52 protein-coding genes (2 of these 52 running past the window's edge) are annotated in these 56604 nt (G+C 75.3%); 28 read left to right on the top strand and 24 right to left on the bottom strand.

What is annotated here, in order from left to right:
* The 4 genes in view from CELF_RS01530 to CELF_RS01515 are tightly spaced (each overlapping or abutting the next) and all read right to left on the bottom strand, a layout consistent with a single transcriptional unit that may run on beyond the window.
* Window positions 1-976: the 5' portion of a hypothetical protein gene (locus CELF_RS01530; RefSeq protein WP_013769484.1), read on the bottom strand. 242 nt of this gene lie to the left of the window's left edge; the window shows 976 of its 1218 coding nt (coding positions 1-976); it begins with the start codon at window positions 974-976; its stop codon lies beyond the left edge, outside the window.
* Window positions 973-2268 carry a PLP-dependent transferase gene (locus CELF_RS01525; protein ID WP_013769483.1) on the bottom strand — a complete coding sequence of 432 codons (1296 nt, stop codon included), beginning with the start codon at window positions 2266-2268 and terminating at the stop codon, window positions 973-975. The genes CELF_RS01530 and CELF_RS01525 overlap by 4 nt, the downstream gene beginning before the upstream one ends.
* A complete protein-coding gene (locus CELF_RS01520; protein ID WP_013769482.1) occupies window positions 2258-3127 on the bottom strand; it encodes a putative PEP-binding protein in 870 nt (289 codons plus the stop codon). Before CELF_RS01520 ends, CELF_RS01525 begins: the two co-directional genes overlap by 11 nt.
* Complete coding sequence (locus CELF_RS01515; protein ID WP_013769481.1) at window positions 3120-3890, bottom strand: class I SAM-dependent methyltransferase; 771 nt, start codon at window positions 3888-3890, stop codon at window positions 3120-3122. Before CELF_RS01515 ends, CELF_RS01520 begins: the two co-directional genes overlap by 8 nt.
* 129 nt (window positions 3891-4019) lie before the next feature.
* Here CELF_RS01515 and CELF_RS01510 point away from each other — a divergent pair, with 129 nt between their 5' ends.
* The 7 genes from CELF_RS01510 to CELF_RS01480 are packed head-to-tail and all read left to right on the top strand — an operon-like array spanning window position 4020 to window position 10239.
* Window positions 4020-4958, top strand: a complete 939-nt coding sequence (locus tag CELF_RS01510) for an ABC transporter ATP-binding protein (protein ID WP_013769480.1) — start codon at window positions 4020-4022, stop codon at window positions 4956-4958.
* Window positions 4948-5718, top strand: a complete 771-nt coding sequence (locus CELF_RS19310) for an ABC transporter permease (RefSeq protein ID WP_013769479.1) — start codon at window positions 4948-4950, stop codon at window positions 5716-5718. Before CELF_RS01510 ends, CELF_RS19310 begins: the two co-directional genes overlap by 11 nt.
* Window positions 5715-6497, top strand: a complete 783-nt coding sequence (locus tag CELF_RS19305; RefSeq protein WP_013769478.1) for an ABC transporter permease — start codon at window positions 5715-5717, stop codon at window positions 6495-6497. Before CELF_RS19310 ends, CELF_RS19305 begins: the two co-directional genes overlap by 4 nt.
* Window positions 6494-7402: a putative PEP-binding protein gene (locus CELF_RS01495; protein ID WP_041553304.1), complete on the top strand. Its 909-nt coding sequence runs from the start codon at window positions 6494-6496 to the stop codon at window positions 7400-7402. The genes CELF_RS19305 and CELF_RS01495 overlap by 4 nt, the downstream gene beginning before the upstream one ends.
* 52 nt (window positions 7403-7454) lie before the next feature.
* Window positions 7455-8246 (top strand): hypothetical protein, encoded by a 792-nt coding sequence (locus CELF_RS01490; protein WP_041553303.1) that lies wholly within the window; start codon window positions 7455-7457, stop codon window positions 8244-8246.
* Window positions 8243-9346: an aminotransferase class V-fold PLP-dependent enzyme gene (locus tag CELF_RS19300; protein WP_013769475.1), complete on the top strand. Its 1104-nt coding sequence runs from the start codon at window positions 8243-8245 to the stop codon at window positions 9344-9346. The genes CELF_RS01490 and CELF_RS19300 overlap by 4 nt, the downstream gene beginning before the upstream one ends.
* Window positions 9343-10239 carry a hypothetical protein gene (locus CELF_RS01480; protein ID WP_013769474.1) on the top strand — a complete coding sequence of 299 codons (897 nt, stop codon included), beginning with the start codon at window positions 9343-9345 and terminating at the stop codon, window positions 10237-10239. The genes CELF_RS19300 and CELF_RS01480 overlap by 4 nt, the downstream gene beginning before the upstream one ends.
* Before the next feature lie 33 nt (window positions 10240-10272).
* On the opposite strand, the gene CELF_RS01475 is transcribed toward CELF_RS01480, so the two are convergent.
* Entirely contained in the window at window positions 10273-10815 is a 543-nt protein-coding gene (locus CELF_RS01475) for a universal stress protein (protein ID WP_013769473.1), read from the bottom strand.
* Between the two features lie 110 nt (window positions 10816-10925).
* On the opposite strand from CELF_RS01475, the gene CELF_RS01470 reads away from it, so the two are divergent.
* Window positions 10926-11273: a hypothetical protein gene (locus CELF_RS01470; RefSeq protein ID WP_013769472.1), complete on the top strand. Its 348-nt coding sequence runs from the start codon at window positions 10926-10928 to the stop codon at window positions 11271-11273.
* A 7-nt stretch (window positions 11274-11280) separates the two neighbouring features.
* On the opposite strand, the gene CELF_RS01465 is transcribed toward CELF_RS01470, so the two are convergent.
* Complete coding sequence (locus CELF_RS01465) at window positions 11281-11658, bottom strand: nuclear transport factor 2 family protein (RefSeq protein ID WP_041553302.1); 378 nt, start codon at window positions 11656-11658, stop codon at window positions 11281-11283.
* A gap of 262 nt (window positions 11659-11920) precedes the next feature.
* On the opposite strand from CELF_RS01465, the gene CELF_RS01460 reads away from it, so the two are divergent.
* From CELF_RS01460 to CELF_RS01425, 8 genes are all read left to right on the top strand, one after another.
* Window positions 11921-13717, top strand: a complete 1797-nt coding sequence (locus tag CELF_RS01460; protein ID WP_013769470.1) for an alpha/beta hydrolase — start codon at window positions 11921-11923, stop codon at window positions 13715-13717.
* 169 nt (window positions 13718-13886) lie between these two features.
* Window positions 13887-15272: a pyridoxal phosphate-dependent decarboxylase family protein gene (locus CELF_RS01455; protein ID WP_013769469.1), complete on the top strand. Its 1386-nt coding sequence runs from the start codon at window positions 13887-13889 to the stop codon at window positions 15270-15272.
* Entirely contained in the window at window positions 15269-17233 is a 1965-nt protein-coding gene (locus CELF_RS01450) for a glycoside hydrolase family 15 protein (protein ID WP_013769468.1), read from the top strand. Before CELF_RS01455 ends, CELF_RS01450 begins: the two co-directional genes overlap by 4 nt.
* A 55-nt stretch (window positions 17234-17288) precedes the next feature.
* Window positions 17289-19898 (top strand): circularly permuted type 2 ATP-grasp protein, encoded by a 2610-nt coding sequence (locus CELF_RS01445; protein WP_013769467.1) that lies wholly within the window; start codon window positions 17289-17291, stop codon window positions 19896-19898.
* The gene (locus tag CELF_RS01440; RefSeq protein ID WP_013769466.1) at window positions 19895-20809 is read left to right on the top strand and encodes a transglutaminase family protein; all 915 of its coding nucleotides are present in this window, start codon (window positions 19895-19897) and stop codon (window positions 20807-20809) included. Before CELF_RS01445 ends, CELF_RS01440 begins: the two co-directional genes overlap by 4 nt.
* A 67-nt stretch (window positions 20810-20876) precedes the next feature.
* A complete protein-coding gene (locus CELF_RS01435) occupies window positions 20877-21323 on the top strand; it encodes a helix-turn-helix transcriptional regulator (RefSeq protein WP_041553688.1) in 447 nt (148 codons plus the stop codon).
* Window positions 21324-21328: 5 nt separating this feature from the next.
* Complete coding sequence (locus CELF_RS01430) at window positions 21329-21736, top strand: VOC family protein (protein WP_013769464.1); 408 nt, start codon at window positions 21329-21331, stop codon at window positions 21734-21736.
* Between the two features lie 133 nt (window positions 21737-21869).
* Window positions 21870-24263, top strand: a complete 2394-nt coding sequence (locus CELF_RS01425; RefSeq protein ID WP_013769463.1) for an ATP-binding cassette domain-containing protein — start codon at window positions 21870-21872, stop codon at window positions 24261-24263.
* Between the two features lie 58 nt (window positions 24264-24321).
* Here the strand turns inward: CELF_RS01425 and CELF_RS01420 are convergent, their stop codons facing one another.
* From CELF_RS01420 to exaC, 4 genes are all read right to left on the bottom strand, one after another.
* Window positions 24322-25416: a hypothetical protein gene (locus tag CELF_RS01420; RefSeq protein WP_013769462.1), complete on the bottom strand. Its 1095-nt coding sequence runs from the start codon at window positions 25414-25416 to the stop codon at window positions 24322-24324.
* A 228-nt stretch (window positions 25417-25644) separates the two neighbouring features.
* On the bottom strand, window positions 25645-26217 hold the full coding sequence (locus CELF_RS01415; RefSeq protein ID WP_013769461.1) for a DinB family protein: 573 nt from the start codon (window positions 26215-26217) through the stop codon (window positions 25645-25647).
* A 100-nt stretch (window positions 26218-26317) separates the two neighbouring features.
* Entirely contained in the window at window positions 26318-26707 is a 390-nt protein-coding gene (locus CELF_RS01410; protein ID WP_013769460.1) for a DUF779 domain-containing protein, read from the bottom strand.
* Window positions 26708-26811: 104 nt separating this feature from the next.
* On the bottom strand, window positions 26812-28335 hold the full coding sequence (exaC, locus tag CELF_RS01405; RefSeq protein WP_013769459.1) for an acetaldehyde dehydrogenase ExaC: 1524 nt from the start codon (window positions 28333-28335) through the stop codon (window positions 26812-26814).
* A 190-nt stretch (window positions 28336-28525) separates the two neighbouring features.
* On the opposite strand from exaC, the gene CELF_RS01400 reads away from it, so the two are divergent.
* Genes CELF_RS01400 through CELF_RS01390 form a run of 3 tightly spaced genes read left to right on the top strand, consistent with a single transcriptional unit; the run spans window position 28526 to window position 30479 of the window.
* Window positions 28526-28945 (top strand): GntR family transcriptional regulator, encoded by a 420-nt coding sequence (locus CELF_RS01400; RefSeq protein WP_013769458.1) that lies wholly within the window; start codon window positions 28526-28528, stop codon window positions 28943-28945.
* Window positions 28945-29820, top strand: a complete 876-nt coding sequence (locus CELF_RS01395; protein ID WP_013769457.1) for an ABC transporter ATP-binding protein — start codon at window positions 28945-28947, stop codon at window positions 29818-29820. The genes CELF_RS01400 and CELF_RS01395 overlap by 1 nt, the downstream gene beginning before the upstream one ends.
* Window positions 29817-30479: an ABC-2 transporter permease gene (locus CELF_RS01390; protein WP_013769456.1), complete on the top strand. Its 663-nt coding sequence runs from the start codon at window positions 29817-29819 to the stop codon at window positions 30477-30479. The genes CELF_RS01395 and CELF_RS01390 overlap by 4 nt, the downstream gene beginning before the upstream one ends.
* Before the next feature lie 86 nt (window positions 30480-30565).
* Here CELF_RS01390 and CELF_RS01385 read toward each other — a convergent pair whose 3' ends face one another.
* Window positions 30566-31078: a MarR family winged helix-turn-helix transcriptional regulator gene (locus CELF_RS01385; protein ID WP_126297638.1), complete on the bottom strand. Its 513-nt coding sequence runs from the start codon at window positions 31076-31078 to the stop codon at window positions 30566-30568.
* On the opposite strand from CELF_RS01385, the gene CELF_RS01380 reads away from it, so the two are divergent.
* From CELF_RS01380 to CELF_RS20295, 3 genes are read left to right on the top strand one after another with little or no spacing between them, the layout of a single operon-like run.
* The gene (locus CELF_RS01380) at window positions 31077-31451 is read left to right on the top strand and encodes a VOC family protein (protein ID WP_013769454.1); all 375 of its coding nucleotides are present in this window, start codon (window positions 31077-31079) and stop codon (window positions 31449-31451) included. The two genes, CELF_RS01385 and CELF_RS01380, sit on opposite strands and share 2 nt — an antisense overlap.
* Before the next feature lie 36 nt (window positions 31452-31487).
* Window positions 31488-31880, top strand: a complete 393-nt coding sequence (locus tag CELF_RS01375; RefSeq protein WP_013769453.1) for a Rid family detoxifying hydrolase — start codon at window positions 31488-31490, stop codon at window positions 31878-31880.
* Window positions 31877-32017, top strand: coding sequence for a hypothetical protein (locus tag CELF_RS20295; RefSeq protein WP_157457157.1), 141 nt, complete (start codon window positions 31877-31879; stop codon window positions 32015-32017). The genes CELF_RS01375 and CELF_RS20295 overlap by 4 nt, the downstream gene beginning before the upstream one ends.
* A gap of 41 nt (window positions 32018-32058) precedes the next feature.
* On the opposite strand, the gene CELF_RS01370 is transcribed toward CELF_RS20295, so the two are convergent.
* Window positions 32059-33339 carry a helix-turn-helix domain-containing protein gene (locus CELF_RS01370; RefSeq protein ID WP_013769451.1) on the bottom strand — a complete coding sequence of 427 codons (1281 nt, stop codon included), beginning with the start codon at window positions 33337-33339 and terminating at the stop codon, window positions 32059-32061.
* Between the two features lie 310 nt (window positions 33340-33649).
* Here CELF_RS01370 and CELF_RS01365 point away from each other — a divergent pair, with 310 nt between their 5' ends.
* The 3 genes from CELF_RS01365 (at window position 33650) to CELF_RS01355 (ending at window position 37785) form a co-directional block, all read left to right on the top strand.
* Entirely contained in the window at window positions 33650-35713 is a 2064-nt protein-coding gene (locus tag CELF_RS01365) for a COG1470 family protein (protein ID WP_013769450.1), read from the top strand.
* Between the two features lie 66 nt (window positions 35714-35779).
* Window positions 35780-36385 carry a TetR/AcrR family transcriptional regulator gene (locus CELF_RS01360; protein WP_013769449.1) on the top strand — a complete coding sequence of 202 codons (606 nt, stop codon included), beginning with the start codon at window positions 35780-35782 and terminating at the stop codon, window positions 36383-36385.
* Window positions 36386-36627: 242 nt separating this feature from the next.
* A complete protein-coding gene (locus tag CELF_RS01355; protein ID WP_013769448.1) occupies window positions 36628-37785 on the top strand; it encodes a methyltransferase in 1158 nt (385 codons plus the stop codon).
* A 33-nt stretch (window positions 37786-37818) separates the two neighbouring features.
* Here CELF_RS01355 and CELF_RS01350 read toward each other — a convergent pair whose 3' ends face one another.
* On the bottom strand, window positions 37819-38871 hold the full coding sequence (locus tag CELF_RS01350; protein WP_013769447.1) for a 1-acyl-sn-glycerol-3-phosphate acyltransferase: 1053 nt from the start codon (window positions 38869-38871) through the stop codon (window positions 37819-37821).
* Window positions 38868-39689, bottom strand: coding sequence for a patatin-like phospholipase family protein (locus CELF_RS01345; protein ID WP_013769446.1), 822 nt, complete (start codon window positions 39687-39689; stop codon window positions 38868-38870). The genes CELF_RS01350 and CELF_RS01345 overlap by 4 nt, the downstream gene beginning before the upstream one ends.
* Before the next feature lie 225 nt (window positions 39690-39914).
* Here CELF_RS01345 and CELF_RS01340 point away from each other — a divergent pair, with 225 nt between their 5' ends.
* Complete coding sequence (locus tag CELF_RS01340; protein ID WP_013769445.1) at window positions 39915-40982, top strand: lytic polysaccharide monooxygenase; 1068 nt, start codon at window positions 39915-39917, stop codon at window positions 40980-40982.
* A gap of 183 nt (window positions 40983-41165) precedes the next feature.
* A complete protein-coding gene (locus tag CELF_RS01335) occupies window positions 41166-43085 on the top strand; it encodes an NHL domain-containing thioredoxin family protein (protein WP_013769444.1) in 1920 nt (639 codons plus the stop codon).
* A 51-nt stretch (window positions 43086-43136) separates the two neighbouring features.
* Here the strand turns inward: CELF_RS01335 and CELF_RS01330 are convergent, their stop codons facing one another.
* From CELF_RS01330 to CELF_RS20865, 4 genes are all read right to left on the bottom strand, one after another.
* Window positions 43137-44582, bottom strand: a complete 1446-nt coding sequence (locus CELF_RS01330) for a GGDEF domain-containing protein (protein WP_013769443.1) — start codon at window positions 44580-44582, stop codon at window positions 43137-43139.
* Window positions 44583-44835: 253 nt separating this feature from the next.
* On the bottom strand, window positions 44836-45051 hold the full coding sequence (locus CELF_RS01325) for a hypothetical protein (RefSeq protein ID WP_013769442.1): 216 nt from the start codon (window positions 45049-45051) through the stop codon (window positions 44836-44838).
* 47 nt (window positions 45052-45098) lie between these two features.
* Window positions 45099-46157 carry a chymotrypsin family serine protease gene (locus CELF_RS01320; protein ID WP_013769441.1) on the bottom strand — a complete coding sequence of 353 codons (1059 nt, stop codon included), beginning with the start codon at window positions 46155-46157 and terminating at the stop codon, window positions 45099-45101.
* A gap of 94 nt (window positions 46158-46251) precedes the next feature.
* A complete protein-coding gene (locus tag CELF_RS20865) occupies window positions 46252-47166 on the bottom strand; it encodes a helix-turn-helix transcriptional regulator (RefSeq protein ID WP_013769440.1) in 915 nt (304 codons plus the stop codon).
* Between the two features lie 81 nt (window positions 47167-47247).
* Between CELF_RS20865 and CELF_RS01310 the strand changes: the two genes are divergently transcribed.
* A complete protein-coding gene (locus CELF_RS01310; protein WP_013769439.1) occupies window positions 47248-47967 on the top strand; it encodes an alpha/beta fold hydrolase in 720 nt (239 codons plus the stop codon).
* Window positions 47968-48081: 114 nt separating this feature from the next.
* Here the strand turns inward: CELF_RS01310 and CELF_RS21030 are convergent, their stop codons facing one another.
* The 6 genes from CELF_RS21030 to CELF_RS01280 all read right to left on the bottom strand — a co-directional run.
* Window positions 48082-48420, bottom strand: a complete 339-nt coding sequence (locus tag CELF_RS21030; RefSeq protein WP_013769438.1) for a DUF6458 family protein — start codon at window positions 48418-48420, stop codon at window positions 48082-48084.
* A 104-nt stretch (window positions 48421-48524) separates the two neighbouring features.
* Window positions 48525-50687 (bottom strand): S9 family peptidase, encoded by a 2163-nt coding sequence (locus CELF_RS01300; RefSeq protein ID WP_013769437.1) that lies wholly within the window; start codon window positions 50685-50687, stop codon window positions 48525-48527.
* Between the two features lie 101 nt (window positions 50688-50788).
* Window positions 50789-51781, bottom strand: a complete 993-nt coding sequence (locus tag CELF_RS01295) for a type IV toxin-antitoxin system AbiEi family antitoxin domain-containing protein (protein ID WP_013769436.1) — start codon at window positions 51779-51781, stop codon at window positions 50789-50791.
* A 170-nt stretch (window positions 51782-51951) separates the two neighbouring features.
* The gene (locus tag CELF_RS01290; protein WP_013769435.1) at window positions 51952-54084 is read right to left on the bottom strand and encodes a PhoX family protein; all 2133 of its coding nucleotides are present in this window, start codon (window positions 54082-54084) and stop codon (window positions 51952-51954) included.
* A 141-nt stretch (window positions 54085-54225) separates the two neighbouring features.
* Window positions 54226-56457 (bottom strand): bifunctional copper resistance protein CopD/cytochrome c oxidase assembly protein, encoded by a 2232-nt coding sequence (locus CELF_RS01285; RefSeq protein WP_013769434.1) that lies wholly within the window; start codon window positions 56455-56457, stop codon window positions 54226-54228.
* Between the two features lie 23 nt (window positions 56458-56480).
* Window positions 56481-56604: the 3' end of a copper resistance CopC family protein gene (locus CELF_RS01280; protein ID WP_157457156.1), read on the bottom strand. The gene runs 695 nt beyond the window's last position; 124 of the gene's 819 nt are visible here — the last part of the coding sequence; the start codon falls outside the window, past its right edge; its stop codon occupies window positions 56481-56483.

Below are 56604 nucleotides of genomic sequence, written 5' to 3'. Positions count from 1 at the left end.
CGGCGTACGCGAGCGCACGCATCGGTCCGATGATGTTGAGCTCGCCGAACAGGCTGATCTGCGCGAGGGCGTCCCAGCCACCCAGGCGTGAGCGCACCTCGATGCCGATCATGCTGCAGGGGTAGGCGAAGGGGTCACCGGAGATCCGCTCCAGGAGCTGGTGACCGAGCAGCGAGTGCCGCACCTCGTCCCACGCGGTGCGGGCGAGGTCCCACAGCATGTCGACGGGTGCACCGTCGAGCAGGTCGTAGTAGACGAGCGCGAACGTCTCGATGGCGTCGATCTCGTCGCGGTTGGTGCGCACGAGCTCGAGGCGGTCCTGCTCGTACGGCGAGGCGTCGGCGTCGTGCGCGGCGTCGGCCCGGTAGTCGCGCGTGTCGCTGAACACGGCGAACCGTTCGTCGCGACGTGCCCGTACCGGACGTGTCCGGGCACCGTCGTGCGCGGAGTCCGGCACCGCGGCGGCCGGGGCGCCGGTGTCCAGGAGCGCCGTCGCGTCGAGGCCCCAGTCCCGCGCCTCCTCGAGCTCGGGCAGGTGCAGACGGACCAGCCGGTGCGTCGGCGCGTCGGCGACGCGTCCGCCCGCGTCGTGCAGCTCACGCAGCAGCTCGACGGCCCGGGGCAGCAGCACCTGGTAGACCGCGCGCAGCACGGCGTCGCCGTCCTGCGTGGCGAGCACGGCTGCGACGTCCACGAGGGCGCGGTGCTCGCGGCGGCGCACCGTCTTCGACGTCCCCAGCTCGTCGAGCCGGTGCTCGAGCGCCCGCAGGGCGTCCGTCACCACGAAGAGGTGGTACCCCATGGCGAGCTTGCCCTCGTAGTGCGCGACAGCCAGGAGCCCCCCGCTCAGCAGCTCGGCGGTCTCCCACAGGTGCTGGACCGCCACGGCGAGGCTCACGCGCGAGCGGGCCAGGTCCGTGGTCGTCTCGACGCCGTCTCGCAGGGCGCGCGGCAGCGGCAGCGGTCGGTAGGTCATGCGGCCCTCTCCAGGACGTCGTGTGTGGTGGCCGCGAGCAGCTCGCCGAGGCGGACGAGATCGGCTGCCGGCTCGAGGCCGACGGACACGCGGACGTAGCTGCGCCCCTCGGGACGGTTGAGCTGGTCCGCGCCGTACGCGCGACAGGTGGTGAGCGCCCAGCCGAACCCGGCACGCACCTGGAGCGCGCCCCCGTCGTCCGCCGCGAGCCGGACCCATCGGTCCGTGATCGCGGCGACGTGGGGCGTGGTGTGCGGGGCCGGCTCCAGGAAGAGCACGGGAGCGCGGACGACCTCGTCGCCGAGGCGGACCTGCGGCTGGCGGCACGAGACCCAGTCGCGGGGGTCCACCGCTCGGGCCAGCACCTGAGCGCCGCGCGCCTGCACGTCGAACCGCTCGCGTGCGGACGCGAGCTCGCCGGGCACGAGCAGCCGGACGGCGGCCTCCGGCAGCCCGATGCCGGTCTGCCGCACGCGCTCGCGCAGCACGGGTCCCAGCTGCGCGTCGGCCGCGACGACGCCCGCGCTCACCCGGGTCGTCAGGTACTTGCTGCCGCTCTGCACCGCGACCACCCGGTCGAAGAGCCCGGTGAGACGCGACAGCGGGATCGCCGGCCCGAACAGGGAGGTGTCGACGACGACCAGCACGTCGGGGCGCACGCGCCGCACGACCGCGGCGGTCGCGGCCAGGTCGAGCTCGCGGACCGGGAACGCGTTGTCGGCCGGTTCGAGCAGCAGCACGTCCGCGCGCGCGAGCGCACGTCCCACCGAGGCGGTCGACGTCGGGTCGAACGTCGCGACGCTCACCCGTCCGGCGCGACGCTGCGCGTCGAGGTAGGTCGCCGACTCGAAGTACGCACCGTCGCTCACCGCCACCGTCGCGCCCGCCGGGACCAGGGCCGACGTGAGCACCGCGTCGATCGCCGACATGCCGCTGACCGTCAGCAGGAGGGTGTCCGCACCGGTGGCTGACGCGAGCGCCCTCTCGACGCGCACCCGGTGCCCGTTGAGGTAGCTGTCCCACAGGATCCGGTCGCTCGTGCCGACCTCCTGCCGGGCGACGTCGTCCCACAGCTCTGCCATGGACGCGTACCCCGACGCGACGCCGTCGAGCCCCGCGTGCGCCGCCGCCCGGTCGTGGACGATGCTCTCGTACGCCGACAGCAGCTCGGTCGGCCCCGTGCGGTCCGCGACCGCGAGCAGGTAGTCGACCCGCGCGGCGCGGGCGGCGTCGCCCGGGCCTGCGACCGGCTCCAGCGAGCGCAGGTGCCGGCGCACGAACTCAGCGAGCACGGGCCGTGGCCAGTCGGGAGAGCTCGGCGGACGTCCGCGACGACAGCTGGCGCACCAGGTGCCGGTCGACCAGCGCGTCCGCGGGGACGCCGTACCCGTGGGCGAGGTCGGCGTACGTCACGGCGACGCGCGCGGCTCCGGCGTCGCGCAGCTCCGCGGCATGCCGCGGCGAGGCCGGGTTGGCGACCACGACGGGGACAGGGCTCGAGGCGAGCAGGTCGTGCACGCGGCGCATGAGGCCGGGGTGCGTGCGGTCGTGCGCGACGCTCCCCCGGTGCGCCCCGAGGAAGTTCATCGCGAGGTCCTGCAGCCCGACGACGAGCCGCTCGGCCCCGAGCGACACGATCTCGTGGGCGGACTCCAGCGCGGCCGGGGTCTCGATCATGCAGCCCGTCGGACGGATGACGCCGGCCTGTGCGGCGAGGTCGCGCAGGCGCCGGAACTCGTCGGCGTCACCGACGTACGACACGAGGACCCGGAGGTCGGGCAGCTCGTCGGAGAGCGCGTCGACGGTCACCAGCTCGGCCAGGTACTCGTCGGGGAACGCGAGCGCGCGCCGTGCCCCGCGCCGGCTCAGGATCGGGTTCTCGACGAGCTCCACCGGGCCGTGCCCGTCGAGCGTCGCGATCTCGCGCTCCTCGAAGTCGCTCGTCCGGTACCACAGGGGCCCGGGCACCTGGGCCGCCGCGCGCCGCAGGTGCGTCCGGACGGCCTGCGCACCGCGGGGCGTCTGCGGGGCCGCACCCGCCGCGCGGTACAGGTACTCCGAGCGGACGATCGTGGTCTCGGCCAGGTGCGCGGCGACCGCACGGGGGACGGACTCGCCGCTCGAGACGAGCCCCAGCCAGGCGTCAGTCACGGGTGAACACCATCAGCTGGTACGGGAACGGCAGCCCCGCGACGTCGTGGAGCTCGTCGAAGTGGCGCAGTCGCCCGAACGGCTCGAGGTACTCCACCCACTCGTCGCGCGTGCGGTGCTGGCGCACGCAGTCGCTGCCGAACTCGTTGAGCGTCTGGTTGAAGAACAGGTCCAGCGCGAGGTGCAGGTCGGACGACCACGTGTCGTCGACGCAGTTCTCCACGACGACGAACGTCCGGGCGCCCGTGGCGACGGCGGCCGCCACGAGGGGGGCCGGGTCGTTCTCGTGGTGCAGCACGGCGCCGAGCAGCACCGCGTCGGCGGACGGCGGCGTCCCACCGTCCCAGGGCACGAACCGGAACGACGGGTCGGCCACGACGTCGTCGTAGTGCTCGGGCCACTCGACCGCGAGCAGCTCGGCGTCGTCGAGACGCGCGGCGAGCTCGCGGGTGACGCGGCAGTCCCCCGCGAGCAGGTCGACGACGCGCCGGTGCCCGGCGAGGGCGGGCGCCACCCAGGCCGCGACCTGCCGGGAGCGAACCTCGGCGAAGCGCTGGTTCCATCCGTCGCGCACGCCGCTGGTGCGCAGGATCCGCCGCGCCTCGGGCGAGGTGAACCCGTCCTCGACGACCGCGCGCGTCACGGCGTCGACCAGCGCGGGGTCGGCGGGGATGCCGTCGCGCGTGATGACGGTGCGCAGCGCGGCGGCGAAGGGGTCGGTGAGCGGACGGACGTCGACAGAGGTCAGCACGGGGGACGGCATGCAGAGCACCCTCCGGTAAACGGACATTCAAGACGTCGAACCATAGTCATGGATGGCAGTCAGTCAAGTCTGCGCAGCGAATGACTCGGACGCGTTGCCGGTGCTAAGGTCCGCCGGGTGCCCGACGCCATGATCAGGACCGATGCTCTCGAGCGGACCTACCGGAGCCGTGACGGCAGCGCCGTCCTCGCGCTCCACCCGCTCGACCTCACGATCGGTGCCGGCACCGTCCACGGGCTCCTCGGCCGCAACGGTGCCGGCAAGACGACCCTGTGCCGGATCCTGTCGACCGTGCTGCTCCCGACCAGCGGCACGGCAACCGTCGCCGGGTTCGACGTCGTGCGCGAGACACGTCGGGTGCGGCAGCGCGTCTCGATCGTGTTCGGCGGCGACCGGGGCCTCTACGGCCGCCTCAGCGCACGGCAGAACGTCTCCTACTGGGGGTCGCTGCACGGCCTGCGGGGCGCACGACTCCGCGACCGCACCGCGTCGCTCCTGGTCCGGTTCGGCCTCGAGGGGCGCGAGGACGAGCCGGTCGAACGCTTCTCCCGCGGGATGAAGCAGCGCGTCCACCTCGCGCGCGGCCTCGTCGCCGACCCGCCCGTGCTGCTCCTCGACGAGCCGACCAACGGGATGGATCCCGTCGCCGCGCTCGAGTTCCGCGACTTCGTGCGCGACCTGCGCGCCGAGGGCAAGACCATCCTGCTCACGACGCACGACCTCGCCGAGGCCGAGGCCGTGTGCGACGAGCTCACGTTCATCGACGCAGGCCGCGTCCTGCACTCGTCACCCGTCGAGCGGTTCGCGGACGCCGTCGGCGACGCCTGCTTCGTCGAGAGCGGCCCGCTGCCCCCGGGGCTCGCTGCGCACCTCGAGGCCGACCCGCGCATCGTCCGGGTCACCGCGGGCCGTGCGGGTGCCACGATCGTGACGAGCGACCGCGCAGCAGCCGAGGACGTGATCACCCGGCTCGGGCGCGAGGGAGTGACCCCGGCGGGGATCCGGCCGCCGCAGATCCACGAGGTCTACCTCCAGCTCTCACAGAAGGCGGCGACCCGTGCTGGGTAGCGTCTGGGCGGGGGCGCGGCTCCAGGGCCTGCTCGTCCGCCGCAACCCCGAGACGCTGCTCCTGCTGTTCACCTCGCCGTTCGTCACCGTCGCGATCCTGTCGGTCTTCGCCGACAGCGGCCGCACCGGCCTCATGGCGATGGTCGTCCTCGCCCCCGTGCTCATGGCACTCGTCCAGATGGGCCTGTTCGTGGGTGGCGAGATCGTCACGACCGACCGCGAGACCGGCGTGCTCGAAGCGGCGACCGCGACCCCGGCACCGTTCGCCTGGGTCCTCGTCGGCCGCGTGCTGACCGTCACCGCGGTGAGCCTGGTCGCGTTCGTCGAGTGCCTGGCCACCGCCCGGCTCGTGTTCGGCGTCGTCGTCACCGTGCACGACCCGGTCCGGTTCGCGGCCGCGACGCTGGGCACGACGGCGGCCACCGCGGCCACGTCGCTCCTCGCCGCCGCGCTGTTCGTCGCCGTCCGGTCCGCCCGCACCTACCAGAACGCGCTGCCGTACCCCCTCTTCGTGCTGAGCGGCGTCGTCGTCCCCGTCGCGCTGCTGCCCGCGTGGGTCGAGCCGGTCTCCCGCGTCGTCTTCCTGCGCTGGAGCGCCGACGCGCTGCGGGCGAGCGTCACCGCCACGACGGCGGACGACTCCTGGGCGCCGATCGTCTACCTCGGCCTGCTGTCCGTCGTCACCGCGGGCGCGGGGTACCTCCTGGTCGAGCGGGTGCTGCTCTCCGGACGCCGGCACGGGAGGCTGACGTTCGCATGACCCTCCTGCACACCCTGCGGTGGTCGTTCCTGATCGGCCTCGCCGACGCGCGGGCGATCCACGACGTCCGCACCTGGGTCTTCGGCTGGCTCCTGCGCGTCCTGTGCCAGGTCGTGTTCTTCGCGAGCATCGGCCTGGTGGTCGGCGAGGGCAAGGTCGAGTACCTCGTCGTCGGCCACTCGGTCCTCGTCGGCGCGTCCACCGTGCTCTTCGTCGTCGCGTCGACGGTGTGGGAGCGCCGCCTCGGCACCCTGCCGCTGCTCGTGGCCTCACCCTCGTCGCCGTTCGTCGTGTTCGCCGGGCGCAGCGCCCAGTGGGTGCTGGAGGGTCTCGTGCTCGCGACGCTCAGCCTGCTCGTCGCGCCGGCCGTGTTCGGCCTCCCGGTCCGACCGACGACCGTCCTCGTCGCGGTCCCCGTGCTCCTCGTCAGCCTCCTGTCGGTGTTCTGGTTCGGCCTCCTGCTCGGCGCGGTCGTCCTCGCCCGCCCCCATCTGCGCTCCGTCGTCGCGAACCTCGCGATGCTCACGCTGATGCTCTTCGCCGGGGTCAACGTGCCGGTCGCCTTCTGGCCCGACGGTCTCTCGGTCGCCGCGAACGCGCTCCCCATGACGCACGGCCTCGCCGCCGTCCGCACGCTCGTCACCACCGGCGCGCTCGACCTCGGGCGGGTCGGGCTCGAGGCCGCCGTGGGCGCCGCGTGGCTCGGCGCCGCGATCCTCGTCTTCGCCCGGCTCGTCACGCGGGTGCGCCGCGACGGCACCCTGGCCCACGAAGGATGACCACCGTGCAGATGTCCGGCCTGCCGATCGCCCTCGCGCTCAGCGGCGAGGCACCGTCACGCGCGCTGCTCGAGCGGTTCGCCGGCGTCGGGCTCGTGCGAGGCGAGTACGTCTTCCGCGGGATCCTGCGCTACCCGACCGAGGAGACGGCGGGCGCCGAGCTCGAGCGCTACCTGTCCTCGGTGTGCGCCGCGACGGAGGCGAGCGTCGCGTACCGCACGCTCGAGGTCACGCAGGCCGAGGCGAACGTGCTGGAGGGCGTCGAGCACGAGGACGACGAGGACGGGGACGACCTGCTCGGCCTCCGCGGCGTCCGACGTCACATGGCCTTCCCCGCGAGCCTCGACGCCGAGCTCCGCGCCGTCCGCCGCGTACGGGAGCGCCACCCGAACCTCGAGGTCGTCGCGCCCTTCGTGACCTCGGCCGACGAGTACGTCTGGTTCCGCGAGCGCGTGCGGTCCGTCGTCGGGCCGGACGTGGTCGTGGGCACGATGGTCGAGACACCGGCCGCAGCCGTCGACGTCGCCGACCTCGTCGACGCCGGCTGCCGGCGCTTCGTCGTCGGCTCGAACGACCTCACGAGCCTGCTCGCCGCGCGGCGCCGCGGACCTGCGCTGCGCGAGGGGTCGGTCCCCGGCCTCGCCCGCCTGCTCGCGCACGTCACGGCGGCCGTGCACGCGGTCGACGGCACGGTCGACCTGGCCGGCTACCTCACGCCCACGCTCGTGGAGACCGCCGTGGCCGCGGGCGTCGACCGCGGCGTCGTGCACTACAGCGACCTGGCGCGGCTCGGCCTGGTCGACCCCGCCGCACTGCCCGACCTCGGGCACCTGGCCGCGGTCAAGGCGCGCACCCGCGACGCGATCGCCGCACGCCGCTCCCGGATCTCACGTCACCCCGTCTGACGCCGCCACACGCAGGCCACGGCGACGCGCCGCGGTCGGAGAGGAAGTGCACGTGTATCTGATCGGTCACGCGATCCTCACCCGGGACTCGGGCGCCTTCACCGAGGAGGAGATCTTCGACGGCCGCCTGGCGACGCTGATGCTGCCGGACTTCGTCAACTGCCACGACTGGGCCTACACGAAGGCGTGGAGGGCCGAGGGAGAGAAGATGCGCCTCATCCAGGCGCACATGCTCGCCGACTGGTACGTGCACTTCGGTGCCGAGTACCAGCAGGAGCGGGTGCGACGCGGCTGGGCGTACCGCTCGATGCGACCCGCCACCCGGCGCTACTGGCAGTTCTTCGCCGAGGCGCACGCGCTCGGGCTCCGCGACACCGCCGAGCCCAACGACTCGGTCCGCGGGTTCGCCCACACCATGCTCGAGTACCTGGTGGACCTGCACCTGGCGCGCAGCGGGACGTTCGACCGCTACTTCGACCAGTGCGCTCGCGAGCTCGACAAGATCGACGACGAGACGTGGCTCACGGCCGAGGTGCACGCCCTCGCGGTCGAGGGTTCCGATCCCGACCTCCATGGTGTGGCGGCACGCTACAAGTCGCGCGCGTCCCGCGCACGCTCCCCCGAGGAGATCGCGCTGCTCGGGCTGTGCTCCAAGTTCGCGCTGGCGCTGTCCTGGGAGAGCGTCGCCTACGTGCGGCAGTTCCAGGAGACCATCTACCGCGAGGTCGGGGCGGACGCCGTCGCCGCGCTCGTCGACGAGGTGACGCACGCGCTCGCCGACCCGTCGACGTTCCGCTGGGCCGACGCGCACTACACGCTCTCCGTGGAGCCGGCGGACCAGTGAGCGGGCACGCGTGCGGCCCGGCCGCGGAGCGACTCCTGTTCACGCCCGCACCGAACCCGGTGGCCGACCCCGTCTGGAGCGCGATGCGGGCGGCGGCGGACCTCCCCTCCGGCGGGCGCGAGCTGGACGCGCTCCTGCGGCGGCTGCACGACGCGCTCGCCGAGGTGACCGGCGCACCACGACACCTGGTGCTCACGCAGACGGGGACCGCGACCGCGGCGATCGAGTCGGCCGTGCGGGCCACGACCCGTCCCGGCGAGACGGTCGCGGTCGTCTCGAACGGGCAGTTCGGTGACCGGATCGTGCGGGTCGTGACCGCGCTGGGGCGTGAGCTGCGGGCAGTCCACGTGCCGTGGGGCGTCCCGACCGAGACGGCGCTCGACGCGGTGGGACGGGCGTCGCGGGGCGCAGCGCTCGTCGCGGCCGTGCACCACGAGACGTCCACGGGCGTGCGCAACGACGCCCGAGCCGTGAGCGCGGCCGTGCGCGACGCCGACCCGCGCGCGCTGGTGCTCCTCGACGCCGTGTCGTCGGCGGGCGAGCTCGAGGTCGAGCTCGACGCGTGGGGCGTCGACATCGCCGTGTGCGGCTCGAGCAAGGGGCTCGGCTCGCTGCCCGGTGCCTCCTTCTGCCTCGCCGGCAGCCGCGCGCTGGACCGCGTGGTCGCCGACGGCGGCTCCTACGCCACCTCGTGGGCCCGCCTGGTCGAGGCGGCGACCGCTGCCACGGCCGACGTGTTCCTCACCCCCAGCATCCCGGTCCTCGCGGGGGTCGAGGCACACCTGACCGCGGTCGTGCGCCGCGGCCACGCCCGCCACCTGGCGCAGCGGGCGCAGGCCCACGCGGTCCTGCACGAGGCGGCCGCGCTGCCGCCCCTGTTCCCGGGCGACGCCCCGCCGGGGCCCGTGGCGGTGTACGACGCGCTCGACGCCCGGCACCTGCAGGCCCGGCTCGCCGGCACCGGGCTCCACGTCGGACGGGGCCAGGGTCCGCACAAGGCGCGCGCCGTCCGCCTGAGCTGGTTCGGGCACGCCGCGCCGTGCGCCGACGAACTGCGCCGACGGCTGCGGGCGGTCGCGACCGCCGGGGCGCCGTCATGAGCATCGACCCGCGCGCCGAGCGCGGAGGAACGCGCTGGGCGCTCGCCTGCCTCACGCCCGACGCGCTCCGGATCGACGCTGCGACCCATCTGCTGGACGCCCTGGACGAGCTGGGCTTCGAGGTCGACGCCGCGAGCCTGTCGTTCGTGCGCGCGCCCGAGGTCGCCCGGCTGTACGCGCACAACCTCGGCAGCACGGCCCCGGGGCGGGTCGACGGCACCTGGCTCGGCAGGGAGATCTACGCGCTGGGTCCGTCGCTCAAGCTCCTGCTCTCGCACCGCGAGGAGGGCGCCGACCACCTGCTCGCGAGCGCCAAGGGCCCCTCTGCGTGGGGTGACCGTGACCAGGGGCACCTGAGGTCCCGGGTCGGTCTGGCCAACAAGTCGTTCTCCATGATCCACACACCGGACTCCGCGCTGCAGGCGTGGGACGACCTCGACTGCCTGTTCGGGCCGGGCGCGGCCGCAGCGCTGCGGTCGGGGGTGCGGGTGCCGGTGCCGTGGGAGCGGCTTCGTCGTCTCGCCGCGCCGCTCGCGTTCTCCCGCACGACGCCGGCCACGTCCGTCGTCGAGGAGGTCGTCGCGCGTGCCGAGGAGACGATCGCGACGGACGCCCGGTTGTGGGTCGGCGCGGCCGTACCGTCCGCACGTGACGCCGCCGAGGCGCTGCTGCGCAGGCCCCGTGCCCCGCACGCGGCGCTGCACGACCGCCTCTACGCGCTCGAGCGCACCGCCCTCGCGGAGGCGGTGCACGCTCTGCGTCGCGGCGAGCCGGACCCCGTCGAGTCCGACGCCCTCGTCGAGCTCCTGCTGCGCACCGGCGTGCTCCCGGACCCCTGGGCGGCGCAGCTGGTCCGCTCCGTCCTGGTGTTCCCTCCCGCGGCGCACGCCTGACGCCCGACCGGCACCGGCGCCGGTCCGGTCAGCTCACCTCCACGGGTCGGTCGTCCAGTCGACCACCCGGAGCGGCACGACGAGGACCGGACGGTGCTGGTGGTGCGTCAGGCGCGCGGCGAGCGACCCCGCGAGGACCTCGCGCACGTGCGACCCGACCCCGGGCCCCCGCGTCCCGACGACGAACCCGGCAGCGTCGACCGCTCGCGCGAGGTGCGTCAGGGCGCGGTCCGGGCGGCCCGCGAGGTACCGCAGGTGCCACGGCACGCCCTGGTCGGCCAGGACGCGGACGAGCGTCGCCTCGAGGTGCGCCTGCCGTTCGCGCCAGTCGTCGTCGCCGCCGTCGGGGTCGACGGGTGCGTGGTCGACGGTGCCGTCGGCGTGCTCGGTGCGCGTGTAGCGGGACTCGTCGACGTGGGCGAGGTACAGGGCGGACGACCCCGCGTCGCGGGCCCACGCGGCGGCGGTCAGCGCGACGAGCGCGGGCTGGTGCGGCACGACCCCGACGACGAGGGGGTGGCCGCGCAGCGGCACCATGCGGTGCGGGCCCGGTTGCGGGACGCCGTGCGCGGTCATCGCCGCCTGCCTTCCCGGGCGGCCGGCGATCGCGTCACGCGGCGGACCGGACCGCCTCTGCCGCGATCGTAGCGACGCGCCCGGCGGGCCGGCGGGTAGCGTCCCGGTCCATGCAGACCGACCCCACGCCCCGCTCCCCCGCGACCCCGCCGACCGGCGCGAGCACCGGGATCGGGCGCGAGCTCGCGCGCGGGCTGGTGAACGGGCTGCTCGAGGTCGCCGTGTGGGCCGTGGCCGTGGTCGTGGTGGTCGGAGGGCTGGGGCTGCTCGGGCACACGGTCGGTGGCGGCGTCGGGATGCTCGTCGGCGCGGGTGCGGGGGTCCTGGTGCTCGCCGTGGCGTGGGTCGTGCTGCTCGTGGTGGGTGCGTCTCTCGTGCCGGCCGCGTGGCGGGCCGCGGCGGCCGCCGAGCGTGACCGGCCCCCGCGGCCCGCCCCGGGGGAGCACCCCGGCACCTGAGCCGGCGTCAGACCTGCGACTGCTCCTGCGCGGGGTTCCAGCCGGGCATGCCCGGCCAGTGCGCCCACTCCTCGAAGTGGCGGACGCGGCCGTCCTCGGCGAACCGCAGGATCCACAGGTCGCGGTACTCGTGCGGCTCGTCACCGCCGTAGCGGACCTCGACCCGGACCACCGCGGTGTCGCCCTGCACCGCGACGGGTGACGCGTGCATCGTGAACGGCGTGTCGTCGGGCCAGAACGCGCGGACCTCCTCCACGCCGTGCAGCCCGTCGTCGTAGGCGGAACGCAGGTAGACGACGTCGGGCCTGAACAGCCGGTCGAGACCGGCGACGTCGTTGCCGCGCCACGCCCGCTCGTACCCGTCGACCCAGGTCATCACGTCCATCCGCCGAGTGTGCCGCGCCCGTGCTCCGCGCGCACCGTCTCGCCCGCCGCAGCGCCGGCCGCGGCGGGCGAGACGGGACGCCGCGACGGCCTCGGCGGTCGCGCGACGGCAGCCAGGACGGGATGCGGACGTTCGGTGAAGGTCGCGCCGGGCTCGCGCGGCGGACCTTGTCGCGTGTCGGACATACCGGGCAGGGTGAGGCGCGGCGGGCCGGTCGCACAGGTCGCAGGGGGCGTCCGACGGCTCGCCGCAAGGGGGATCCATGCCGTTGCGCAGACCTGTCCGCTCACTGGCCGCGGCGCTCGCCGCACTCACGCTCACCGCCGTCGTCGCACCGCACGCCGTCGGCGCGCCGTCGGGCGGGAGCGATGTCACGTCCCGGGCCGAGGCCGCCCGCGTCGACCGGGTGAAGGTGCCCGACCTCGGCTGGTTCGACTGCAGCCCGCTGTTCGGCGGCACGGCGCAGTGCGGGGTGGCGACGCTGCCGCTCGACTACGACCAGCCGCGCGGCGCCACGACGGACGTCGCCGTGCTCCGTGTTCCCGCGACCGACCCGGCGCGCCGGATCGGCACGCTGTTCCTCAACCCCGGCGGCCCCGGCGGGTCGGGCGTGGAGATCGCCGCGGCGGCGCCGCAGTTCCTCGACCCGGAGATCCTGGCGCGGTTCGACGTCGTGGGCGTCGACCCGCGGGGGACGAACTACAGCAGCAACGTGCAGTGCTTCAAGGACGTCGGCCAGCAGGCCGCGGCGCTGAGCGGGATGAACGTGCCGTTCCCGGTCGACTACGCGGAGACCTCGGCGTACGTCGCGTCGTCGGAGGCGTTCGGCAAGGCGTGCTCGACGACGGGCAAGCCGCTGTCGGGCTCGATGTCGACCGCGGAGGTGGCACGGGACATGGACGTCCTGCGGCGCACCTTCGGGGACCGGCAGCTCACGTACCTCGGCTTCTCGTACGGCTCGTACCTGGGCAGCGTGTACGCCAACCTCTTCCCGGACCGGGTGCGCTCGCTCGTCATCGACGGCGTGCTGGACCCCGTGGCGTGGGCCGGCACGAAGGCGACCGCGTCGGTCCCGCAGACGGAGCGGCTGCGCTCCGGCGAGGGCGCGTGGAAGGCGCTGCAGGAGGTGCTCGTGCGGTGCGGCGAGGCCGGGCCGGAGCGCTGCACGTTCGCGTCGTTCGGCGACCCGGTCGCGACGTACGAGCGTGTGGTGGACGAGCTGAAGCAGACGCCCGTCGACCTCGTGGACCCGGAGACGGGCGAGCTGCTGATCACGATCACGTACCCGATCCTCACGTCGTTCCTGCTGGGCGACCTGTACGGCCCCGACGGCTACACCTGGGTCGACTCCGACCTCACGCTCGTCGCGACGCTGCTCGACACGGCGGGCGACCCGGCACGGGCCGCGGATCACGCCGCCGCACAGGCCGGGCTCGTCGAGCGGTTCCGGTCGACGAGCGCCGCGGAGCAGGCGGCGGCGGCCCAGGCGCAGCAGCGGCGCCAGGAGCTGGGGTTCGGCTTCCCGTACCCCAACGGCGCGGACGCGTTCCAGTCGGTGCTGTGCACGGACGGGCTCAACCCCGCGAAGGCGTCGTCGTGGCCGAAGGCCGCGCAGCGTGCCGACGGCAACGCGCCCGGCTTCGGGCCGCCGTGGACGTGGGCGTCGGCGCCGTGCGCGTCGTCGACCTGGACGGTCCGCGACGAGGACGCGTACACGGGGCCGTTCAGCCGCAGCAGCGCGCACCCGGTGCTCGTCGTCGGCAACTACTGGGACCCGGCGACGAACTACGACGGGGCCGTCGCGGCCGACGCGGTGCTGGGCAGCAGCCGCCTGCTCTCGAGCGACAGCTGGGGCCACACGGCGTACGGGACGTCCGCGTGCGTCACGGACGCGGTGGACGCGTACCTGCTCGACGGCACGCTGCCCGCCGAGGGCACGGTGTGCACGGGTGACGTGCAGCCGTTCGCCGACCCGGCGCCGCAGGACCGCCGCGCTGCGCCGCAGCGGTCGCTGCCCCCGGTCGTGCCGCCGCTGCCGGGGGCGCTGCCCCGCCAGTGAGCGACCCGGTGCGGGGTCGGGCCGACGCGCCCGGCCCCGCACCGTCGCGTCCGGCGGCCGTTGACGGCACCCCGGCGCGGGAGAACACTCCGAGACGAGCGGTCCGGCGGGCGACGACGCCCGACGCAGCCCGGCGCGCGGCGCGCGCCCGACGGACGGGGGTCCGGCGATGAGCCCGGTGGACGACTACCGCGACCTGCTGGACGCCGCCCGGCACCGCGCCGCCGAGTGGCTCGACCAGGTCCCCGAGCGACCCATCCCGCCCGCGGCGACCGTCGACGAGGTCAAGGACGCGCTGGGCCGCAGCCTGCCGGAGTCGACGCAGGACCCGCGCGGGGTGCTCGACCGGCTCGCGGACGCGGTGGAGCCGGGCCTGCTGGCCAGCCAGTCGCCCCGGTTCTACGGCTGGGTGATCGGCGGGACGTACCCGGTGGCGCTCGCGGCCGACTGGCTCACGAGCGCGTGGGACCAGAACGGCGGGATGCGGCAGTCGAGCCCGAGCCTGACCGCGGTCGAGGACCTCGCGGGCGAGTGGCTGCTCGACGTCCTGGGGCTGCCCGCGCGGTCGGCCGTCGGCTTCGTCACGGGCGCGACGACCGCCAACCTCGTGGGGCTCGCGGCCGCGCGCGAGCACGTGCTGCGGGCCGTCGGGTGGGACGTCAACCGTGACGGCCTCGCCGGCGCCCCGGCGGTCCGGCTGGTCGCGGGTGCGGAGCGCCACGGGTCCGTGGACCTGGCCGCCCGGTACCTCGGGCTGGGGGCGGCGCGGCTCGTCCCCGCCGACGACCAGGGTCGGATCGTCGTCGACGCGCTGGCCGACGCGCTCGCCGACGGCGACGGCCCCGCGATCGTGTGCCTGCAGGCGGGCAACGTGCACTCGGGTGCGTTCGACGACGTCGGGGCGGCGGTCGCGGTCGCGCACGAGGCGGGCGCGTGGGTGCACGTCGACGGCGCGTTCGGGCTGTGGGCGGCGGCGTCCCCGAAGCTCGCGCACCTCACGCACGGGTACGAGACGGCGGACTCGTGGGCGACGGACGCGCACAAGACGCTCAACGTGCCGTACGACAGCGGCGTCGCGATCGTCGCGGACCCCGTCGCGGCGCGCACCGCCCTGGGCATCCGCGCGAGCTACCTCGTCGCGGCGGAGACGGGCGACCCGCACGAGACGGTCCCGGAGATGTCCCGGCGGTCGCGCGGCGTGCCGGTGTGGGCGACGCTCGCGTGGCTCGGCCGGCAGGGGGTCGCGGACCTCGTGGGGCATCTCGCGGACGCGGCGGCGGACCTGGCGGAGGGGCTCGCGGGCATCGAGGGCGTCGAGGTCGTGAACGACGTGGTGTACACGCAGGTGTGCGTGGCGCTGGCCGACGACGCCACGACGCAGGCCGTCGCGGCCGCGGTCCGCGACGAGGGCGTGGCGTACGCGTACACGTCCCGGTGGCGCGACCGCGACGTCATCCGGTTCTCGGTGAGCAACTGGGCGACGGGTCCCGACGACGTCGCCGCGACCGTCGACGCCGTGCGGCGCGCGGTCTCCGGCGCGACCCTGGGGGGATGACGCCCGTCGCCCCACCCCCGCCGTCCCGTGCGGACGCGGCCCTGACGCGGCCCCACCACCGGTCGCAGGCGCCGCACCGCTCGTCGTTCCCCGCGATCGCGAGCTACGCCTTCCTGTCGGACTGCGAGTCGACGTGCCTCGTCTCCCCCGCGGGCGCCGTGGAGTGGATGTGCGTGCCGCGGCCCGACTCGCCGAGCGTGTTCGCGGCGCTGCTCGACCGGTCGGCGGGCTCGTTCCGGGTGGGCCCGCACGGGGTGCGGGTGCCGACGGCCCGCCGCTATCTGCCGGGCACGCTGGTCCTGGAGACGACCTGGCAGACGCCCACGGGGTGGCTCGTCGTGCGCGACGCGATGGTGATGGGCCCGTGGCACAACACCGCGGAGCGGTCGGCGACGCACCGGCGCACCCCGACGGACTACGACGCGGCGCACGTGCTGCTGCGCACCATCACGTGCGTGAGCGGCACGGTCGACCTGCAGGTGGAGTGCGAGCCCGCCCTCGACTACGGGCGCACGCCGGTGACCTGGGAGTACACGGAGGCGGACTACCACGAGGTGCACACGCCCGCGGGCGAGGACGGGCTGAGCCTGCGGCTCACGTCGAGCCTGCGGCTCGGCCTGGACGGGCGGACGGCGTCGGCGCGCACCCGCATGTCGAACGGCGACAAGGCGTTCGTCGCGCTGGCCTGGTCGCCCCTGCCCGCCCCGCGCACGTGGGACGAGGCCTCCGACCAGTCGTGGCGGACCCAGGAGTACTGGCGCGAGTGGATCACGCTCGGGGTGTTCCCCGACCACCCGTGGCGCACGTACCTGCAGCGCAGCGCGCTGACGCTCAAGGGCCTGACGTACGCCCCGACGGGTGCGCTGCTCGCGGCCGCCACGACGTCGCTTCCGGAGACGCCGGGCGGCGAGCGCAACTGGGACTACCGGTACGCGTGGATCCGCGACTCGACGTTCGCCCTGTGGGGCCTGTACACGCTCGGCCTGGACCGGGAGGCGAACGACTTCTTCGCGTTCCTGCACGACGTCTGCCGGGACAACAAGGACCTGCAGATCATGTACGGCGTCGGCGGTGAGGAGCGGCTCGACGAGCGCGTGCTGTCCCACCTGACCGGGTACGAGGGCGCGCGGCCGGTCCGGGTCGGGAACGCGGCGGTCGAGCAGCGCCAGCACGACGTGTGGGGCGCCGTGCTCGACTCGGTGTACCTGCACGCGAAGTCGCGCGAGCAGCTCCCCGAGGCCCTGTGGCCGGTGCTGCGGCGGCAGGTCGAGGCCGCCGCCCGGCACTGGCACGAGCCCGACCGCGGGATCTGGGAGGTCCGCGGCGAGCCGCAGCACTTCACCGCGAGCAAGCTCATGTGCTGGGTCGCGCTCGACCGCGGCGCGCGGCTCGCGCGTATGCACGACGAGCCGGACTTCGCCGAGGAGTGGGCCAAGCTCGCCGCGGAGATCCACGCGGACATCTGCACGAACGGCGTCGACGAGCGCGGCGTGTTCGTCCAGCGGTACGGGTCCGACGCGCTCGATGCGTCCCTCCTTCTCGTCCCGCTGCTGCGCTTCCTGCCGCCCGACGACCCCCGCGTGCGCGCCACGGTGCTCGCGATCGCCGACGAGCTCACGGTCGACGGGCTCGTCCTGCGCTACCGCGTCGAGCAGACCGACGACGGCCTGGAGGGCGAGGAGGGCACGTTCACGATCTGCTCGTTCTGGCTGGTCAGCGCCCTGGTGGAGATCGGGGAGCTCGAGCGCGGGCGGGCGCTGTGCGAGCGGCTGCTGTCGTTCGCGTCGACGCTCAACCTGTACGCGGAGGAGATCGACACGCGCACGGGCCGGCACCTCGGCAACTTCCCGCAGGCGTTCACCCACCTCGCGCTCATCAACGCGGTCATGCACGTGATCCGCGCCGAGGAGCGGGCGGGCCAGGACGGCATCCACTTCGAGCCCCCGAACCGGGGCGGCTGAGCACCGGCGCGTCGCCGGACCGTCGCCCGCGGGGGCGTGGGCCACACTCTTCCCTGTGACGGACCTGCTCTCGACGCCGGCGCGGCCGTCGGCGCCCGACGACGGCCCGCCGCCCACGCCCGACGCCTTCCGGCCCGACTGGGCCCGCCTCGTCGACCCCGCGGACGAGCCCCACGAGCGCGAGCTCGCGCACGCCCGGGCCGAGGCCGAGCGGCTGCTCGCCGACCACGGCGTCACCTACGGCACCCCGGGGTCGGACGCGGGCGCGCGCCCCTGGCGGCTGGACCCCGTGCCGGTCGTCGTCGACGACGTCGAGTGGGCGCACCTCGACGCCGCGCTCGTGCAGCGTGCGGAGCTGCTCGACGCCGTGCTGCAGGACGTGTACGGCGCGCGCCGCCTGCTGACCGACCCCCTGCTGCCGCCGTCCGCGGTGCTCGGGCACCCCGGGTTCCTGCGGCAGCTCGACGGGCTGCGGATGCCGGGCGGGCGCGAGCTCGTGCTCACGGCGACGGACCTCGTGCGCGCCGCGGACGGGACGTGGTGCGCGGTCGCCGACCGGACGCAGGCGCCGTCGGGTGCGGCGTACGCGATGGAGGACCGGCGCGTCGTCGCACAGGTGCTCGCCGGCGTGTACCGGCAGGCGTCGATCCAGCGGCTGGGTCCGTTCTTCCACGCGCTGCGGCAGGCGCTGCGCGACGCGGCCCCGCGCGAGGCCGAGGAGCCGCGGGTCGCGCTGCTGTCGTCGGGCGCGGGCGGCGAGACGGCGTTCGACCAGGCGTACCTCGCGTCGATGCTCGGCCTGCCGCTCGTCGAGGGCAGCGACCTACTGGTCCGCGAGGGACGGGTCTGGATGCGCGGCCTCGACGGCCTGGAGCCGGTCGACGTGCTGCTGCGCCGCGTCGACGCCGAGTGGTGCGACCCGCTGGACCTGCGCGCGGGCTCGCGGCTGGGCGTCCCCGGGCTGGTGCGGGCGGTGCGCGCGGGCACGGTGAGCGTCGTCAACCCGCTCGGCAGCGCCGTGCTGGAGAACCCCGCGCTGCTCGCGTACCTGCCGCGCCTGGCCCGCACGGTCCTCGACCAGGACCTGCTGCTGCCCTCGGCACCGACGTGGTGGTGCGGCGAGGCGACCTCGCTCCAGCACGTCGTCGCGCACCTCGACCGGCTCGTCGTGCTGCCGACCGCGCGCGGGCCGGAGCACGCGGCCGTGCCCGGGTGGACGCTGAGCCACCGGGAGCGTGCCGACCTCGCCGCCCTGATCGCGGCCGAGCCGTGGGCGTGGACGGCGCAGGAGGCCGTCGGGCCGGCGGGCCCGGTGGTCGACGACGCCGCGCTCGCCGTCGGCAGCGACCTCGCCGGGGTCGCGGACCCCCCGGAGGTGGGACGGCACGGGTCCGCGCCGGCATCCGGTGGACCGCGGGCGGCCGTGCTGCGCGCCTTCGCCGTCGCGCACCGCTCGTCGTACACGGTCATGGCGGGCGGCCTGGCGCGGGTCGCCGCGGGGCACGTCGTCTCGTCCGCGTCGGGGGCGGTCGCCAAGGACGTGTGGGTGCTCGCGCCCGCCGCCTCGGACGTCACGGCGGACACCGAGGACACGACGGCCGACGCCGTCGTGGGGCGCGTCCCCGCGACGGGCACCTCGCCGCGCACGGCCGAGAACCTGTGGTGGATGGGCCGGTACGCGGAGCGTGCCGAGGACCGCGCGCGCGTGCTGCGCGTCGTCGCCGACCGCTGGGACGACTTCCACCGTCGTCCCGCGTCGGTGGGCGGGCGGGCGCTCGCGGTGCTGCTCGCGAGCCTGACGCCCGACGCGCTGCCGGAGGAGCGCGACGACGACGCGCCCGTGCCCGTGCCGGCCGGGCCGCCCGCGCTGCGCGCCCTCGCGCTCGACCCCCGCCCCGCGGGGACGGTCGCACGGTCGGTCCGCCGCCTCGCGGCCTGCGCGGCGGCGGTCCGCGACCAGCTCTCGACGGACACGTTCGGCCCGCTCGCGCGGATCGAACGCGCGCTGCGCGACGAGCGGTGGCGCGAGCCGGAGGACGGCGACGACCTGCGCGCGGTGACGGCGGGGCTGCGGCCCGCCCTCGACCAGGTGCTCGAGGGCCTGCTCGCGGTCGCGGGCATCACCGCCGAGGGCCTGGTGCGGGACGTCGGGTGGCGGCTCCTCGACGCGGGCCGCCGGGTCGAGCGCGCGCAGCACGTCGTCGAGAGCCTGCAGGCGACGCTCGTGGACGAGCGGTCCGCGACGGTGGACCGGCTGGTGCTGGAGTCCGTGCTCACGGCCCACGAGTCGGTCATCACGGCGCGGCGGCGCTACCAGTCGGGCGCGCGCGTGCCGCAGGTGCTCGAGCTGCTGGTCCTCGACCGCACCAACCCCCGCTCGCTCGCGTACCAGCTCGACCGGCTCGCCGACGACCTCGCGGCGGTGCCCGTGCCGCACGCGTCGACGGACCAGCGCGACCACCTCCTGGGCGACGTCGCGGCGCTCGTCGAGGAGCTCGACCCGGCGACGGCGGCCGTCGTCGGCGCGGACGGGCGGCGCGAGCGGCTCGCGGAGACGCTCGAGTCGATGCGGTGGCGGCTGCGCGCCGCGGCCGACGAGATCGAGCGCGTGCACTTCGTCCGGGCGGCGCCGGGGCAGGCGCTCGAGGGGGCGTGGGACGCATGAGCCGCACCTACGACCTCGTGCACCGCACGACGTACGCCTACGCCCAGCCGGTCACGGACTCCTACGGCCGCACGACGCTCACCCCGCGCGACGTGCCGGGTCAGAGCGTGCTGTCCACGACGCTGGAGATCGACCCGGCGCCCGCCGACACCGCAGCGCACGTCGACTACTTCGGCAACCGCTCGACGTACTTCGCCGTCACCGAGCCGCACACCCGCCTGGTCGTGACGTCCCGCTCGACCATCGAGGTGACGCGCCCGCAGCCCGAGCCCGACCGGCTGCCGACGATGCCGTGGGAGGAGGTCGCGCAGGCCGTCGCCGGCGGGGTCTCGACCGTCGACGAGCACGCGCTGGTCCGGCTGCGCGAGGCGCTGCTCCCGTCGCCGCACGTGCGGCGGACCGCGGCGGTCCGGGACTGGGCGGCACCGACCATGACGCCGGGGCGGCCCGTCGGCGAGGTGCTCGTCGACCTCGCGCACCGCATCCGCACCGAGCTCGCGTACCGCTCGGGCTCGACGACGGTGCACACCACGCAGGACCAGCTCCTCGCGCAGCGGGCGGGCGTGTGCCAGGACTTCGCCCACCTCATGATCGCCGCGCTGCGCCTGCACGGGCTGCCCGCCCGGTACTCCAGCGGGTACATCGAGACGCGTCCGCCCGCGGGGCGCGAGAAGCTGCGGGGAGCCGACGCGTCGCACGCGTGGGTGTCGGCGTGGGCGCCCGGGTCGGGGTGGGTGGAGATCGACCCGACGAACGACCAGCTCGTCGACGACCGCTACGTGCTGCTCGGGTGGGGCCGCGACTACCACGACGTCCCGCCGCTGCGGGGCGTGATCTTCACCGACGGGCGCGGCGCGACGCCGACGGTGCAGGTGGACCTCGTGCCGGCGGGCAGCGACCCGTTCGTCTGAGCCCCGGCGAGCCGACCGCCGCCCCGGACGGTGCGCTCCGTGGGTGGTGCGTGGCACCATCGCAGACGTGACCACCACGCCCGCCGACGCGCGTCTGGCCGACCTGGTCCGCCTGCGCCGCGTGCGGGACCGGATCGACCGGGAGTACGCGCAGCCCCTCGACGTCGAGGCGCTCGCGCGCGGTGCGCACATGTCCGCGGGTCACCTGAGCCGGCAGTTCAAGGCGGCCTACGGCGAGTCCGTCTACGCCTACCTCATGACCCGGCGCATCGAACGCGCGATGGCGCTGCTGCGCCGCGGTGACCTCAGCGTCACCGCGGTGTGCTTCGCGGTCGGCTGCCAGTCCCTCGGCACGTTCAGCACCCGGTTCACCGAGCTGGTCGGCGTGCCGCCCAGCGTGTACCGCGCGCAGTCCGCGCACGCCGTCGAGGGGTTGCCGTCGTGCGTCGCCAAGCGCGTCACGCGACCGGTCAGGAATCGAGAAGCACCCGCTCGCGACCCGCGCCTAGCGTGAACGTCATGGACCTCACCATTCACACCACGTTCCTTCCCCACGACGACCCGGAGACCTCGCTCGCGTTCTACCGCGACGTGCTGGGCTTCGAGATCCGCAACGACGTCGGCTACGGCGACATGCGCTGGGTGACCGTCGGCCCCGAGGGCCAGCCCGGCACGTCGATCGTGCTGTACCCGCCGGCCGCCGACCCCGGCACGACCGAGGACGAGCGCCGCACGATCACCGAGATGATGGCCAAGGGCACGTTCGCGACGGTCGTCCTGGGAACTCCCGACGTCGACGCCGCGTTCGAGCGTCTGTCCGGTGCCGGGGCGGAGGTCGTGCAGGAGCCCACGGACCAGCCGTACGGCATCCGTGACTGCGCGTTCCGCGACCCCGCCGGCAACCAGATCCGCATCAACCAGCTCTGAGCCCGCGGTCCTCCCCGCGTCCTCGGCGCTGCACCCGTCCGGACCCGTCCGCACCGCAGACCCGCACCGCCGACCCGCACCGCCGACCCGCACCGCCGCCGACCCGGCACCGCCGCCGACGCAGGGAGACCGCATGACCACCGCCCCGACCACCACGCAGCCCGCGCACGAGCCGCACGTCGCGGACCGCCACGACCTCATCCGCGTGCACGGCGCCCGCGAGAACAACCTCAAGGACGTGAGCGTCGAGCTCCCGAAGCGCCGGCTGACGGTGTTCACCGGCATCTCGGGCTCGGGCAAGAGCTCGCTCGTCTTCGCGACCATCGCGGCCGAGTCGCAGCGGATGATCAACGAGACGTACAGCGCGTTCGTCCAGGGCTTCATGCCGTCGCTCGCACGACCCGACGTCGACCTGCTCGAGGGCCTGACGACGGCGATCATCGTCGACCAGGAGCGCATGGGCTCCAACCCGCGCTCGACGGTCGGGACCGCGACCGACGCGAACGCGATGCTGCGCATCCTGTTCAGCCGGCTCGGGAAGCCGCACATCGGCTCGCCCAACGCGTTCTCGTTCAACGTGCCGTCGGTGCGCGGCGCGGGCGCGATCACGGTCGAGCGCGGCGAGGGCCGCACGAAGACCGAGAAGGCGTCGTTCACCGTCCTCGGCGGCATGTGTCCCCGCTGCGAGGGCATGGGCGCCGTGACCGACTTCGACCGGACGGCCCTGTACGACGAGACCCTGTCGCTCAACGAGGGCGCGCTGCGGGTCCCCGGCTACACGATGGACGGCTGGTACGGGCGGATCTACCGCGGCAGCGGGTTCTTCGACCCGGACAAGCCGATCGGGAGGTACTCGGCCAAGGAGCTCGACGACCTGCTCTACAAGGAGCCGACGAAGATCAAGGTCGAGGGCATCAACATCACGTTCGAGGGGCTCATCCCCAAGATCCAGAAGACGCTGCTGTCGAAGGACGTCGACGCGATGCAGCCGCACGTCCGCGCGTTCGTCGAGCGGGCGGTGACGTTCCAGACGTGCCCCGAGTGCGAGGGCACGCGCCTCGCGCCCGAGGCCCGCTCGTCGAAGATCGCGGGCAAGAGCATCGCCGACGTGTGCGCGATGCAGATCAGCGACCTCGCCGGCTGGGTGCGCGGGCTCGACGAGCCGACCGTCGGGCCGCTGCTCGACGGCCTGCGGCACCTGCTCGACGCGTTCACCGAGATCGGCCTCGGCTACCTGTCGCTCGACCGCCCGTCCGGAACCCTGTCCGGCGGCGAGGCGCAGCGGACCAAGATGATCCGGCACCTCGGCTCGTCGCTGACCGACGTCACCTACGTGTTCGACGAGCCGACGATCGGCCTGCACCCGCACGACATCCAGCGCATGAACGACCTGCTGCTGCAGCTGCGCGACAAGGGCAACACCGTGCTCGTCGTCGAGCACAAGCCCGAGGCCATCGCGATCGCCGACCACGTCGTCGACCTCGGCCCGGGTGCCGGGACCGGCGGCGGGACCATCTGCTACGAGGGGACCGTCGAGGGCCTGCGCGCGAGCGGCACCGTCACCGGGCGGCACCTCGACGACCGGGCGCGGCTCAAGGAGTCGGTGCGGTCGTCGACCGGCGCGCTCGAGATCCGGGGGGCGTCGACGCACAACCTGCGCGGCGTCGACATCGACGTGCCGCTCGGCGTGCTGTGCGTCGTGACCGGCGTCGCGGGGTCGGGCAAGAGCTCGCTCGTGCACGGGTCCGTCGCCAGGCGGGACGGGGTCGTCGTCATCGACCAGGGCGCGATCCGCGGCTCGCGCCGCAGCAACCCCGCGACCTACACGGGCCTGCTCGACCCGATCCGCAAGGCGTTCGCGAAGGCCAACGGCGTGAAGCCGGCCCTGTTCAGCTCGAACTCCGAGGGCGCCTGCCCGACGTGCAACGGCGCGGGCGTCATCTACACCGACCTCGGCGTCATGGCGACGTTCGAGTCGACGTGCGAGGAGTGCGAGGGCCGCCGGTTCCAGGCGTCGGTCCTGGAGTACACGCTCGGCGGCAAGGACATCGCCGAGGTGCTCGCGATGCCCGTCGCCGAGGCCGAGGAGTTCTTCGCCTCGGGTGACGCGCGCACACCCGCCGCGCACGCGATCCTCGACCGGCTCGCCGACGTCGGCCTCGGCTACCTCACCCTCGGCCAGCCGCTCACGACCCTGTCCGGCGGCGAGCGGCAGCGGCTCAAGCTCGCGACGCAGATGGGCGAGAAGGGCGGCGTCTACGTGCTCGACGAGCCGACGACGGGCCTGCACCTCGCGGACGTCGAGCAGCTGCTCGGGCTGCTCGACCGGCTCGTGGACTCCGGGAAGTCCGTCATCGTGATCGAGCACCACCAGGCCGTGATGGCGCACGCCGACTGGATCATCGACCTCGGCCCGGGCGCCGGCCACGACGGCGGGCTCGTCGTCTTCGAGGGCACGCCCGCCGACCTCGTCGCCGACCGCTCGACGCTCACCGGCCGCCACCTCGCGGAGTACGTGGGCGCCTGACGTCCCTCGACGGGCCGCGCGGGGGGACGTCCGCGCGGCCCGTCGGCACGTCCGCGCGTCAGCGCAGGTCGGTGCGGCTCCGCTCGGCGAGCTCCTCGGCCGGGACGACGAAGCCGCCGCTGTCGACGACCGTGCCGCCCGCGACCCGCCACAGCGTCGCGGCGACCCGTGCCACGGATGGCAGCACGCGCGAGCGGGCGATGAGGTGCAGCTGCGACGGCTGGTCGTCGGGACCCTCGACGTCGCCCGGCGGCTGCCACTCCACGCGGTACGCCCACGTCCCGTACTGCCGCTGGTCGACGGTCGACAGCACGAGCGGGACCTCCCGCGCACGCGACGCCTGCACGGTGACGACCCCGTCGTACTCGAACGTGGCCGCGAGCGAGAAGGGCTGCGTGCCCGGGTCGGCCTGCGTCGGCTGCGGCAGCTCGGTCGGCCCGACGCGCGCCCCGGCGAGCGCGGGGCGCAGGAGCGGCACGACGTCTTGCGGCGGAAGGGGCACGGCGGACCAGAGCGTGAGCCCCACGGCCGACGCGGGGTCGGGCGCGACGACGCGGGAGCCGTCGGCGGGCAGGACTGCTCCCCCGACCCGGCGCGCCGCGGCGACGGTCCAGCCCAGGGCCAGGTCGTCGCGACCCGGTACGGGCACGTGCGCAGCGGGCACCTGCCCGCCGGCCCCGGTCCGGCCGTGCGGCCCGCCCGCCCCGGCGGGGACCACGGCGGCGGTCGCGCCCGTGCCGACCGCGGGCAGTCCGCCGGTGGCGAGGTCGGCCGCCGCGACCGCGCTGACCGGGGCCGTCGCGGTCTGGTCGGCGGTCGAGGTGACGCGCAGCTCCCAGGCGTCGAGGGGGCGGACGCCGAGCCCGAGGGCGCGGCTCGTCGCGTCCTCGACCGGCAGGGGGCCGTCGAGCGTGGTCGTGGCGTCGAGGCGCAGGACGCCCGTGGTGGGGGCGGGCGCCTCCGCGACGATGCCGCGGAAGCGCGCACCCCGGAGCTTCACGACCGCGGGCTGCTCGGCGGGGTCGACCGGGCGGCGGTCCCAGTCGGCCGCGGGGAACCAGGCGGCCGCGAGCGCTCGCACGTCGGTGCCGGGCGGGACGACCAGGAGGTGCCGGCCGGCGAGGTGCACGGGGAGGACCTCAGCCAGATTCATGCGCGGACAGTACTGCGCGTGTGCTGCGGGGATGTTTCGCGCGAACGCATGGATCGGCGCGTCCGCCCGACACGCCGTTCCCCCAGGTCAGCGCCTAATCGCTTCACCCGTCCACACCGTGACCACCCTGTACACACCGCTGTGGACAAACCCTGTGGACAAAACTTGCGGCCGACCGCGCCCGGCCGCGCCGGCCCGCACCCGAGGGTTGCGGGCCGGCGGGCGACGTCAGGCGCGGACGTCGTGGAGGTGGTGGACGACGTCGTGCAGGAAGTACTGGCCGAGGGTGCGGACCGTGAACACCGAGCCGTTCGAGCGGCGGCCCGGGCGCTCGGTCTGGTCCGGGCGGACGGTGTCGAAGCGCGCCGCGATCGCGTCCGCGGCGTCGGCCAGCTCGTCGGCCACGACGACCGGGTCCTGCAGGTCGTACCGGTCCTCGAGCGCGGTGGCGTCCTGGTCCCAGTTGGGGAACAGCGGGTCGTCCTCCTCGAGGAGCAGGCGCAGGCGCTCGTCGAAGATCCGCAGGACGTCGCGCACGTGCGCGCCGTACTCGAGCGTGCTCCACACCGTCGGCTCGGGTCGGACGCGGGCGTCGGCGCGGCTGAGCGCGGAGATCCAGCGGGGCGTGAGGTCGCGGACGGTCCCGCCGACCGCGTGCACGTCGACGTCGGCGGCCGCGAACCCGCACTCGGGGCACGGCTCGCGCAGCACCCACGTCCAGTCCTTGGTGTCGGGCTCGATCGTGGGGATGGGTGCGGCGGAGGGGGCAGCGGCGGGTGCGGTCGTCGGCTCGCTCGTCATGGACGCACGCTAGACGCTCCGCCGCACCGTGTCGTGGTCGGTCCACACCCCCGACACGACGTGTGGCGCCCGGTCGACGGCACGCGACGGGATCTCGTCGTCAGACGACGCCCGCGTCGTGCAGCGCGAGGTACTCGTCGTCCGTCAGGAGCCGCGAGCGCAGCAGGAACCGCACCCCCTCGGGCGCCTCGAGCGAGAACCCCGCGCCGCGGCCCGGCACGAGGTCGATCGTCAGGTGCGTGTGCTTCCAGTACTCGTACTGCGCGCGTGTCATCCACACCGGCACGGACGCTCCGTCGCCCAGGTCGAGGTCGCCGAGGTGCACGTCGACGTCCCCGAGGATGAGGTCGCCCGCCGGGTAGCACATGGGCGACGACCCGTCGCAGCAGCCCCCGGACTGGTGGATCATCAGCTCCCCGTGCCGGCCGCGCAGCGTCCGCAGCATCCCGAGCGCGGCGTCGGTAGCCGCGACCCGCTCCGGCAGGTCCATGGCCCGCCTCCTCCCCGTCCGCGCGCGCACTCCGCGCACGCACCGGCGACGCGGTCGCGGCGACGGTTCCCCTCCGACCCCCGCCGCGACCGCGCGCCCGCTCGTCAGAACAGCCCGAGCGACTCCTGCGTGTAGGACACCAGGAGGTTCTTCGTCTGCTGGTAGTGGTCCAGCATCATCTTGTGGTTCTCGCGGCCGACGCCCGAGCCCTTGTAGCCGCCGAACGCGGCCGCCGCGGGGTACGCGTGGTAGCAGTTCGTCCACACACGGCCGGCCTGGATGTCGCGGCCCGCGCGGTACTGCGTGGCGGCCTCGCGCGACCACACGCCCGCGCCCAGGCCGTACAGGGTGTCGTTCGCGATCGAGATCGCGTCCTCGTAGTCGGAGAACGACGTGACCGCGACGACGGGCCCGAAGATCTCCTCCTGGAAGACGCGCATCGAGTTCTTGCCCTCGAAGATCGTCGGCGTCACGTAGTACCCGCCCGCCAGGTCGCCCGACAGCTCCGCGCGGTGCCCACCGGTGACGACGCGCGCCCCCTCGGACCGGCCGATGTCGAGGTACGACAGGATCTTCTCGAGCTGGTCGTTCGACGCCTGCGCGCCGACCTGCGTCTCGGTGTCGAGCGGGTCGCCCTGCCGCATCGCCTCCGTGCGGGCCTTCGCGGCGTCGAGGAACTCGTCGTAGATCGACTCCTGGATGAGCGCGCGCGACGGGCACGTGCAGACCTCGCCCTGGTTGAGGGCGAACATCGCGAACCCCTCGAGCGCCTTCTCGTAGAAGCCGTCCTTCTCGCGCGCGACGTCGGCGAAGAAGATGTTCGGGCTCTTGCCGCCGAGCTCCAGGGTCACCGGGATGATGTTCTGGCTGGCGTACTGCATGATCAGCCGGCCCGTCGTGGTCTCCCCCGTGAACGCGACCTTGCGCACGCGCGGCGACGACGCGAGCGGCTTGCCGGCCTCGACCCCGAACCCGTTGACGACGTTCACGACGCCCGGCGGGATCAGGTCGGCGACGAGCTCCATGAGCAGCAGGATCGACGCGGGCGTCTGCTCGGCCGGCTTGAGCACCACGGCGTTGCCCGCGGCCAGCGCGGGCGCGAGCTTCCACGTCGCCATGAGGATCGGGAAGTTCCACGGGATGATCTGCGCGACGACGCCCAGCGGCTCGTGGAAGTGGTACGCGATCGTGTCGCCGTCGATCTCGGAGATCGACCCCTCTTGCGCCCGGATCGCTCCCGCGAAGTAGCGGAAGTGGTCGATGGCCAGAGGGATGTCGAACGCGAGCGTCTCGCGCACGGGCTTGCCGTTCTCCCACGCCTCGGCGACCGCGAGCATCTCGAGGTTCGCCTCCATGCGGTCGGCGATCGCGTTGAGCATGACGGCCCGCTCCGTCGCGGTCGTCCTGCCCCACGAGCGCGCGGCGCCGTGCGCCGCGTCCAGCGCGCGCTCGATGTCGTCCGCGTCGCCACGGCCGACCTCCGTGAAGGTCCGCCCCGTGACCGGCGTCGGGTTCTCGAAGTACCGGCCCGACGACGGCGCGCGGAACTCGCCGCCGATCCAGTGGTCGTACCGCTCGCGGTAGGAGACCAGGCTGCCGGGCTGTCCCGGCGGTGCGTAGACGGTCATCACGCCTCCCTTGCGGGGTCCGCGGGCGGGGGCTCGTGGCGCGCCCGGGGCCGTGGCGTCGTTGCCACGACGGCGTCACGCTAGGCGCCCGCACGTTGCACGACCGTTGCAGGGACGTGCGCCACCGGCGGTTTGACAGACAGCGCACCTACTGTCCATGCTGCATATAGACAGTAGGAGAGGTGAGTGCATGCGCATCGTCGTGTCCAACAGCGCGGACGCCCCGCTGTACGAACAGGTCGCCGAGCAGGTGCGGGAGGCCGTGCTGACCGGCGAGCTCCGGGACGGGGACCCGCTGCCCTCCGTCCGCGCCCTGGCCCGCGACCTGCGGATCTCCGTCATCACCACCACGCGCGCGTACGCCGAGCTGCAGGCGGCCGGGTTCATCACGACCGTCCCCGGCAAGGGCGCGTTCGTGCTCCCCGTCGACTCGGCCCTCGTGCGCGAGCAGCTGCTGCGCCGCGTCGAGGACGGCCTCGGCGCGGCCATCGACGCCGCCCGGCTCGCGGGTCTCGGGCGCGACGACCTCGTCGCGATGCTCGACGCGCTCCTGACCGACGGCGCCGTCGGCACCGCTGCCGACGTGGCGCACCCCGAGCGGGAGGCATGATGACGGACCTCGCGGTCGCGATGGACGGCGTGACCGTCCGCGTCGGAGGCTTCGCGCTGCGGGACCTGACGTTCGCGCTGCCCACCGGGTACGTGCTCGGCGTCGTGGGGCCCAACGGTGCCGGCAAGACGACGACCATCCGCACCCTGCTCGGCATCCTCACGGCGGACGCGGGACGCGTCGAGGTGCTGGGTCGCACGCTGCCGGCGCCCGACGACCTGCGCCAGGACGTCGGCGTGGTGCTCGACCGGCCGACCTTCGTCGCGGACTGGCGGCTCGACCAGGTCGAGCGCGCGCTGCGCCCGTTCTACCGCCGCTGGGACCGCGCGCGGTACGCGGAGCTGCTCGACACCTTCGGCCTCGACCGCCGCGCCCGGGTCGCGTCGCTGTCGCGAGGGATGGCGATGAAGCTGCAGATCGCCGTCGCACTGTCCCACGACGCGCGGCTGCTGCTCCTCGACGAGCCGACCAGCGGGCTCGACCCCGTGGCCCGCGAGGAGCTGATCGGCATCCTCGGCGACTACCTCGTCGACGAGGGCCGCAGCGTGCTGTTCTCGACGCACATCACGACCGACCTCGAACGGATCGCCGACCACCTCCTCGTGCTGCGCGACGGGCGCGTCGTGCGCACCGGGACGCGCGACGACGTGCTCGCCGCCTACCTGCTGGTGCGCGGGAGCGCCGAGGAGCTCCCTGCCGACGGTCTCGTCCCGCTGCACGGCGCGCGCCGCACCGCCGTCGGCGTCGAGGCGCTGGTCGACGCCGACGACGTCCCTCTGCTCGGCCCCGGTGTCGTGGTGGAGCCCCCCACGCTCGACCAGATCGTGGTGCACCTCGGCACCGTCGACACCACCCGTGCGGCGGTCCCGGCATGACCGGGCTCGTCGCCGCCGTCCGCCTCGACGTGCTGACGGTGCGCCCGTACGCCCGCCAGCTCCTGCTCGTCGTCGCGGCGGTCGCGTGGATCGCCCTCATGAGCGGCCCTCCCACGGCCGTCGTCGCGTCCGGCTCGGTGTTCGCCGCACTGGTCGCCGCGTACCCCTTCGCGATCGGCGACAAGCACGACCTCGACACCCTCCGGGCGGTCCTGCCCGTCGCGCGCGGCACGCACGTCCGTGCGCGGTACGCGGGGAGCCTCGCGCTGTACGTCGTGGCGCTGGCCGTCTGCGTCGCCCTCGCCCTCGGGACGTCGGTCGCCCGGCACACGCCGCCCGCCCTCGGGGAGCTCGGGACCGTCGTCGCCGTCGGGTACGCGCTCTACGCGCTGCTCGTCGGGCTGCAGCTCCCGGTCTACTACGCCCTCGGCTACACCCGCGGCCGGATGGTGGCCTACCTGCCGCTCGTCGTCCTGTCGGCGGCCGTCGCCGGGAGCGCGGCGGTGCTGGGCGACCGCGCGCCCGACCTCGACGCGTGGCTGACGACGCGTCCGGCGTCGCTGGTGCCGGCCCTGCTGGTCGGCGGCACCGCGCTCCTCGTGCTGTCGTGCGCCGTGTCGCTGCGGCTGGACGCACGACGAGCCGCCCAGCAGCGCTGACGGCACGCGCGCCGGAGGTCGCCGCGCCGTCGGCCGCCGCAGCCGCCCGCCTGCTCGTCGCCCTCGTGCACCGCGGTACGGCGGGCTCAGTCCGGCCGGGGTGCGGACGCCAGCGCGTCGGCGCACGCCGCGAGCGTCGACCACAGGTGCCGCTGGTCGCCGGGCGGGAGGCTCGCGACCATCGTCCGCTCCACCTCGGCGACGACCCGGCTGGCCGCGGTGAGCAGCTCCCGGCCGGCGGGGGTGAGCTCGGACGGCATGGCCCGCCCGCGCCGGGCCGTCGCCGGACGCGCCAGCAGCCCGCGCTGCTCGAGCCCGTGCAGCACCGCGTGCATCGACTGCCGGGTGACGAACGCGCCGCGGGCGAGCTCCGCGGCGGACAGGCCGGGCCGCTGACCGAGCAGCTCCAGGCACGAGTACTGCGGGACCGAGAGCGACAGGGGCCGCAGGGCGACGTCCATCGACGCGCGCAGCGCCGCCGCCGCGCGCTTGAGGACGTAGCCGATCGAGGTGTCGAGCTGGACCTGCGTCGTCTCCATGTCAGGAGTTTGACATAGGGTGCCGATGTCAAGAACCTGACATTCCAGGAGGAGCACCATGCCCACCATCACCGGTCCCGACTTCGTCGCCCTGCAGGTCCGCGACGTCGACGCCGCCGCACACTTCTACGAGACCCGGCTCGGCCTCCGGCGCGCGCCGACCAGCCCGCCGCACGCCGTCGTGTTCGCGACCACCCCGATCGCCTTCGCCGTCCGCGCGCCGCTGCCGGGCACGGACCTCGCGTCGATCAGCCCGCACCCCGGCGCGGGCGTCGCCCTGTGGCTGCGCGCCGACGACGCGCAGGCCCTGCACGACGAGCTCGTCGCGGCCGGCGTCGTGATCCTCACGCCGCCCGTCGACGGACCCTTCGGCCGCACCTTCACGTTCGCCGACCCCGACGGGTACGCCGTCACGATCCACGACCGCGGGTGACCCCACCGGCCGAGGGCGGTCGGGCAGCATGGGCGCATGACGCGCACCACCGTGACGGCCCCCTCGGCCCCCGCAGCGATCGGTCCCTACGCGCACGCGGCGCACGGGGACGGGCTGCTGTTCCTGTCCGGTCAGACGCCGATCGACCCGGCGACCGGTGCGCTCGTCGACGGCGACGTCGCCGTCCAGACGCGGCGCGTGCTGGCGAACCTGCAGGAGGTGCTCCGCGCGGCGGGCGGGAGCCTCGACGACGTGGTGAAGACCACCGTCTACCTGGTGTCCATGGACGACTTCGCGGCCATGAACGCGGCCTACGCCGAGGCGTTCACGGATCCGTTCCCGGCACGCACCACGGTCGCGGTCGCGGGGCTCCCGCTCGGCGCTCGCGTGGAGATCGAGGCCGTCGCCGCGAGGTCGTCGACGCCGTGATGCACCGTCTCGCCGCCAACCGGTACGCGCTGCCCGTCGACGAGGCGTACACGCGCGCGCTGGTGCACCGCCACCACCTCGACATCACGCCCTGGCCGTTCGCGGCCCTGCTGCCCGACGCGGTCGTCGCCGACTGATCCCCGGGCGAACCCGGCGTGGTCGCAGCACGCTCGGGCGGTCAGCCGGCGCGGGGTGCCGCGAGGCGGCGCGCGAGGAGGTCGAGGCGGCCGCGGGCCTGCACGTGGGCGGGCGTGCCCCGCGGGGCGAGCACCGTGAGGCGCTGCCACGCCTGCCAGTCGTCGGCACCGTCGTCGGATGACACCCACCGGGACACCGCACCCGGCTCGGGGCTGGCGAGCACGGCGGCACGCAGGTCGGCGCGCAGGTCGTCACGGATGCGCTCGACGCCCGGGGAGGTGGAGCGGGGCAGGACGACGCCGGGGTGGTTCGACAGGGCCGCAGCGACGTCGCCGACCTCGAGCAGGCTCCGGACGGTGTCGACGTCGGTGCGCAGGGGCGCGGTCAGCCGGTAGGGGCGGGACTGGGACAGGAGCGGGCCGACGACGCGGCGCAGCCGGGACACCTCGGCGCGGACGGTGACGTCGGACAGGGCGTGGTCGCTGAGCTGCACGGCGAGCTCGTCGCCCGTCAGCCCGGTCGGGTGCTGGGCGAGCAGCAGGAGGATCTCGGCGTGCCGCAGCGACAGCCGCACGTCGCGGCCGCCGAGGTGCAGCGTCGGGACGTCGGGGCCGAGGACGCGCAGCCGCCCGCCGGCCACGCGACCGCCGGCGCCGGTCAGGGCGGTGACGAGCCGGTCCGACGGCACCTGGAGCACGGGCGGCGCGAGACGCGCGAGCTCCGCCTCGACGGCCGCGACCGTCGCCCGGACCAGCGACATCACGACCGCGCCCGCGACGACGGGCCCGCCGGTCACGTCGAGCACCCCGAGCACCTGACCGGACGGCCCTCGCACCGGGGCCGCCGCGCAGTTCCACGGCTGCACGGGGCGCGCGTAGTGCTCGGTGCCGACCACCTGGACGGGCCGCTGCGTCGCGAGCGCGGTGCCCGGGGCGTTCGTGCCCGCGCAGTCCTCGCGCCACACCGCCCCCTCGACGAACCCGACGCCCTCGACCCGCCGCCGCACGTCCCGGTCCCCCTCGACCCACAGCAGTCGACCCGTGTCGTCCGCGAGCGCCGTGACCCAGCCCGCGTCGGCGCCGGGCCGCACGAGCAGGTCCCGCACGACCGGCATCGCGACGGCCAGCGGGTGCGCGCGCCGGTACGACGTGAGCGCGCGGCCCGTCATGTCGACGGGCGGCGCGGGGACCTCCGGGTCGACGCCGCTGCGGGCGCTGCGGCGCCACGAGTCCGCGACGAGGCGGCGGACGTGCGCCCCCGCGAGCTGCCCCGTGGTCACGAAGCGCTCGTGGGCCGTGCGCACGGTGTCGTGGTGCGGCATGACACTCCCCTCGACCACTGCGTCGAGCACCCCTCGGCCTGACCTCCGAGTGTACGAATCGTCCGTTCTGCGCGCGCGGCCGTCTCCCCACGCGTCCGGGTCGGCGTGTACGTGGCGCGCCGCCCCGTGCACCTTCCCTGCGGGGGGCGCGTCGGCGACGGCCGTCGGCGGGTGGCGGGGACGCGGTACCGCGTCCGGGGATGACGTCCGGCACAGGGACGCCCGGGCAGCATGCCGTGCCCTATCGCGCAGCCCGCGGAGCCGTCGGCACCGGACGTGACTAGCCTGACGAGTGTCGAGGGGGACGACTGTGGCCGAGCGCATCTGCGAGGTGTGCGGGACGGCGAACCCGCCGACGGCGGAGTTCTGCCGGACGTGCGACACGTACTTCGGCTGGGACGGCGAGCACGGGCCGCCCGGCGGCACGACGGCGCCCGGGTCGGGTCCGGCGTCGACGCCGGGATCGGGCGTGCCCGGCGCGACCGGTCCCGTGGTCACGGGGACGTCGGCGGCCGGTCCGGGCGGCGGCGCGACGACGGGTGGCGCGTCGGCAGGCGCCGCTGCGGCGGCAGCGGGCGCGACGACGGGTCCGGCGGCGACCGGCGGTGCGACCGCGACGACGGAGCCGCGTCCCGAGGAGCGCGCCGAGGTCCCGGTCGTGTCGCCGGACGCGGCGGCCGTGGTGGTCGGACCGGGCAGCCCGGGGACGTTCACGCTCTCGCTGAAGAACGCCTCTCCGGTCGTCGACGGCATCGTCGTGCACGCGCAGGCGCCGCCGCCGTGGCTCGACCTCACGCACGACGACGCGAACCTCATGCCGGGTGAGGCGCGCACCGTCACGGTGACGCTCGCGCAGCGCGCCGGCACCATGGTCGCCGCCCAGACGGTCACGGTGCCGCTGCTCGTGCGCTCGTCCCTCGACCCGTCGAAGGCCGCGCCCGTCGCCGTCCAGGTCACGGTGCCGCGGTACGGCCCACCGCCGACAGCGACCGCCCGCCCGCACCTGCTGCAGCTCCAGGACGCGACCGAGGGCACGTTCACGGTGACGCTCGACAACCGTGCGGCGAACTTCCCGCGGCACTACCGGCTGGCCGTGCAGGACGCGGAGGACGTCGTGCGCGCGGACGTGGTGCCGCCGTCGGTCGACGTCCCGGCCGGCGAGGCGGTCGACGTGCGCGTGCGGTTCACGGCGCCCGCGCCGGCGCCCGGCCGCGAGGCCACCCGGCAGCTCACGGTCGAGGGGTCGGACGAGGACGGCCCCGTGTCGGCCGCGGTCACGGTCGTGCAGCGGACGTCGCCCGAGGTCGCGCCCGAGCCCTTCACGGTCCGGATGGAGCCGAGCCACCTGCGCGCGGAGGGCGACCAGGCGGTCGCGTTCGACGTGATCGTCGACAACCGCGCCGCGAGCGAGGCGGTCGCGGTCGAGCTCGCGGGCCGGGACCCGCAGCGGCTCGTCGCGTTCTCGTTCGGGCACGCGCAGTTCGTCGTCCCCGGCGGCAAGGCGATGCGGGTGCACGCGCTCGCCCGCACGGCACCGCCCGCTCCCGGCACGTCGGCGTCCCGGCCCTTCTCGGTGGTCGTCACGGACGGCGAGCGCGAGGTCGAGTCCCCGGGGCTGATCGACGTCACGGCGTCGGCGTCGCCGATCACGACGGCGCGGCTCCAGGTGCACCCCGCGACGCTCACGACCGCGGCCCGGACCGGGACGTACACGGTCGACGTCGACAACCGCGCCGGGGCGTCCCCGTTGCAGGTGCAGCTCTCGGCGGCCGACGAGATGGGCCGTGCCCGGCTCGCGTTCTCGCAGGACCGGGTGTCGGTGCCCGCGGGTCAGGTCGGACGCGTCCAGCTGCGGGTGGACTCCCCGCTGCCCGACGGCGGCACCACGGCGTCGCGCGGCGTGCGCGTGGTCGCGACGGACGGGACACGGTCCGTCGAGGCGCAGGCGACGTTCACGCAGACGGCCCGCGACTGGCGGCCCGTGGTCAAGCGGTGGCTCGTCTGGCTCGGCGCGATCGCCGTGATCGCGGGCGCCGTGCTGCCGTGGACGGCCGGCGAGGTCGTCGACCTGGAGCTCGTCGTGGAGGCGGCGGCGGGCGGCGACACGCAGGCCGTGGGCCTGGCGGCGGCGATCGCGTCGACGCTGCTGGTCGCCGTGCTGGCGCTCGTGATGCTCATGGGCCTCAACGGCTCGGGCGGGCGGCTGATCCGCGGGGCGGCGATCCTCATCGCGCTCCTCGCGGTCGCGGCGCTCGTCGTCGAGCAGTCGGCGATCGACCGGGCGGTGGTGACGACGGGCGTGCCGATCATCCTGCTGGGGGCGGTCCTGGGGTTCGTGGGCGGGGTGTTCGCACGGCCGCGCGGGGGCCGCTGACGCGGGTGCTGACCGGCCGGCGGACCCGTGGTCCGCTTTTCTGACACCACGTGCGATGATGTCACCATGCCCAAGATCATCGGCGGGTCGCTGCACGAGCACCGCGAGCAGACGCGCAGCAAGCTCTTCGCCGCGCTGTCCGCCCTCATGGCCGAGCGCGGCTTCGACGCCATCACGCTCGCCGAGATCGCGCAGGCCGCGGGCGTCGGACGCACCGCCGTCTACAACCACTTCCCCGACAAGGAGTCGCTGCTCCTCGGGTTCATCACGCACGAGACCGAGCAGTACACCGCGACGCTGCAGCGCTCGCTCGACGACATCGACGACCCCGTCGAGCAGCTGCGCACCTACGTCCGGCAGCAGGCGAACCTCAAGCGCGTCTACCACGTCGCCCCCGGGCCGGAGCTGCGGTCCGTCCTGTCCCGCGGCGCCCAGCAGCGCGTGCGCGAGCACGTCGTCCTCGTCGAGCAGATCCTGCGCCGCATCCTCGCGGCCGGGCTCGAGGCGGGCGTCTTCCCCGAGCAGGACCTCGACACGACCGTGCCGCTCGTCAACGCGTGCCTGTCCGGGCGCGGGGTGCCCGAGGCGGGGGCCGACCGCGAGCGCGCCATCGAGCAGACCGAGACCTTCGTGCTGCGCGCCGTCGGCGCACTCACGCCCGTCCCCGCCTGATGCCGCGCGGCGGCGCCGGGCACGGGAAGGGAGCACGGAACCCGGGCGGTAGCCCGGGGCGCGACGACCGGCACCGGGACGGCGGCGCACGACGCGGCGACGCACCGCGTGACGGCGGCGCACGACGCGGCGACGCACCGCGCGACGGCGGCGCACGACGCGGCGACGCACCGCGCGACGGCGGAGCGCGACGCGGCGACGCACCGCGCGACGGGGGCAAGCGGCGCGACGACCGTCGCCACGTGCGCGACGCAGCCCGCCCCGCGCGCACGGCCCGGCCGACCGGGACGCTCGTCGAGCTCACCTACCTCGACGGCCTGCGGGATGTCCTGCACGACGAGGTCGTCGACGTCCTCGGCCCGCGCCGCGCACCCGTGGACGTCCCGGGCCGCGCCGACGCGCTCGCCGTCCGCGTCGACGGCCCGCTCGCCGACGTGCTGCGCCTGCGGACCGCGGTCGCCGCGTACGTCGCGCTGCACTTCGACGTCCCGAGGCCCCGGTCGCTGACCAGCGGCGACCACCTCGCGCGCATCGTCGACGCGGTCTACGCCTCCCTGCGGGTCGCGGGCTCCTCGACGTTCCGGTTCGAGGCCGCGGGCAGCGACTCGACCGTCTTCCGCCGCCTCGCGGAGCTCCTGCACGAGGCGACCGGCCTGCGGCACGACCCCGAGGACGGCGAGCTGGTCGTGCGCGTGCGCCGCGGCAGCCCGCGCGCGGGCGACGGCCGTGGCGACGGCGGGCGGACCGGCGGCGGGGCGGGACGCGCCGGCCACGGGGGGACGGGCGCCGACGCCGACCCCGGCTGGGACGTGCTCGTCCGGATCGGCCCGCGCCCCCTGTCGGCGCGCACGTGGCGCGTCGCCGACTACCCGGGGGCGCTCAACGCGACGATCGCGGCGGCGATGGTGCGCCTCGCAGAGGTCCGGCCCGAGGAGCGCGTGCTCAACCTCATGTGCGGCTCGGGGACGCTGCTCGTCGAGCGGCTGCTCGCGGGCCCGGCGGCTGCCGCGGTCGGCGTCGACACCGCCCCGGCGGCGCTCGACGCGGCCCGGGCCAACCTCGCGGCGGCCCGCGTGCGCGCGACGGTCGCCGCCGCGGACGCCCTCGCCCCGCTCCCCTCCGCCCTCGCGGGCGACGAGCGGTTCGACCTGGTCCTCGTCGACCCGCCGTGGAGCGGCCTGCACGGCGCGCACGCGCACGCGGCGGACCTGCACGCCGCCGTCCTGCGGGCGGCCCGCGCGGCCGCGTCCCCGCACGCGCGGTGCGTCGTCGTCACGCACGAGGTCAAGGTCATGGAGCGGTGCCTGCGCGACGCCGCCGGCCTCTGGTCGGTCCGGCAGACGCTGCGCGTCTTCGCCAAGGGGCACCACCCCCGCATCTACGTCCTCGACGCCGTCTGACCCGTCCGCGGCGCCGTCGGGCGGCGGGCGGCCTCAGGCCGCCGGGGCGACGGGCACCTCCGGGGGCTCGTGCTCCTCGATCCACTCGTCGATGCGGCGCCACGACGCGAACAGCCAGGCCTCCGCGGCGTCACGGTCGCGCGGCACGTCGGCGGGCGCGACGGTCCACCCCTTCATGACGATGCGCTTGTCCATGGGCAGCTCGCGCCAGATGTCGTGCACGGTGACGAGCCGGTCCAGGCCGGTGTGCCCCACGAAGACGACACCCGCGCCGGGGGCCTCGTCGAGCGCGGACAGGATCCCGCCGGCGTGCGGCGCCATGACGTTCGTCATCTGCTCCGCCTGCACCGCGAGCGCCGCACGCCCGTCGCGGCGCAGCGCGGCGATGCGGGCCGCCCGACGCCGGGGCGTGAAGTTGCCGCCCTCGGGGAAGATCAGCAGCGCGCCGCGCGGGCCCAGCCCCTCGGCGAGGTCCCCGACCGCTGCGGCCTGGCTGGGGGCGCCCTCGCGACGAGCCTTGCGCGGCGTGACGAACTGCGTCGGCAGACGGTTGAGCAGCACGTCGATCGCGGGGTCCCACTGCAGGGTGTCCTTGAGGACGATCCGCGGCTCGCGGTCGAACCAGTTGAGCAGCGCGTGCACGAGGATGAACGAGTCGCCCGGCCCGGCGTGCCGGCTGGCCACGACGACGGGCGTGCCCGTGAGCACGGTCCCCAGGTCGGCGTCGACGACGTCGATGCGGAGCCGCAACGTCCACCGGACCTGCCAGAACAGGAGCTGGAGCATGTGCCGCGCGAGCCGGTAGTGCGCCCGCTCGAACGCGGGCCGGTGGATCGCCCAGCCGAAGCCCGACCCGATCCACAGGCCGAGCAGCGCGACGAGGCACGCCGCGTCCCACAGGACGTAGAAGCTCGCCATCCACAGCGCACGCGGCACGCGCAGCCGGCCGGGCAGCGCCCACGTCACCGCGCCGAGGGCGAGCAGCACGAGGAACGCGCTGGTGGGGACCAGCACGACGGCGAGCAGCACGATCGCGGGGGCGAGGAGCACGCGGCGCACCCACCGCGGGGGCAGCCGCCAGGTCACGGCAGGTCCGCGAGGTAGTCGCGCGTGGCCGCGTAGGCCGCGTCGATCCGGCGCCGCGTCACGTCCATCCGGCGGTACGAGCCCAGCCTCTCGTCGCCCGGGGCGGGCCCGCCGCTGGGCAGGACGTGCACGTCGACGCCCGTCGGGACGCGCTCGATCTCGCGCGTGAAGCGGTGCCGTCGCGCGATCTCGAAGCTGACCCGCGCGACGTCGCTCGGCTTCTCCGGTGCCATGACCGCCTCCTCGATCCGGCCGACCTGCAGCACGTACACCGTCGTCGCACCGCGCTCGACGGCCTCACCCAGCGGGATCGAGTTGACGATCCCGCCGTCGACGAAGTGCTCGTCGCCGATCCGGGTCGGCGGCAGCACCCCCGGCACGGACGACGACGCCAGGACCGCGGGGATGAGCGGCCCGCTGTCGAACCACCGCTCGGCCGTCCGCTCGATGCTCGCCGCCGCGACCGCGAGCGGGACCGTGAGGTCCTCGAACGTGCGGTCGGCCCCCAGCATGTCCTCCAGCAGGGCCCGCAGCGGCGCCGGGTCGTTGAGATGGGTGCGCGAGCGGGCGAGCCGGCGCAGCTGGCGTGGCCAGGAGTCCCCGTAGACGGCGGCCGCGGTCGGCGACGCCCACGCCTCGACGAGCCGGTCGACGACGGACGACGACGGGTCGGCGGCGACGGCCGCGCCGTTGATCGCCCCGATCGACGTGCCGACGACCGTGTCGGGCCGCACGCCGGCCTCGAACAGCGCCTGCAGCATCCCGACCTGCACGGCACCGCGCACGCCGCCGCCTCCGAGGACGAAGCCGACCGTCATGAGCGGATCGTGGCACAGCGCCCGGGGTCCGGCCCGACGACCCGGCGGGCCACCGGATGCTGACACGGTGTGTCGAAACCGCGACACGAATCGCTTCAGACGGTGGCCGTCGCGCGCGCGCGTCCCCAGGGTGGAGGCCCAGGGGACGCGACCTCGGCGCGACGGCAGCGAGGCCGGTGCCGGGACGCGCTCACGGGGGCCGTCCCGCATCGAGAGGAGAACCGCATGTCCGTCCGTGCAAGACCGCGCACCCTCCTGGCCGCGCTCGCAGCCGTCGCCGTGGCGATCGGCGCCGCCGTCGTCGCGTCCACCCCTGCCTCCGCCCACGGCTCCGTCACCGACCCACCCACCCGCAACTACAGCTGCTGGGAACGTTGGGGCTCGGACCACCTCAACCCCCAGATGGCGACGCTCGACCCCATGTGCTGGGGCGCCTTCCAGCACGACCCGAACGCCATGTGGAACTGGAACGGCCTGTACCGCGAGAACGTCGGCGGCCGGCACGAGGCCGTGATCCCCGACGGGCAGCTCTGCTCCGGCGGCCGCACGTTCTCGCCGCGCTACGACTACCTCGACACCCCGGGGCCGTGGACCGCGAAGGCCGTCCCTGAGAAGTTCACGCTCACGCTCACCGACGGCGCGAAGCACGGCGCCGACTACCTGCGGATCTACGTCTCCAAGCCGGGCTTCGACCCGACGAAGGAGGCGCTCGGCTGGGACGACATCACGCTCCTGAAGGAGACCGGCCGCTACGGCACGACCGGGCTCTACCAGACCGACGTGGACCTGACGGGCCGCAGCGGCCGTGCGGTGCTGTTCACGATCTGGCAGGCCAGCCACCTCGACCAGCCGTACTACCTGTGCTCCGACATCAACGTCGGCGGCACGACCACCACCCCGACGCCGACGCCCACCGTCACGCCCACGGTCACGCCCACGCCGACGGTGACGCCGACGCCGACCGTCACGCCCACCGTCACGCCCACCCCGACGACGACGCCCACGCACGGCACGGGCGGCTGCACCGCGACCGTGAAGGTCGTGAACTCGTGGGGCTCCGGGTTCGTCGGCGAGGTGACCGTCACCGCCGGTGCGAGCGCCATCACGGGCTGGCACACGAGCATCGGCGGGACCACCGTCCAGCAGGCGTGGAGCAGCACGCTGTCCGCCGCCAACACGCTGACCAGCGTCGACTGGAACAGCAAGCTGGCCGCGGGCGGCACCGCGACCGCCGGCTTCATCGGCAGCGGCAACGGCCAGGGCGTCACCGCCGTCTCCTGCGGCACGCACTGACGACCACGCACGACGCAGCACGACGCACCATCCGGACGCCCGCCGGCCCGGCCCTCACCGGCCGGACGGCGGGCGTCCCGCGTCCGACCGCCGGGGTGCACCGACCCGGAGGGTGCTGCCCGCACGGCCGCGGGCGGGAGCCGGGCGGTCCGGGCTCCCCGCCGCGTCCTGTTGACTAGGGGCGTGCACGAGCAGAACACCGTCCGCCTGCCCCGCGTCCGCGCCTCCGAGCTCGTCGGGCGGGGGTGGCTCAACACCGGCGGCAAGGACGTCACGCTCGCAGACCTGCGCGGCAAGGTCGTCGTGCTCGACTTCTGGACCTTCTGCTGCGTCAACTGCCTGCACGTCCTCGACGAGCTGCGCGAGCTCGAGGAGCAGCACCGCGACGTCCTCGTCGTCGTCGGCGTGCACTCCCCGAAGTTCGTGCACGAGGCCGACCCGGTCGCGCTCGCCGCCGCCGTCGAGCGGTACGAGGTGCACCACCCCGTCCTCGACGACCCGCAGCTCGTCACGTGGTCCGCGTACACCGCGCGCGCGTGGCCGACGCTCGTCGTCATCGACCCCGAGGGGTACGTCGTCGCGCAGATGGCCGGCGAGGGCCACCGGCACAACCTCGAGGTGCTGGTCCGCGACCTCGTCGCGGAGCACGACGCGAAGGGCACGCTGCACCGCGGCCACGGGCCCTACGTGCCGCCCGCACCCGTCGCCGGGACGTTGCGCTTCCCCGCGAAGGCGGTCGCGCTGCCGGGCGGGACGCTCCTCGTCGCCGACGCCGGGCACCACGGGCTCGCGGAGCTCGCCGCCGACGGCGAGACGCTCGTCCGGCGCATCGGCTCGGGCGAGCGCGGGTTCGTCGACGGCGGGCCCGACGAGGCACGCTTCAGCGAGCCCAACGGGCTCGCCCTCGTCCCCGACGGCCTGCGCGCGACCCTCGGGTACGACGTGCTCGTCGCGGACACCGTCAACCACGCGCTGCGCGGCGTGCGGCTGTCCGACGGGTCGGTGACGACGGTCGCCGGCACGGGAGAGCAGCTCATGGTCGGCGCGGCCGACAACGTGCGCGGCGGCGGGACCGGCGCCGGGTACGACGGCCCCGCGCGCGACGTGCGGCTCTCGTCGCCGTGGGACGTCGCCTGGTCGCCCGTGCTCGGCGCGTTCGTCGTCGCCATGGCCGGCAACCACACGCTGTGGACGTTCGACGGCACCGACGTCCGGCACGTCGCCGGCACCATGAACGAGGGCCTGCTCGACGGTCCGGGCGAGGGCGCCTGGTTCGCGCAGCCCTCCGGGCTGTCCGTCGGCCCCGACGGGCGCGTGTGGGTCGCCGACTCCGAGACGTCCGCCCTGCGCTGGCTCGACCCCGCCGACGGGACGGTCGGCACCGCCGTCGGCGAGGGACTGTTCGACTTCGGGCACCGCGACGGGCGCGCCGACGAGGCCCGCATGCAGCACCCGCTCGGCGTCGCGGCCCTGCCGGACGGGTCCGTGCTCGTCGCCGACACCTACAACGGCGCCGTCCGCCGGTACGTCCCGCCCGCCGCCGACGAGCCCGCCGGCGCCGGGGAGGTCACGACCGTCGCGTCGGACCTGGCCGAGCCGAGCGGGCTGGTCGTCGTCGCGCGCGACGGCGCCGGGTCGTCGGGCGCGCTCGACGTGCTCGTCGTCGAGTCCGCCGCCCACCGGATCACGCGCGTCACGCTGCCCGCCGGCGCCGGCCAGGTCGTCGACGGCGGCGCGCACCGCACGCAGCGACCCGTGACCGACCTCGCCGCCGGGGAGGTACGCCTCGACGTCGTGTTCACGCCCGCCGCCGGGCAGAAGTACGACGACCGGTACGGGCCGTCGACCCGCCTGCAGGTGTCCTCGACGCCGCCCGGGCTGCTGCTCGACGGCGCGGGCGACGACGTGCCGCTCACGCGCACACTGCGTCTCGACCCGGCCGTCGGCGAGGGCGTCCTGCACGTCACCGCGCACGCCGCGAGCTGCGACGCCGACCCGGCCGTCGAGTACCCGGCGTGCCACCTCAACGCGCAGGACTGGGGCGTCCCCGTCCGCGTCGTCGACGGCGCCCCGGCCACGCTGACCCTGCCGCTGCACGGCTGACGCGCACGCGCACCGGCGGGTGCTGCGTTCGGGCCGAGCCGGGCAGCGCCGTCAGGACGCGCCCAGCACCGCCACCGCGACGAGCGCGTCGAGCGACGTGTCGACGACCTCGCCGGTCGCCGCCGTCGCCGAGACGCCGATCTCGACGACCCACGGTCCGTGCTCGACCACCGTCGTCGACGACTCCGCGGCGGTCGCGTCGATCGGCGCCCCGCCCCGCGCGACCGCCGACGGCCGCGACTCGGGTGCGTCCCCGGGCCGCCGCATGAGCACCGCCCAGCCGGCCCCGCCGAGCGTCTCGGTCGCGGCGGCCGCGAGCGCGCACAGGCGCGGCACGATGCCGGACTGCGCCGCGACGATCGCCGCCGAGCCCGCCACGACGACCCGCTCGGCCGTCACCGCCGGGTCCGCGGTGGTCGGCGCCGCGGCCCGCAGCGCGCGCGCCCGGGCTCGCTTGGCGCGGTACTGCGCCATGTCCGCCTGCCGGAACAGGTGCCGCGCCGAGACCGAGCCCGTCACGGCCGTCGTCGCGATGCCGTACGAGATCGCGGCGCCGTGCGGCAGCGGGAACTCGGCGACCGTCGCGGCGACGACCTCGGCGCCCTCGGCCCGCCGCCGGCCCACGGTCACGAGGCAGAACTCGTCGCCGCCGATACGCGCCGCCACCGCCCCCGGCAGCGCGTCCGCGGCGCGCCGCAGCACGTCCGCGACGGAACGCAGGAGGTCGTCGCCCGTGTCGTGGCCGAGGTCGTCGTTGACCCGCTTGAGGCCGTCGACGTCGCACATGACGATGCACGTCTCCTCGCCGGACTCCAGCGCGGCCTCCGCGGCCGAGTCCGCGACCCGGCGGTTCGCGAGCCCCGTCAGCGGGTCGTCCGCGACGAGGTGCCGCACCTGGGCCTCCAGGTCGACGCGCGCGACCGCGCCACCCGCGAGCGCGGCCAGCACCTCCGCGTGCGCGACGTCGTCGACCGCGAACAGCGGCTGCCCGACCCGGCGCATCGCGTACACCTGGCCCCAGACGGTGCCGTTGACGACGATCGGCGACGCCAGCCCCGACGCACCGTCGATGTCCCGCAGCGAGGCGATCTCGACCGCGTCGCCCGCACCGGCGTCGTCCGCCGTGACCGGGCGGCCCGTGACGTCGACGGCGTGCGCGACCCAGCTCGCGCGCTCCCGGATGAGCATGCGCAGCGCGGGGCGGTCGTCGGCACGGTAGGACGCGCGGCTGCGCCAGCGCAGCCGCGGGTCGGACGGGACCGGCTCGGCGGCGAGCACCCGGGCCGTGTCCTGCTCGATGCGGCACACCGCGACGACCGTCGCGCCGAGGACCTCGACGCCCACCGCGGCGACCACCTCGACGACGTCGTCGACCGTGCGGCAGTGGTCCAGACGGTGCGCTGCGGTGGCCAGACCGCGGACACCGACGAGCGCCGCAGCGGACCGGTGGTCCCTGCGGGTCCCCTCGGCGGTGCCCCGGCGCGTCACGCGCCCCATCATCGTCCCTCGGACAGGTGTCCGGACAGCCGAGGGCATGAGAGGTGGATGAGATCACCCCTGCGCCGTGCCGCCGCCGGCCCGGATCGGGTCCGGTGGCTCCCCAAACGCCCCGATCGTGCTCCGCCGGACGGGTGACGCACCAGGTCACGGCGGGGGGCCCGTGCCGGGACCGGACCGGCTGCGCGGAACCGCTCGAGCGAGCCGTCGCCGGCCGCTCCGACGCCGCCGGGACGCCTCGGCGTGTCGCGTCTCAGGCGCGCGCGCTGACCGCCCCGACGACCCGGACGCGGACGTTCACGCCGTCCACCGCGCGCGGCAGCGTCGCCGCTGTCCGCCGGGACACGTTCACCTGCACCTGGTAGCCGTCGCCGTCCGGCGCGATGCCGATCCCCCGTACCTCGGGTCGCCCGGCCAGGTCCGCGCGCAGCCGCTCCTTGGCCGCGCGTGCCTGCGAGAGGTCCGCCATGCTGCCCGCTTCCCGCCGCCCGCGCGGCCGGGCCCCTCACCGGCGGGTCAACCGGCGAGCGTGGCGCCGAGGGCGTCGAGGACGGCATCGATCGGGTTGAGGTAGGTCAACCCGGTCCCATTCTCGCCCCCGGTCTCGGAACCCGCAAAGAGCAGTCCCAGCGCGACGCCGTCCTCGCGGTACACGAGAGACCCCGAGTCGCCGCCGCGCGAGAACGCCGACCGGCCCGTCGACTCGACCTCGATCTGCCCGTCGAACGCGATCTCCCCCAGCTCCTCCCCGTAGCCGACCACGACGTCATCGAGCTCGATCGCCGTGACCCGGCCGTGCGTCACGGCCGTCGTGCGGCCGATCTTCGACACCGCCTCGCCGCCCAGCGCCTCCGCCGTCGTCGCGACCAGCCCGACCGGGTAGTGCAGGTCGACCTCCTGGTCGTCGAGGAGCGCGACCGCGCAGTCGACCGTCGCACGACCCTCCGGCTCGAGGTCGACCCGCGCCGCGAGCGCACCGACCCGGTCCTCCGGGTACGCGCCGCCGTCGGCGGGTCCGGGCTGCAGCGTCGGGTCGCCCGGGCGGGCCGCGGGCGTGCCTGACAGCACGTGGTAGTTCGACAGCGCGTGCGTGCGGCCCTCGACCACGACGAAGGCCCCGAGCGTCCCCGCCGAGACCTCCGCGTGCGCGATCGACACGCCCGGCCGCAGCGGCCGGACACGGCCCGTCTCCCCCGCGGCCCGCGCCGTCGCGACGGGCGGACGAGGACGCACCTTCGACGGGTCGTCGCCGAGGCGGGCCGCGTGCCCCGCGACGCCGCTCGCCGGGGCGGGCGTCGGCAGCGTCCGGATGCGGCCCGTGCGGCGCACGTCCGCGGTCGGGCCCACCTGCTCCGCGACCTTGCGCGCGATGCTGCGCACGCGCGGGACGCCCAGCCGGTAGCGGACCGCGACGCCGTAGCCGCCGCCCGGCAGCGGCGCGAGCCCGAGCGACATCGTCGGGGTCGGCTCGCCGTGCACGTCCGACGCCTGCACCTGGCGCTGCGCGAGCTCCCGCACGAAGTCCCTGACCTGCGCCTTGACCTCGCGGGCCTCGCGCTCGTCCATCGATCCCATCGACCCCCCTGCCGACCGCCGCCGGGTCCGTCCCCGACGTCGCGCACAGTCTGCCGTGCGCCGCCGACACCCGCCGCCGGTCCGTGGGGGGAGGTCACACGTCGAGACGCCCGACGGGGTGCGCGTCGTCCGGGGGCGTCCCGACGTCGGCGACCGGCCGCGGCTCGTGCACTTCCGGGGTGACGTCGGCGCGGCGCACGCGGTCGAGCCGGAACCACCGCACGTCGCGGCGCGTCCGGCACCACGCCGCGAGGTACCAGCGGCCGGACATGCGCGCGAGGACCATCGGCTCGACCCGGCGCTCCGACGCGTCGCCGCGGCCGTCGACGTAGCGGATCGCGAGGACGCGACGACGCGCCAGGGCGTCCTCGACGGCCCGCAGCACGGCCGGCGTGGGCAGGTCGGACGCGGGCCCGTCCGACGCGGGCCCGTCCGACGCGGGCCGGTCGGGTGCGGGCCGGTCGGACGCGGGAACGTCGGACGCGGGCCGGTCCCACGCGGGCACGTCGGACCCGGACGGGTCGGACGCGGGCAGCTCGGACGGGGGCGGGCCCGACGCGGGTCGTGCCCTCTCCGCCAGGTGGCCGGCTGCCGGTGCGGGTGCGGGCGCGCCGGTCAGAGGTGACCGCGTCCAGACGCGGGACGCGAGGTCGGAGGCGCGGGCGCGGTCGGCGGGCGGCAGGGCGTCGAGCACCTTGTCGCGGGCCGTGCGGGCGTCGACGGCGAACGGGCTGCCGGGCGGCAGGGCGTCGACCGCGAGCGCCAGCGCCACGGCCTGCGCGGGCGTGAGCGCGACGGGCGGCAGCGTCGCGCCCGTCAGGACGTACCCGCCACCCGGCCCGGGCTGCGCCACGACGGGCACGCCCGCCTGCTGCAGCGCGCTCACGTCGCGCTTGACGGTGCGCGTCGTGACCTCGAACAGGGCGGCGAGGCGCGTGCTCGTGGTGCCCCGCGGCCCGACGCGGCGCAGCTCCTCCGCGAGGGCGTACAGGCGGTCGGTCCGGTTCACGCGTCCTCCCTGGTCTCCTCGCCATGATGGTGACACGACGGTGACAGGGGGGTGTCACCAGGGGTGCGCGACGCTGCTGCCATGACCACGCGAACACAGCTCGTCCTCGTCCCCGGCTTCTGGCTCGGCGGGTGGGCCTGGGACGACGTCGTCCCCGCCCTGCGCGCGGCCGGCGTCGAGCCGCACCCCGTCACCCTCCCGGGGCTCGACCCCGACGACCGGGGCACCGACCCCGCGGCCGTCACGCGCGCCGACCACGTGCGCGCCGTCACCGACGTCGTCGACGCGCTCGACGGCGACGTCGTGCTCGTCGGGCACTCCGGCGGCGGGGCCGTCGTCGGCGAGGCCGTCGACCGGCGTCCGGACCGGGTCCGGCGGGCCGTCTACGTCGACAGCGGCCCCCTCGAGGACGGCGCCGTCCTGGCCCTCGACCTGCCCGCCGACGCCCCCGGGATCCCGCTGCCGTCGTGGGAGGAGCTCGCCGCGGCCGGCTCGAGCCTCGACGGCATCGACGCCGACGGCCTCGCCCGGTTCCGCGCCCGGGCCGTGCCGCACCCCGGTGGCGTCGCGCGCGGCGCCGTGCACGTCTCCGACCCGCGCCGGTTCGACGTCCCCGTGACGGCCGTGTGCACGAGCCTGCCCTCCGAGGTGCTGCGGACGATGGTCGACGGAGGGCCGCCGCTGCACACCGAGCTCGGCCGCTACGACGTCACCTACGTCGACCTGCCGACGGGGCACTGGCCGATGTTCTCCCGCCCGGGCGACCTGGCCGCCGTCCTCGTGGACGCCGCCCGCGCCTGACGGGCCACGGGCGCGCCGACGGCGACGCCCCGGCGACCGTCGTGGTCGTCGGGGCGTCGGAGCCGGTCGGCGTCCGTGCGTCAGACGCGGCGGAGCTCGATCAGGACCGGTGCCTCAGTAGCCGCTCGGGGGCGGGGTCTGCGGCGGGGTCTGCTGGACGGGCTGCACCGGCGTCTGCTGCACGGGAGCGGCCGGGGCCTGCACGGCCGGGGTCGTCGCCTGCGGGGCCGGGGCGGCCTGGACGGTGCCGACGGTGCGCTGGTCGACGACCTGGCGGTGCGTCGTGTTGCTGCGCTGGGCGTTGATGACGAGCGCCAGGATGAGCGCGAGCACGCCCGCGCCGATGCAGATGTACCCGATCATCGTCAGGTCGATGGCGTCGATGCTGTCCCGGACGCCGAACGCGAGGATCGCGCCGATGACGATCAGGGCGATGCCGCCTCCGATACCCATGCGTGGCTCCTTCCGTCTCGCCGAACAGAGGGGCGCTCGGCTATTGACTTAGGAGTCTTCCGGGAGTAGTGGACGCCCGCATCTCGAAGCGGGTGAACCCGGCCTCAGCCCAGCACCTCCGGGTACGTGACGTCCGACCGGCCCAGCACGTGCTCCGCGAGGAACGCCTGCACCACCTGGTACCAGACGATCGCGTGCTGCGGCGTCAGGACCCAGTGGTTCTCGTCCGGGAAGTACAGGAACCGGTGCGGCGTGCGGCCCTCGTCGTCCGCCGGCAGCCCCGACCGCGACACGAGCTCGTACCAGAGGCGCAGGCCCTCGCCGATCGGCACCCGGTAGTCCTTGTCGCCGTGCACCACGAGCATCGGCGTGACGATCTTCTCGACGAACCGGTGCGGCGAGTTCTCGAGCGCCATCTCCTGCGTCATCTCGCGCTGCCAGTAGTACGCCGCGTCCGTCGTCGGGCCGAACTGGTCGAGCGCCCACAGGCTCGCGTGCGTGACGACCGCGCGGAACCGGTCCGTGTGGCCAGCGACCCAGTTCGCCATGTACCCGCCGAACGAGCCGCCCATCGCCGCCGTGCGCGTCGCGTCCACGTCGGGGCGTGCCTCCGCCACGTCCGTGACCGCCATGAGGTCCGTGAACGGCGCCGCCCCCCACGCACCCCAGCCCGCCTGCACGAAGTCCTGCCCGTACCCCGTCGACAGCGCCGGGTCCGGCAGGAGCACCGCATAGCCCTGCGCGACCAGCAGCCACGGGTTCCAGCGCCACGACCACGTGTTCCACGAGCCGAGCGGGCCGCCGTGGATCCACAGCAGCAGGGGTGCCGGGTCCGTGCCCGACGCGCCGTCGGGCAGCGCGAGCCACGCCCGCACCCGCCGACCGTCGGCCACCGTCGTCTCGACCTCCGTGAGCCGCCCCGGAAACTTCGGCGTCGCCGCCGGGGAGACCAGCGCGGTCGCCGCGACCGGCTCCCCCGTCTCCGTCGCGCGCGCCAGGTCGATCCGCACCGGGTGCGCAGGCGCCTCGTACGACGACCGCAGCGCGTACGCCGTCCGGCCGTCCGGGCTCACCTGGACGTCCGTGAACACCGCGTCGTCCGACGTCACCCGCGTCACCTCGCCCGACGCCAGGTCGACGCGGAACACCGGGCCGCGCCCCTCGTCGTCCGCCAGCACCAGCAGCCCGTCCGAACCCGGCAGCCAGACCGGGTCGTGCGGCCAGCGGTCCCAGCCCTCGCCGAGGGTCCGCGGCTCGCCGCCCGCGAGCGGGACGACCTGCAGCGACAGCCGCGGCGCCTCGAAGGGCGTCGACACCGTCTCCCGTCCGAACGCGACCCACCGGCCGTCGGGCGAGACGACCGGGCCCCACAGGTCCGCCCCCTCGTCCTCGACGAGCGTGCGCCGCTCCCCCGTCGCCACGTCGACCGCGACGAGCACGCTGCGCTGGTCGCCCCGCGCGCGCGGCACCGTCCACCCCGTCACGAGCGTCGTGCCGTCGGGCGAGATCGCCGCGCCCTGCTCGACGAGCGCCGAGCGCGCGTCCGGCGTCGCGTCCCGCAGCTCGAGCCGCGGGTCCGCCGTGCCCGCGAGCGGCGTCACGACGTCCGCGCCCAGGTCCGCCGTGAACAGGTGCGGGGACTCCGGGCCCAGGTCGTGGTCCCAGTACCGGACCGGGTACGCGTCGTGCAGGATCGCCGCGACCTTCTTCTCCTTGCGCGCCTTGCGCAGGCGCTCGTCCGTCTCGGCGTCCTTCGCCGACGGCAGCACGTCCGACGACACGAGCACCACCGGCGCGTCCTTCGCGACCCGCACGCCGCCCAGTCCCGCCGCCCGGTCCGCCACGACCCGGGCCTCCGGACCGTCCGCCGGCAGGAGCCACAGCGCCGGCACCGGCTCGTCGTCCGCGTCCTTCGCGTCCGGGTCGGGCCGTGCGCTGGTGAACAGCACGTCGCCCGCCGCGGTGAACGCCGCGCTCGCCTCGCCCTTCGCGCTCCGCGTGAGCCGCCGGGCGGGCTTGCGTCCCTCGGGGTCGACCTCCCACAGCGCCGTCACGTAGCGCGTGCGCTTGGGGTCGAGCGTCGAGACGGCCGTCACGAGCCGCGTCCCGTCGGGCGAGAGCACCAGCCCGGACAGCCGCGGCAGCGCCACGTACGCGTCGAGGTCGTGGAACGCGGTCCCTGCCGCCCCGGCCCCGTCAGGCCCTGCCGACCCGTCCCCGGTGCTCGTGCTGCTCGTGCCGGCCGTCTCGTCGCGCGTCTCGCTCACGGCCCCGTCCTATCACGCCCCCGCCCATGCCTCGCCCGCTCACGCCGTCGACACCGATCCTGGGGACGCCGACGACCGGCAGAACGACAACCAGCCCGGTGTCAACCGGTCCGTGGGGCGAGGGACGGTGGGGGCCGGAGGTCGCGGCCGCGGGCCTGCAGGTGTGCGCGGACCGTCGCGACGAGCCCACCCGAGGGTCCGAGGTCCGCAGCCGTGAACCGCAGCATCTCGACGCGCCCCGTCCCGAGGAGCGCGTTCTGCCGGCGCCTGTCCTGCAGCAGCGCAGCGGGTGCCTCGTGGACCGCACGGCCGTCGATCTCGGCGATGAGCCACCGACCGCCGCCGAGGTCCCACCCGAGGTCGCCGCGCCCGAGCACGCGCCCGGAGTCGGACGACCTGATGACGACCTGCAGCTCGTCCGGCGCAAGGCCGGCCATGACGCAGTCCAGACGCGCGAACGACTCCAGCGGCGACTCGGCCCGGGGATCCACGAGGTCCCAGACCGGGCGGACCCTGCGCACGCCGCGCCGCCGACCCGTCGAGCGTCGCACCGCCGCCACCGCCTGCGGCGACAGGAGGCCTCGACGCAGGACGTCGTCCAGGACCGCGACACCGTGGCGCACCGGCAGCTCCGGCACCGCCTGCACGAGTGCAGCCGGGAGCGCGGCGACCCGGCCCGCGCCGTACCGACCGGACGCGAACGGCACCGTCTGCCCGTAGCACCGCACAGCGATGCCGCCCCGTCCGGGTGCGTGCCGTCCACCCGGCAGCGCGACCTGCGGGGTGATCACCGGCGGGAGCCCGGCGACACCGTGGAGGGCAAGGGCGCAGGCCCCGACGGCGACCGCGTCCGGGCCGTACGCGAGCATGCCGAGCCAAGCGGCTCGGCGGCGGCGCTCGTCAGGGTCGACGACCATGACCGTGCCGGCGTCGTACACACCACGGGTGACGCGCACCCACGTGCCGGCGCGGACGAGCGTCGCCCGTCGGCGACCGTCGACCCCCGCGCGGTCCGCCTGGGCGGTGGAGACGAGACCGCCCTGCCGGGAGGCGAGCACGAGGAGGTCACGGGGGACGACGAACGGCGGGCGCATCCGCCCACGACACCGGCGGCCGGCCCCACCGAGGACTCCCGACCGACGCCCTGTGGACGCCGCATCGCGGAGACGTCCTCGTGGACGGCTCGCGATCGACGGTCGACACCGACCTGGTTGTCGTTCTCGGGTCGCAGAACGACAACCAGGTCGGTGTCAACGGGTCCCGGCTACGAACGGGGCGTCCGGTAGACCTGGACCACCGAGGGGCGGGGGCCACCCCAGAGGCCCGCCGACAGGGTGCCGGGGGCCACGTAGTCCGGGAAGAACGACTGCTGGGCGGCCCACGAGCCGTCCTCGCCCGGGTGCTGGACGGCGACGTAGACCATCTCGTCGCGGTCGCGGATCACCGGCCCGCACGTCTCCGCGCCGCGCGGCACGGACAGGAACTGCTGGACGCGGCCACGCTCGCGGCCCTCGAGCGGCACCTTGAACAGGCCGTCGCAGTAGCCGATCGAGCCCGGCTGGCCGTCGGTCGAGATCCACAGGTTGCCCGACGAGTCGAACGCGACGTTGTCGGGGCAGGAGATCGGCGACACCTTCTCGGGCGGGAAGCCCGCGAAGTACGTCCCGGTCGTGGTCGCGGGGTCGCCGCACAGCAGCAGGATGCTCCAGCCGAAGGTCGTCGAGCGCGGGTCGTTCCCCGACTCGGTGATCTCGACGACGTGGCCGTTGCGGTTCGCCACGCGGGGGTTCGGCTCGGTCGCGCCCTCCTTGTTCGCGGCACCCCGGTCCGAGTTGTTGGTGCACGCGACGTACACGCGGCCCGTCACGGGGTTCGGCTCGACGTCCTCGGGGCGGTCCATCTTCGTCGCGCCCACCGCGTCCGCCGCGAGGCGGGTGTGGACGAGGACCTCCTCGGTCGTGAAGCCGGGGACCTGGCTGACGCCGTCCAGGACGAGCGGCACCCACTCGCCGGTGCCGTCGAACGCGCCGTCGGACGGCAGTGCGCCGGTGCCCGTGATCTCCTCGACGGGCGAGTCGCCGCGGAAGCGGGCAACGTACAGGTTCCCCGCGGACAGCAGCTGCTTGTTGCGGGCCCGGTGCCGGGCGCCGGCGCGGTAGCGGTCCTTCGAGACGAACTTGTACAGGTAGTCGAACCGCTCGTCGTCGCCCATGTACGCGGCCACATGGCCGGACCGGCCGACGATGACGTTCGCGCCCTCGTGCTTGAACCGGCCGAGGGCGGTGTGCTTGACGGGCGGCGCGGTCGGGTCCTGCGGGTCGATCTCGACGACCCACCCGAAGCGGTTCGGCTCGTTCTCGTAGCCGGGCGTGCGCGCGTCGAACCGCGGGTCGACCGCCTCCCAGCCGCGCGTCGTCGCCTTGTCCGCGAAGCCGTACCGCTTGTCGGCGGGGCTCGTGCCGGCGGTGCGGAAGTACTGGTTGACGTTCTCCTCGCCCGACAGCACGGTGCCCCACGGGGTCGTCCCGCCCGCGCAGTTGTTGAGCGTGCCGAGGACCGTCGTGCCCGTCGGGTCCGCGACGGTGCGCAGCAGCGCGGAGCCCGCGGCGGGGCCGTCGACGGCGAACGGCGTCGTGGCGGTGATCCGACGGTTCACGCGCGCGCCGACGCGGTACTCCCACGGCGTGCCCTTGCGACGGCGGTGCAGCCCGACGACGGACAGGCCGTGCGACGCCATGGCGACGCGACGCTGCCGGTCCAGCTCCTCGGGCGTGGCGGCCGGCGGGAACATGATCCCCTCGTTGGTGTACTCGTGGTTCACGACGAGCACGCCCGTGCGGCCGTCCGGGTCCTCGAGGATGTCGACGTAGTCGCAGTTGTAGCCGAACAGCCGCTCGGCGACCTCGGGCGTGAGCGTCGCGGGGTCGAACGTGTCCGCCGGAGACAGCAGCGGGTCGCCCCAGCGCACGAGCGGCCGCCACTGGTAGCCCTCGGGCACGACGAACGCGTCGGTCGCCGCGGGGACGGGCGCGATCGCGCGGAACCCGAGACGCCCCGAGGGACGGCCGCGGTCGTGCGCGGCCGCGGGGAGCGCGTCCCCGACGACCGGGGCGATCGCCACGGCGGCACCAGCGACGAGCGCGCCCGCGAGCACCGCCCGGCGGCTCAGCGCGGTCTCGACGACGTCGCGGAAGTACGGGTTGCCGGAGGAGTTCGGCGCGGGCTGCGCGCACGCGTCGCCGCACTTGAGGTGGCACGTGACGGGCGACCGCTTGCCCGCCGTGTGGCCGGCCATGGGCAGGAACGGCAGCAGCGCGCGGCGGGCGGGCGCGGGAGCGGCGGGCGTCGTGGGTGTCGCGGGACGTGCGGGTCCGGGACGGTCGTCGGTGGTCGTCATCGGGGCCTCTCGGGTGCGGCGGGGGCGGGGGCGCACGACAGCCAACAACCCGGAGGATCCCGACGAACCGACGCCCGGTGAGCGCCCGGTGAACGCGCGACGAACGTTGCCGGGCCGTGCGGGAGTGCGGGTCGGGCCGTGTCAGTCCGACGACGCGTCGGCCGGCGGACCGGCCGGGCCGGTCTGGGGGGCCGGTCCGGCGGGACGGCCGCCGTCGCGGGCCGCCAGGCCCGACAGCATCGCGTTGTACTCGTCGAGCTCGACGTCCCCCTCGCGGTCCACCCGGCGGTCGCGGCGGCGCGCGGTCCGCTCGTCGTCACGCGCCCAGGCGTAGCCCACGCCGATGGCCAGGGCGAGCGTCGGGATCTCGCCGATGCCCCACGTGATCGCCCCGCCGACCTGCTGGTCCGCGAGCGCGCTCGGTCCCCACGGACGGCCCATGAGCCCGAACCAGTCGGCGACGAGCAGCGTCTCCCCGGACACCAGCGCGACCCCGAAGAACGCGTGGAACGCCATCGTGGCGAACAGGGTGAGGAGCCGCTGCGGGTACGCGAGCCGTGTGGGGCCGGGGTCGACGCCGACGAGGCTGTTGACGAACAGGTACCCGGCGGCGCTGAAGTGCACGACCATCGCGAGGTGGCCCACCGGGGAGCGCAGCGACCACTCGAACAGGCCGGTGTAGTAGAAGAGCACCATCGAGCCGGCGAAGTTCACGGCGGCGACGAGCGGGTGCGCGAGGAACGACCCCACGCGGCTGTGGACCAGCACGAGGATCCACTCGCGCGGGCCGCGGGAGGCGTCGTCCCGCAGCCGGGTCGACCGGACCGGCAGGGCGCGCAGCGCGAGGGTCACGGGCGCGGACAGGGCGATGAAGATCGGCACGACCATCGCCAGGACCATGTGCTGGATCATGTGCGCGCTGAACAGCACGTGCCCGTACAGGGCGGGCGCCCCGGACGTCGTCCACGCGAAGAGGAGCAGCCCGACGGTCCACGACGCGGTGCGCAGCCACGGCCAGGAGTCGCCGCGACGCCGCAGCCGCAGCACCCACCGCCAGTAGACGACGAGCCCGGCGAGGGCGGCGCCCGCGAGCAGCAGGTCCCAGCGCCACTCGGTGAGCCAGCGCAGCGTCGTGGGCTCGGGCGGGAGGGGGTGCCCGGTCAGGCGGTAGGCGGGCGACGGGTCGGCGGGCGGCTCCTCGGGCACGGGCGGCGCGGTGGCGCCGAGCGCGACGGCGACGCCGGACACCGCCCCCATCACCGCGAGCTCGACGAGCACGAGCCGCCAGAACAGGCCCCCCGCCGTCGACGACGTGCCGGACGCACCGCCGGCCAGACGCGGGATGACGGCGCGCCGGTGCGCGAGGCCCAGCAGGCCGAGGGCGCCGAGCAGCGCGACCTTGACGAGCAGCAGGACGCCGTAGGACGTGGTGAGGTCCGACCAGCCGGCCGTGCGGAGCAGCCCGTTGACCAGCCCGGAGCCGGCGACCGCGACGAGGCACCAGCCGGCGACGACGGAGTACCGCGCGACGGACGCGGACAGGTCGGTGCCGACCCACCGGACGAGCACGGCGAGCGCCGCGAGCGCCCCCACCCAGATCGCCGCCCCGACGAGGTGCACGACCATCGAGGAGGTCGCGAGGTCGTGGCCCGACGCTCCGGCGGCGTGCCCGAGCTGCGCCTGCTGGTAGAGGGCGACGAGCACGACGACGGCCGTCCAGGCGGCCCCGGTGGGCGTGGCGACGACGAGCGACAGCACCGTGACGACGGCTGCGGCGGTGGTGACGAGGAGCAGGGTGCGACCGAGCTCGATCTCGGTGACGAACACGCCCAGCTCCTGGCCGAACTGCGCGCTGCCGACGGCGCGGCCGGCGACGTTCGCGTAGGTGACGACGAGGTGCGCGAGCGAGGCCAGCGTCCATGCGCCGGCGGCCCACGCGGCGACGAGGAGGCTGCGCGGGTAGGCGCGACCGTCGGCGTGCGGGGTGCCGGGAGCCGGAACGCGCGCCGCCCCCACGGCGGCCGGCACCCGGCGTGGCAGAACGCACACCGCGAGGAACAGCGCACCGAGGGCCACCGCCCCCGCGAGCTCGCTCACCGTCGTCGCGACGGGCAGGCCCCACCGCACGGCCGCACCCGGGTCGGCGACGAGCCGCGGCGCGACGGCTCCCGTGAAGGCGATGCCCGCGACGACGCAGACGAGCGCGGCGGCCAGGAGGACCGCCACCCGGGTCGCGACGGGGCGCCCGGCCCGGCGGCCGTCCGCGCCGTCCTCACCGGGGGCGGGGACGACCCCGTCGGGACGCGGCGACGCGTCGGACGGTCCCGGCGCGCCGGGTGTCCGCGCGCCGCCGCGCACCGGGGTGCTGCTCATCGCTCCAGCCTAGGTCGCCCGCGTCAGTCGGTCGGGCCCTCGGGACCGCGGCCGTCGGGCGGACCGTCCGCACCGCCCGCGGTCGGCGTGGGCGTGCCGTCGGCGGGACGGCGCCGCAGCAGGTACCCGGCGGCGACGCCACCGGCG

Origin of the sequence: Cellulomonas fimi ATCC 484, from assembly GCF_000212695.1 — a bacterium.
Lineage (GTDB): Bacteria > Actinomycetota > Actinomycetes > Actinomycetales > Cellulomonadaceae > Cellulomonas > Cellulomonas fimi.
The sequence above is the reverse complement of the archived record's forward strand: the minus strand, read 5'-3'. Positions and strand labels throughout refer to the sequence as shown.

Coding starts and splice junctions, on each gene's coding strand:
- CELF_RS01515 (WP_013769481.1), bottom strand. CDS start 3,890: ATGCCGTCCCCCGTGCTGACCTCTGTCGACGTCCGTCCGCTCACCGAC.
- CELF_RS01440 (WP_013769466.1), top strand. CDS start 19,895: ATGAGCCGCACCTACGACCTCGTGCACCGCACGACGTACGCCTACGCC.
- CELF_RS01345 (WP_013769446.1), bottom strand. CDS start 39,689: ATGACGGTCGGCTTCGTCCTCGGAGGCGGCGGCGTGCGCGGTGCCGTG.
- CELF_RS01370 (WP_013769451.1), bottom strand. CDS start 33,339: ATGCCGCACCACGACACCGTGCGCACGGCCCACGAGCGCTTCGTGACC.
- CELF_RS01385 (WP_126297638.1), bottom strand. CDS start 31,078: ATGGTGCTCCTCCTGGAATGTCAGGTTCTTGACATCGGCACCCTATGT.
- CELF_RS01325 (WP_013769442.1), bottom strand. CDS start 45,051: ATGGCGGACCTCTCGCAGGCACGCGCGGCCAAGGAGCGGCTGCGCGCG.
- CELF_RS01380 (WP_013769454.1), top strand. CDS start 31,077: ATGCCCACCATCACCGGTCCCGACTTCGTCGCCCTGCAGGTCCGCGAC.
- exaC (WP_013769459.1), bottom strand. CDS start 28,335: ATGACCGTCTACGCACCGCCGGGACAGCCCGGCAGCCTGGTCTCCTAC.
- CELF_RS01320 (WP_013769441.1), bottom strand. CDS start 46,157: ATGGGATCGATGGACGAGCGCGAGGCCCGCGAGGTCAAGGCGCAGGTC.
- CELF_RS01470 (WP_013769472.1), top strand. CDS start 10,926: ATGCAGACCGACCCCACGCCCCGCTCCCCCGCGACCCCGCCGACCGGC.
- CELF_RS01295 (WP_013769436.1), bottom strand. CDS start 51,781: ATGCGCCCGCCGTTCGTCGTCCCCCGTGACCTCCTCGTGCTCGCCTCC.
- CELF_RS21030 (WP_013769438.1), bottom strand. CDS start 48,420: ATGGGTATCGGAGGCGGCATCGCCCTGATCGTCATCGGCGCGATCCTC.
- CELF_RS01450 (WP_013769468.1), top strand. CDS start 15,269: ATGACGCCCGTCGCCCCACCCCCGCCGTCCCGTGCGGACGCGGCCCTG.
- CELF_RS01415 (WP_013769461.1), bottom strand. CDS start 26,217: ATGACGAGCGAGCCGACGACCGCACCCGCCGCTGCCCCCTCCGCCGCA.
- CELF_RS01510 (WP_013769480.1), top strand. CDS start 4,020: ATGATCAGGACCGATGCTCTCGAGCGGACCTACCGGAGCCGTGACGGC.
- CELF_RS01395 (WP_013769457.1), top strand. CDS start 28,945: ATGACGGACCTCGCGGTCGCGATGGACGGCGTGACCGTCCGCGTCGGA.
- CELF_RS01495 (WP_041553304.1), top strand. CDS start 6,494: ATGACCACCGTGCAGATGTCCGGCCTGCCGATCGCCCTCGCGCTCAGC.
- CELF_RS01310 (WP_013769439.1), top strand. CDS start 47,248: ATGACCACGCGAACACAGCTCGTCCTCGTCCCCGGCTTCTGGCTCGGC.
- CELF_RS01375 (WP_013769453.1), top strand. CDS start 31,488: ATGACGCGCACCACCGTGACGGCCCCCTCGGCCCCCGCAGCGATCGGT.
- CELF_RS01340 (WP_013769445.1), top strand. CDS start 39,915: ATGTCCGTCCGTGCAAGACCGCGCACCCTCCTGGCCGCGCTCGCAGCC.
- CELF_RS01410 (WP_013769460.1), bottom strand. CDS start 26,707: ATGGACCTGCCGGAGCGGGTCGCGGCTACCGACGCCGCGCTCGGGATG.
- CELF_RS01460 (WP_013769470.1), top strand. CDS start 11,921: ATGCCGTTGCGCAGACCTGTCCGCTCACTGGCCGCGGCGCTCGCCGCA.
- CELF_RS01425 (WP_013769463.1), top strand. CDS start 21,870: ATGACCACCGCCCCGACCACCACGCAGCCCGCGCACGAGCCGCACGTC.
- CELF_RS01330 (WP_013769443.1), bottom strand. CDS start 44,582: ATGGGGCGCGTGACGCGCCGGGGCACCGCCGAGGGGACCCGCAGGGAC.
- CELF_RS01475 (WP_013769473.1), bottom strand. CDS start 10,815: ATGACCGCGCACGGCGTCCCGCAACCGGGCCCGCACCGCATGGTGCCG.
- CELF_RS01360 (WP_013769449.1), top strand. CDS start 35,780: ATGCCCAAGATCATCGGCGGGTCGCTGCACGAGCACCGCGAGCAGACG.
- CELF_RS01430 (WP_013769464.1), top strand. CDS start 21,329: ATGGACCTCACCATTCACACCACGTTCCTTCCCCACGACGACCCGGAG.
- CELF_RS01290 (WP_013769435.1), bottom strand. CDS start 54,084: ATGACGACCACCGACGACCGTCCCGGACCCGCACGTCCCGCGACACCC.
- CELF_RS01455 (WP_013769469.1), top strand. CDS start 13,887: ATGAGCCCGGTGGACGACTACCGCGACCTGCTGGACGCCGCCCGGCAC.
- CELF_RS01390 (WP_013769456.1), top strand. CDS start 29,817: ATGACCGGGCTCGTCGCCGCCGTCCGCCTCGACGTGCTGACGGTGCGC.
- CELF_RS01285 (WP_013769434.1), bottom strand. CDS start 56,457: ATGAGCAGCACCCCGGTGCGCGGCGGCGCGCGGACACCCGGCGCGCCG.
- CELF_RS01480 (WP_013769474.1), top strand. CDS start 9,343: ATGAGCATCGACCCGCGCGCCGAGCGCGGAGGAACGCGCTGGGCGCTC.
- CELF_RS19305 (WP_013769478.1), top strand. CDS start 5,715: ATGACCCTCCTGCACACCCTGCGGTGGTCGTTCCTGATCGGCCTCGCC.
- CELF_RS01465 (WP_041553302.1), bottom strand. CDS start 11,658: ATGGACGTGATGACCTGGGTCGACGGGTACGAGCGGGCGTGGCGCGGC.
- CELF_RS01420 (WP_013769462.1), bottom strand. CDS start 25,416: ATGAATCTGGCTGAGGTCCTCCCCGTGCACCTCGCCGGCCGGCACCTC.
- CELF_RS01400 (WP_013769458.1), top strand. CDS start 28,526: ATGCGCATCGTCGTGTCCAACAGCGCGGACGCCCCGCTGTACGAACAG.